Source organism: Streptomyces sp. bgisy027 (assembly GCF_057710365.1).
This window is the reverse complement of the sequence record NZ_JBYIVZ010000008.1, coordinates 113,027-169,601: the sequence shown is the minus strand read 5'-3', so window position 1 is coordinate 169,601 and position 56,575 is coordinate 113,027. Positions and strand designations below refer to the sequence as shown.

The following is a 56,575-nucleotide window of genomic DNA, read 5'->3' as shown; positions in this document are numbered from 1 at the left end:
CCTGCCCTACGGGCGGCCGTTCGTCCCCGGCACGGACTCGCTGCGCGCCGCACTGGACTGCGCCGTGCTCTCGCCCACCGGCTGGGCCGTCGCCGTGGACGCCGACGGCCGGGCCACCGGGGTCGTCTCCCAGCAGACCATCGCCGAGGCCATCCGGGGCGCCCATGCCGAGGGCGGGGCACGTGACGCCGCCGGCGGCGACTCCGACGGGCGGGGCGAAGGCCGTACGGACGTGAAGGTCGCCGGATGAACTGGGACCGCTTCTTCGACATCCCCAGCGACCTCCAGCACAGCTGGCTCGGACTGGTCGGACTCCATCTGCGCGAGGCCCTGCTGCCGGTGCTGGCCGGACTGCTGATCTCCCTGCCGCTGGCCCAGCTGTGCGTGCGGCTGCGCTGGCTGTACCCGCCGGTGCTGTGGGTGACGACCGTGCTGTACGCCATCCCCTCGCTGGCCTTCTTCGTCCTGCTCATCGACTACACCGGCCAGACCGAGCTGACGGTGATGATCCCGCTCACCGTCTACAGCCTCGTCGTCCTGGTCCCGGCGATCGTCGACGGCGTGCGCTCGGTGCCCCAGGAGACCCTCGCCGCCGCCACGGCCATGGGCTTCGGCCCCGTACGCCGGTATGTGCAGGTGCAGTTGCCGATCGCGGTGCCGGCGATCATCGCCGGGCTGCGCGTGGCGACCGTGTCCAGCATCAGCCTCGTCAGCGTCGGCGCCCTCATCGGCAACCAGGGCGCGCTCGGCAACATGATCAACGACGCGAACATCTACAACCGGCCCGAACTCGCGCTGAACGCCGTGCTCAGCATGGCCGTCCTGGCGATCCTCGCCGACGCCCTGCTGGTCGCCGTACGCGTACTGCTGACGCCGTGGATGCCGCGCCGCTCGCGCCCGACACCGAAGGCCGACCGGCCCGAACCGGCGGCCGAAGTCCTGGAGGACGCAGCCCGGTGAACCTCTTCCACTTCATCAGCGACTTCTTCAACGACAGCGCCCACTGGCAGGGCTACGACGGCATCCCCACCCGCGTGGCGGAGCACATCCAGTACACCCTCCAGGCGCTCGGCATCGCCGCCCTGATCGCGCTGCCGGTCGGCCTGGTCACCGGCCACTACGGACGCGGCGGCAACGCCCTCGCCTTCATCGCCGTCGCCGGGCGGGCCCTGCCCACCTTCGGCCTGCTGGTGCTGATGACGCTGCTGGTGGGCTTCGGCATGGTCAATGTGATGACCCCGCTGGTCATCCTCGCCGTCCCGCCGATCCTCGTCACCACCTACGAGGCGATGCGCTCCGTCGACCCGTCGCCGGTGGACGCCGCCCGGGGCATGGGCATGGGCGAGTGGGGGGTCCTCTTCCAGGTCGAGGTCCCGGCGGCGCTCCCCCTGATCCTCAGCGGCCTGCGCTCCGCGGCCATCCAGATCGTCTCGACGGCCACCATCGCCGCGTACGTCGCCCTGGGCGGCCTCGGCCGCTACATCGTCGACGGCCTCTACCAGCGCAACTACGAGAAGGTGGTGGGCGGGGCCACCCTGGTGGCAGGGCTGGCCCTGGTGACCCTGGCCGTCTTCTGGGCGGCGGGCCGCTTCGCGGTGTCACCGGGGGTGCGCAGGCGGGCGTGAGAGACCTTCGCGGAGCAGAGGGCGGTTCGACAACTTCCTGAGGGGCGCGGGCCGTATCGACGTGCGGCTCCGCCGCGTGGGCGCGACCGGCCACGACGGTGCCGCAGCCGGACTGCGGCTCGGCGGCGGCCCTGCCGTCAGGCCTCCGTGCGGGCCAGCGCCAACTCCAGTACGACCAGCAGGGCGTCCCGTACCGAGCCGCGCTCCCGGGCGTCGAAGACGACGACCGGGACGCCCTCGGTGACGTCGAGGGCCCAGCGGATCTCCTCCATGGTGTGCTCGACCTTGCCGTCGAAGGCGTTGGCGGCCACCGCGAAGGGGATGCCCCGGTGCTCGAAGTAGTCGACGGCGGCATAGCAGTCGTCCAGGCGCCGGGTGTCGACGATGACCAGCCCGCCGACCGCGCCCTCGACGATGTCGTCCCACATGAACCCGAACCGCTCCTGGCCGGGCGTGCCGAACAGATACAGCTTCAGCGTCGGGTCGATGGTGAGGCAGCCGAAGTCCATGGCCACGGTGGTCGTGGTCTTCAGCGGGGTGTGCGTGAGGTCGTCGACGCCCGCCGCGACCTCCGTGATGGCGGCCTCGGTGGTCAGCGGCTCGATCTCGGAGATCGCGCCCACGGCGGTGGTCTTGCCCACGCCGAAGCCGCCCGAGATCACCATCTTGACCGGCAACGGCGGTCGTACGGTCGCCGGTTCAGTCGCTGTCACTCAGAACCCCTCGTGCGTCGGGGATGGCGCGCAGGCCGTCGATGACCCTGCGCAGGACGGATGCGTCGTGGACGACGCCGGAGTCGGGCACGTGCACCGTCAGCTGCCCCGCCGCGCGCAGGTCCTCGGCGAGGACGCGCACCACGTTCAGGTGCAGCCGCAGCCGGGCCGCGATCTCCGCGAGGGACTGCGGCATCCGGCACACGGCGACGATGTCGTGCTGTTCGAAGGAGAGCCGGTCGAGCGCGTCGAGCCCCTCGGCGGTGGCCACCACCTGGGTCTCGACGGGCAGCGACGGGCCGTCGCCGCCGTCCGCCACCCGGCCGGCGGTGAGCAGGAACGGCCGCACGGCGGAGGCGAAGCCGGCCGGGTCCGGACCGCTGGGTCGCGGTGGTGGGGTGCCGTCCGCCATGGCTTGTCCGTTCCCGGGTCAGCGACCCGACGCGGCGCCGACGCTGTTCTTCAGCTCCAGCACGAGCTGCGGGCTGAGAGCGGCACCGGCGCGGTTGGCGAACACGGTCATCTCGTAGGCGATGTTGCCGAGCTTGGCCTCCTTGTCGGCGACCACGCCGAGCACGGCACCGCTGCCGATCGCGGAGACCAGGACGTGGCCGCCCTCCAGGTCGATGATGACCTTGTTCAGGCCGCCGAGACCGTAGTTGCCGGAGGCTCCGGCGGCCAGGCTCGTGATGCCCGAGACGATCGCGGCGAGCCGCTCGGAGTCGGCCTGCTCACGCAGCTCGGACACGGCGATGAGCAGCCCGTCGGACGAGACGGCGATGGCGTCCACGACGCCGGCCGTCTCCTTCGCGAAGCGGTTCAGCAGCCAGGTGAAGTCGGCTGCGGCGGCCTTCAGTTCGGCCGGCGTGGCGCCTTCCGCCGGGGTGCCACCTGTCGACGTGCTCACTGCTGCGCTCCTTCCGGGAGGTCGTTCTGTTCGTGCGTGCGGGGGGTTGTGTGTGGGGCGGTCTGATCCTCATGGCCGCCGTCGCCGGTGTCGTTGCTGTCGCGGTTCGCCCGTTCGACGGCCGCCTCGAACTCCTCCAGCGCGGCCCGCACCTCGTTGGCGTCCACGGCCGGCGCGGCCTGCCGCGGCACCGGGCGCCGCTCGGCGGTGTCGACGCCCGACGTGCGCAGGGTCGCACCGCGGACCCGCCGCCGCAGCGGCCGGGCCCCGGCGATCGCCGGCGCCCCGTTCGGAGCGGCCTCCGGCGCGGACTCGCGCGGGGCCACCCGGCGGGGGAGGGGCCGCGGACCGTCGGAGTCGCCGTCGTCGTCCTGTACGGCGTCCACCTCGGCGGCGGGCGAGGGCACCGGTCCGGTGGGCGTCAGGGCAGGAGCGGCAGGAGCGGCCGGAGGCACAGGAGCGGCAGAGCCGTCGTCCGCCGCCTCCGGGGCCTTCGCGGCCGCGGCGACCGCCGTCAGCGCCGCCGTGGCCGTCGCCCCCGTCGTGCTGCCCGTCACCAGCAGCGAGGACGGCACCGTCACCTCGGCCGTGACGCCGCCGCCCGGGGTGCGCGACAGGGCGACCGTGATCTCCCAGCGGCGGGCCAGCGTACCGACCACGAACAGACCTAGGACCTTCGTCGGTACGACGTCCAGCCGCTCGCGGCGGATCAGGCGCGCGTTCTCCTCGTCGAGCCGCTCGGGGCTCATGCCCAGGCCGTGGTCGGCGACCACGACGACCGCGTCGTCGCCGGAGACGGACACCGACACCTCGACCGGGCTGCCCTCCGGCGAGAACGACGCCGCGTTCTCCAGGAGTTCGGCCATCATCAGCGTCAGGTCGCCGATGACCTCCGGCTGAACCCTGACCTCGGTCCGCGCACGCATCTCCACGCGCCGGTAACCCTCGATCTGGCCGAGTGAGGCACGTACGACGTTGGTGAGCGAGGTGGGCCCGGCGTCCAGGACGGCCTCGTGGATGCCGGCGAGCAGCATCAGGCTGTCGGCGTTGCGGCGCAGCCGGACCGCGATGTGGTCGATGGAGTACAGCCGCTCCAGCAGCGCGGGGTCCGTCTCGCCCCGCTCCACCGCGTCGATCAGGGCGAGCTGCCGTGTCGTGAGGTTGCTGACCCGGCGGCCCACGTTGCCGAACATCTCGGCGACGTTGCGCCGGCTGAGCACCTGCCGCTCCAGCAGCGCGGCGGCGGTGGTCTGCACCTGGTTGAACGCCTCGGCGAGTTCGCCGATCTCGTCGCGGGCCGTCACCGGCATCTCGCGCAGCCGCGGCGGACCGTCGTCCTCGGCGTCGTCGTCGGCCACCCGGGCCAGCTCGCGCTCGGCGACGTCGGCGACCTGCCGCGCGGCGCCGGTGAGGGCCTGCACGGGGCGGACCACCGAGCGGCGCACCAGCATCGCGAGGACCAGCCAGACGGCGAAGCCGAGCAGGGCGGACCCGAGCAGCAGCACCGCGCGCCAGGCGGCCGAGTCGGAGGCCCTGTCCGCCTGGTCGGCGAGCTGGTGGATGAGCGAGGTGGTGATCGCCAGCCGGGTCTTCGCCTGGTCGCGGTAGGCGCCGTAGGAGTCCAGCGCGGTCGCGAGCGAGCTGCGGATCTCGGCCGGCGAATCGCCCTGCAAGGAGCCCGGGTCGATCTGGAGGTCGGTGTACTGGCGGCTGATGACGCTCTGTGCCGCGGTGTACTTGATGCCGTCTAGCTGCGCGGCCTGCGCCTCGGTCGCGAATCTGGCGAAACGTTCGGCCTGATGTGTGTACTCGTCGTAGGAGCCGATGGCGCCGATGAACTCGATGAGCGCGTTGGAGTCACCGGTCGACGCGGAGAAGACGCCGGTCTCGAAGGCGCTGTGGGCCGCGCCCGCGCGCAGCAGCGAGTCGAGGAGGTTGCCGGTGAACGTGGTGGCGAGGTCGGGATTGCGGTCCAGGGCCAGACCGTCGATGAGTCCCTTGGCGGCGTGCGTGTAGGCGGGGTCGATGTTGCTGGCGGGCAGATAGCTCTGCTCGACGGTGTCCCGCAGGCTGCTCAGGCCGGTGACGCTCTTGAGGGCCTGCGCCTCGGTGCCGGGCAGCCGGTCCCCGAAGGTGTCGCGCACCCGCTGGACCTGGGAGTCCACCATGGTCTGCGCGGTACGGTAGGCGGCGGACGAGGGCTCGTCGCCCTCGGAGGCCTCGTGCCGTACGGACAGCAGGATGGCCTGCTGGTGCTCGGCGGCCAGCCGGTCCACGAGCGTGGCGACCTCGGCGCTCTCCCGCACCAGCCGGGCGGCGTCCGACGCGTCGCGCGACTGCATGGTCTGCTCGGCGATGAGGTAGGCGAGCAGCACGGCGACCACGGCCAGCGGCACCCGGACGAGCAGATTCAGCTTGCGTCTGAAGGGCCAGCGGTCGGCGAAGTCGCGTATACGACGCGGGCGCAGTGCGCCCTCCTCGTTCGTGGACACCGAGTTGCCTCCTTCGTGGGCGTCGCACGGCGCGCGAGGTCTCACGTGACCGCTGTTGTTCGAAGTGAACCGGCTTTGTCCGGGGGACAGTACCGCCCTTTGAACGCCGTGACCGGAACTGTACGTCAAGAATCCGTTACAGCCCCCTGCACCCCAACCGTCCCGCCTTCACAGCACGGCACAACTGCCCGTTACCTTCCATTTTTTGAGGCCAATCGGTGACCTGACCGGTCTTGACTGACCGAGAAGCGGCTGGATTGGATCAGTGGAAGAGTTCTCCCAACCCCCTGAAACCGGAACGGGAACCGTGACTTTCACCGCTTCACGCAGCAGGTCCCTCAGGAACCATCCCGGCGCGGCCGCGGTCGCGCTCGCCGCGACGGCGGCGCTGCTGGCGGGATGTTCCTCCTCCGACGACAAGTCCGACCCTCTCGCCGGGGACGGGGCGAGCGGCGACACCGTCGTCGTCGGCTCCAACAACTTCGCCGAGTCCATCCTGCTCGCCGACATCTACGGCGAGGCCCTCAAGGCCAAGGGCATCAAGGTCACCTACAAGCCCAACATCGGCAGCCGCGAGACGACGTACGGCCTGCTCAAGAACGGTTCCATCACCGTTCTGCCCGAGTACAACGGCTCGTTGCTCGCCTACCTCGACCCGAAGGCCGAGCAGACCTCGGCCGACGCCGTGAACGAGGCGGTCAAGGGCAAGCTGGACGCCACCCTGACGCTGCTGGAGTCCTCGCCGGCCGAGGACAAGGACTCCGTCAGCATCAACGCGGAGACGGCGAAGAAGCACAAGCTCACCGCCGACTCCAGCCTCGAGGACCTCAAGGACATCGCCCCGGACCTGGTGATCGGCGGCTCGCCGGAGTTCCAGACCCGGCAGCAGGGCCTGAAGGGCCTGGAGTCCGAGTACGGGCTGAAGTTCAAGTCGTTCAAGGCGCTGGACGCGGGCGGCCCGCTGACCCAGGCGGCGCTGACGAAGAACACCGTGCAGGCCGCGGACATCTTCACGACCGACCCGACCATCACCAAGGAGGGCTTCGTCGTCCTGCAGGACCCGAAGAACCTCTTCGGCTACGCGAACGTGACCCCGCTCGTCTACAAGAGCGGACTGTCGAAGGAGGGCGTGGACGCCCTCAACGCGGTCTCGGCGAAGCTGGACACCAAGACCCTCCTGGACCTGGACTCCCAGGTCCAGCTGGAGAACAAGGACCCGCTGGACGTGGCCAAGGCCTGGCTGAAGACGGCCGGCCTCGGCTGACGTACGGCAGCTCTCGCGGGGTTGGGACGGGGCGTCCGTCACAACCCCGCCGTGCTGCTTCGGTGACCGGCCCGGAAGGTGGCGTCGCGGCGCTCGGAGGCCATGGGGACCGGCTCGGTACGCAGGGCTTGGCCGGCGTGCCTGACGCAGATCGAGGTCGCGTCAGTCGCACGGTCACGCTTGGCGGATTTCCGTAACCCGCTCCGTCACGGGCCCGAGTTCGGCACGCGCGCGTGCCGCCGCGCCGATCGCCACCGCATCGACGCCGAGCCCGGCCGGCCGCACGCCGATCGGATGGCCGCTGACGGGCGGCTCGGCGGTCAGCGCGGCGTGGATCGAGTGCTCCAGCAGCGCCCAGGAGCGGCTGACACCACCGCCGACGACCACCGTGGTGACGTCCAGCAGCCCGGCCGTGACGAGCAGCGCGCGGGCCACGGCGGCCCCCGCCTCCGCATACACGCCGACCGCGTGCACGTCGCCCGCGGCCGCCGCCTCGGCGACCTCCCTCGCGGTCAGCGGGACACCGGCGCGATCGGCGTACCGGGCGGCGATCGCCCGGCCGGAGGCCAGCGTCTCCAGGTGGCCGCGCCCGCCACACGTGCACGGCAGATCGCCGAAGCCGGGCACGTGCCCGATCTCGCCCGCCGCGCCGTGCGGGCCGCCGTACAGCCGCCCGTCGAGCCAGAGCGCCCCGCCGACGCCGGTGCCCAGGGTCAACCCGAGCACATGCGGCGCGCCCGCCACCGAACCGGCCGTCGCCTCGCCGCGCAGGAACGCGTTGACGTCGTTGTCCAGGAACGCCGGCACGCCCAGCGCCTCCTCGACCGCCGCCGTCACCGCGAACCCCGCCCAGCCCCGGAACGAGTCGCTCGCCACCAGCACCCGCCCCGCCCGCGCGTCCACCACGCCCGCCGCGCCCACCCCGACGCCGAGCAGCCGCGCGGGTGTACGGCCGAGCAGCAGCCGTACGGCGTCGAGCGCGGCGCCGACCATCGCCGCGCCGCCGTCCGCCGCCGGGGTGGGCACCCCGACGCGGTCCAGGACGCCCAGAGCCGGATCGCACAGCACCACCTGGGTCGTCGTACCGCCGATGTCGACGCCGGCCAGCACCGCACGCGTCACGCGCCGGCCCCCGTCCCGAGAGCCGCCCGGCTTTCCCGGCGCTGCCGTTGCAGCACCGGATCCGGCACGGGTACGGCCGCGATGAGCCGGCGCGTGTACTCCGTCTCCGGGTGCAGCAGGGTCGCCATGGTCGGCCCCTGTTCCTCGACCCGGCCGTTCCGCAGGACGACGACCCGTCGCGCGAACTCCTGGACGACGGCGAGGTCGTGGGAGACGAGCAGACAGGCGAACCCCAGCTCGCGCTGCAACTCGGCGATGGCCTCCAGCACGGTTCGCTGCACACTCACGTCCAGCGCGCTCGTCGGCTCGTCCGCGACCAGCAGCCGGGGCCGCAGCACCAGCGCCCGCGCGAGGCTCACCCGCTGACGCTGACCGCCGGACAGCTCTCGCGGCCCGCGGCCGGCCAACTCCGCCGGCAGCCGCACGAGTTCCAGCACCTCGGCGACCCTGGCCCGCCGCTCGGCGGACGTCATGCCCCGCCGGTGCACCCTGAGCGGCTCGGCGACGCACTGGGCCACGCTCATCCGCGCGTCCAGCGAGGCCACCGGATCCTGGAGCACCACACCGACGCCGGACAGCAGGGCACGGCGCCCCCGGCCCCGGGCACGCCCGAGGTCGGTCCCGAACAGCGACACCGAGCCGGAGGCGGGCGCGACGAGCCCGAGCGCGACCCTGGCCGCGGTCGACTTGCCCGACCCGGACTCGCCCACGAGCCCGACGGTGTCGCCGGGGCGCACGTCGAAGGAGACACCGTCGAGGGCCCGCACCCGCCCGAACCGCACGGACACGTCACGCAGCCGCACGACGGGCGGCTCCTGGGGCGCGGGGGCGTCCGTGCCGCTGAGCCGCAGCCGGGGCACCGCAGCCAACAGGCTCTGCGTGTACTCGTGCCGCGGCCGCAGCAGCACGTCCTCCACCGTCCCCGTCTCCACGATCCCACCGCGCAGCATCACGGCGACCCGGTCCGCGAAGTCGGCGACCACGCCCATGTTGTGCGTGACCAGCAGGACGCCCGTGCCCGAGTCGGCCGCCAGCCGGCGCAGCAGATCCAGGATCTCGGCCTGCACGGTCACGTCGAGCGCCGTGGTCGGTTCGTCGGCGACGAGCAGGGCCGGTGAGTTGGCGATCGCCATGGCGATGACGACCCGCTGCCGCTGCCCGCCCGACAACTGGAAGGGGAAGGCGGAAGCCCGCCTCTCGGGCTCGGGGATCCCGACGCGCCGCAGGAGCTCGACCGCCACGCGGGCGGCCTGCGACCGTGCGACCTTGCGGTGGTTGCGTACGACCTCCGCGATCTGGGCGCCGACCCGGGTCAGCGGATCGAGGGCGGTGGCCGGCTCCTGGAAGACCATGGAGGCGGTACGGCCCCGCAGCCGGGCCAGCGCGGCCTCCGGCGCGCCCACCACGTCGGTGCCGTCGACCGTCACCCGCCCCGAGGCCCGCGCGCTGCCCGGCAGCAGCCCCATCGTCGCCAGCGCCACCGTCGACTTGCCGGACCCCGACTCACCGACCAGGGCCAGCGTCTCGCCGGGCCGTACGTGCAGCGACACCTCACGCACGGCCGGCACGTCACCCGTGCCGGTGGAGAAGGTCACGCCCAGATCGGCGATCTCCAGGATGTTCATCCGCGTCCCTTCACGTCGAAGGCGTCGCGCAGCCCGTCGCCGATCGCGTTGAACGCGCACACGACGAGGATGATGGCGAGGCCCGGCGGAACGATGAGCCACCAGCGCCCGGAGTACGCCGCCGTGAGGCCGGCGGACAGCATGCCGCCCCAGTCGGTCTTCGGCGGCTGGACGCCCAGCCCGAGATACGAGACGTACGCGACCAGCAGGATCGCGTCGGCGATCTGGAAGGTGGCCGCCACGACGATCGTCGACACCGAGTTCGGCAGGATGTGCCGCCGGATCGCCCGCCCGTGGGTGCCGCCCGTCGCCCGCAGGGTCAGCACGTAGTCCCGGTTCTTGAGCGTGAGGGTCTCCGCCCGCACCAGCCGGGACGGCATCAGCCAGGACACCAGACCGAGGATCAGGATCAGCCCGGGCGTGCCCGGCGAGGTGATCGCGGAGACCACCAGCAGGATGAACAGGGCGGGGATCGCGATCCCGGCGTCCACGACCCGCATCATCACCGCGTCCACCCAGCCGCCCGCATACCCCGCCACCGCGCCCCACAGCGTCCCGATGACGGTCGCCAGCACCCCGGCCGTCAGCCCGACGAGCAGCGAGACCTGCCCGCCGTACATGAGCCGCCCGAGCTGGTCGTGCCCGACGGCGTCGGTGCCGAGCCAATGGGAGCCGCTGGGCGGGAGGTTGACCTGGGTGAGGTCGGTGTGGGTCTGGTCCGTCGAGTAGAGGAGCGGACCGAGGAAGCAGAAGAGCAGGAAGAGACCCACGACCGATACGCCGGCCACCGCAAGCTTGTTGCGCGCGAAGCGCGCTCCAAGGGGCGTGGGGAACTGCGCGACAAGCCCCCGCCGGCCCGCAGTCTCAACACGACCACTCACGCCGGCCCCTCCTTCACCCGAGGATCGACAACCCGCTGCACCACATCCGCGAGCAAGGTCCCCACCACCGTCGCCACGGAAATGACGAGCACGCACCCCAGCAGCACCGGATAGTCCGACGACTGGGCAGCGCTCCAGAACAGCAGCCCCATCCCCGGATAGTTGAAGAGCTGCTCGACCACCAACGCCCCGCCGAACAGCACCGGCACGTAGTACCCGAGCATCGCCACCACCGGCGTCAGGGAGTTCCGGAACACATGCCGGAACAGGACCGCGTACTGCCCGGCACCCCCGGCACGCGCCGTGCGCACATAGTCCTCGGACAGGTTCTCCAGCGTCGCCGCCCGCATGTACCGGCTGAACACGGCGACCATCGACGCGGCCCCCGTCACCACCGGCAGCACGAGCGCCGCCGGATCCGCCAACACCTGCGCCAGGGTGTCCCCTTGGGGCGCCTGGGAGGGGAACCAGCGCAGGGTCTGCGTGAACACCAGCACCAGGATCAGGCCGAGGAAGTACACCGGCGTCGCGTACGCCACGAAGCTCAGCGTGGTGATGACGTAGTCGGCCGGCCTGTTGCGCCGCACCGCCTGCCACATGCCGAGCGGAACGGCCAGCAGCAGCCCCACCAGCGCGGACAGCAGGGTCAGCACCAGTGTCTTCGGCAGCCGTTGCCCGATCAGCCGGGAGACCGCCTCGTTGAGCGTGTACGACGTCCCGAGGTCGCCCTGCGCCAACTCACGCAGGTAGAAGACGTACTGGACGGGCAGCGGCCGGTCGAGCCCCTGCTCGTGGTTGAACGCGGCGATCTGCTGGGCCGTGGCCTGCGGGCCGAGGATCCCGCGTGCGGGTCCTCCGGGCAGCGCGTGCAGCAGGCAGAAGACCACGATCGTGACGATCAGGATCACGGCGAGGGCCTGGAGCAGCCGGCGGCCGAGGTACAGGAGGGTGTCCATGCGTCAGCCGGTCCACTTCCACTGCGCCGGGTGGAAGTTGGCGAGCGAGTCCTGGGCGAAGCCGCCGAGGCCCTTGCGGACGACCGAGATCTGATAGACGGGCTCCGGCAGCCAGATCACCGGCAGGTCCTCGGCGAGGGCGGCGCTGTAGTCCTGTACGGCCTTGGTCGAACTCGACGTCGTGGAGGCGGAGATGAGCTTGTCGACAGCCGGGTTGGAATAGTTGCCGAAGTTCGAGCCGCCGCCGGACTGGAACAACGAGTCACCGGTCGGGAAGGCGGGGAAGTACCAGCTGCCCGCCGTGCCGAAGAACGACAGCTGCCACTTGCAGATCGGCCGGTCCGCCTCGCACTGCGGGGTCTGAGCCAGCACGGAGTTGACGGGCGCGGTCCTGATCGTGAACTTGATGCCGGTCTTCGCGAGCGAGGACTGGATCGCGCTCATCATGTTGTCCGTGACCGTGGACCCGGACTGTGACAGCACCTGCATCTCGAACTTCGTGCCCTCGGCGACTCCCGCACCGCACCGGTCGGCTCCGGTACCGGGGGCAGTACAGGTCATGACCCCGCCCCGCTCGGTCCAGCCGTGGCCGGTCAGCAGCTTCCGGGCGGCCGTCGTGGAGTACGGATACGGGTTGTCCTGCTGTGCCTGTGAGACGAAGTCGGACGCCTGCCCCTGCGGGACCGGACCGTAGCCGGCGACCGCCGTGCCGTTGAAGACGACCTCGGCGAGACTCTTCTGGTCGATGGAACGCTGCACGGCCTGGCGGGCGTACAGCTGCTTGAACACGGCGCCCATCGCCGGGTTGTTGAAGTTGTACGGCATGTAGGTGATCGCCCAGCCGGACCACGGCTTCACCTCGTACCCCTGCGCGGTGAAGCTGTCCTTCTGATCGAGGTCGGTCGCCTCGATGTAGCCGTAGTCGACCGTGCCGGAGCGCAGGGCGTTCTTCTCGGCCTCCGCCGTGGTGAAGGGGAGCAGGTTCACCGTCGGGACGGCCGGCTTCTCACCGCCGTCGTACTTCGTGTTCGCGGTGAGGACGACCTTGCCGGCCGTGGAGTACGACTTGACCGCGTACGGCCCGCTGATGGTCTTCCACAGCGCGTTCCTCTCGTAGCCGGCGATGTTCTTCGCGGCGTCGTTGAGGTCCTTCCACACCTGCTTCGCACCGCCGCCCTTGTCCCAGACGTGCTGCGGGAGCGGAGTGATGGAGCTCAGCTCGTTGGCCAGCATCCACTGCGGGTTGTAGGCCTTGTCGAAGGTGATCGTGAAATGGCGGTCGTCCTCGGCCTCGAAAGAGGTCCAGTTGTCCGGCGCCTGACCGGGGTTGTACCCCGCCCACTCCTTCTTGTTCGCCTTGATCAGGTCGAACCAGAACCGGACGTCTCGGGAGGTGATCGGCTTGCCGTCGCTCCAGTGCCGGTCGCCCAGGGTGATCCGCACGCTCTTGCCGCCGGACGCGAAGTCGGCGGCGGTGGCGACCGAACCGGCTTTGTTCCAACCGATCTCGCCGGTGGAGCCGTCGTAGGCGATGAGCGGCTCCCACAGCGTGTTCGCGATGGAGATGTTGTTGGTGTTCAGATGCGCCGCGGTACCGATCGGCAGGATCCAGTTCGGCGTGAAGTTCGCGGGCAGCGCGTAGTTGATGGAGTCGCGTGATCCGGACGACGCGCCGCTGCTCCCGGAGCAGCCCGCGAGCAGCAGTGTGCCGGCGGACAGGGCGGCGGCTCCGGCGAGTCTTGTGCGAGCAGGGGACATGGCTCTCCTCAGGGGACAGAAGCGAGGTGCAGTCAGTGAAAGCCCCGGCTGTTCGAAGAAACAGGAGTGCCGCTGTAAAAAGTATGTTTCTGCTGTTCTGGAAATAGCCGGAAGAGGTCTCCGCGGGCCTACTCTCGCTGTCCCGGCCGCAGAAGACGGAAGTAACTTCGTCCATGACTGAAAAAAGTGGGTCGTTGACCCGGCGTATCCTTGAACTCCTCGCCTCCGGGCAGGCGTCCACGCGCACGGAACTGTCCGGACTGCTCGGCGCCGCTCCGTCGACGGTCTCGTTCGCGGTGGGCAAGCTGCTGGACTACGGCCTGGTCACCGAGGAGGGCACCCTGTCGTCCAACGGCGGCCGGCCGCGCAAGGTCCTGCGGCTCGGCGGCGGCGAGGGATATGCCGTGGCGGCCGAACTCGGCGGCAGACACGCCCACGTCGGCATCGTGCACTCCGGTGGCGGTCTCGCCGACGTCTGCACGGTGCCGTTCGCTACGGCCGACGGCCCCGAGGCATCCCTGCCCGGCCTGGTCGAGACCCTCCAGGGCCTCGCCGACCGGCACGGGCGGGAACTCCTCAGAGGTGTCGGCCTGTGTCTGCCGGGACCGGTCGACGTCGAAGCGGGCCTCGTGACGCTGCCCGCCCGGATGCCCGGCTGGAACCGCTTCCCCGTACGGGACTGGCTCCAGGAGCGGTTCGGGGTCCCGGTGGCCATCGAGAACGACGCCAACTGCATGGCCGTCGGCGAGCACAGCGTCCGGCCCGCCCGGCAACGCCAGGCGATCATGGTCAAGGCGGGCACCGGCATCGGCGCCGGCGTCATCGCCGACGGCCGCCTCTACCGGGGCGGTTCGGGCGCGGCCGGAGAGATCACCCACGTCCGCGTCGAGGCCGCCCACGACATCCCCTGCTCCTGCGGCAACACCGGATGCCTGGAGACGGTCGCCTCGGGCGCGGCGCTGGTCCGCATCCTGCGCGAGCGCGGCCTGGAGGTGACGTCGACCGAGGACGTCGTGCGTCTCGCCGGTGACGCCGACCCCGAGGCCACGCGCGCGGTCCGGCAGGCCGGCCGCTACCTGGGTACGGTGCTCGCCCCCAACGTCAACTTCTTCAACCCCGACGCGGTGTACCTCGGCGGCATCCTCTCCACGCTGGAGCCCTTCGTCGCCGCCGTGCGCAGCCAGTTGTACGAGGGCTGCCATCCCCTGGTCACCGAGCACCTGGTCATCGAACGGGCCGGCCTCGGCGCCGACGCCGGCCTGGTCGGCGCGGGCCAGTTCGCGCTCCAGCGGGCCCTCGCCCACGCCCTGCACTCGGCCACCGGCACCCACCCCTGACCCACGCCCGACCCCGTCGGATCCCGGAGGAGCCATGCCCCAGCCCCGTCCCGTCCTCGCGATCGCCGGCCTCGGCATCGAGTCGTCGACCTTCTCCCCGGCCCGCACCGGGGCCCCGGCCTTCCACCCGCTGCGCGGACAGGACGTCCTCACCCGCTACCCGTTCCTGGCCCCGGGAGAGCCGCTGCGGGAAGCCGCCGACTGGCGCGGGGCACTGGTCGGCAAGGCGCTGCCCGGCGGCACCGTGACGGCCGCCGCGTACGCCGAGCTGTCCACGGAACTCATCGACCGGCTCCGGGACCTGGGGCCGCTCGACGGCCTCTGGTTCGACATCCACGGCGCGATGACCGTCGAGGGGCTCGACGACGCGGAGGCCGACCTGCTCATCCGCGTCCGCGAGGTGATCGGCCCCGACACCCTCGTGTCGACCTCCATGGACCTGCACGGCAACGTCTCCCGCCCGCTGGTCCACCACAGCGACCTGATCACCTGCTACCGCACGGCCCCGCACGAGGACGTCACGGAGACGAAGGAGCGGGCCGTCCGCAACCTCGTGGACCTCCTGGCCGGCGGCGCGCCCCGCCCGGTCAAGGCGTGGGTTCCGGTGCCGGTGCTGCTGGCCGGGGAGCAGACCTCCACCCGTATCGAACCGGCGAAGGGCGTGTACGCGGCCGTGGCCGAAGTGGCGGCGGCCGACGGCGTGACCGACGCCGCCGTCTGGGTCGGGTACGCCTGGGCCGACGAGCCGCGCAACCGTGCCGCGGTCGTGGTCACCGGACCCGACGGGGCCGCCGTCGCCGCGGGTGCCGAACGGCTCGCCCGCGGTTTCTGGAACGCCCGGCACGACTTCGCCTTCGTCGCCCCCACCGGCACCCTCGACGGCTGTCTCGACGAGGCCCTCGCCGCCGGCGCCCGGCGCCCGTACTTCATCAGCGACACCGGCGACAATCCGACGGCGGGCGGCGCGGGCGACGTCACCTGGGGACTCCAGCACGTCCTCGCCCGACCGGAGTTCAAGGACCCCGCCGGTCCGGTCGTCGTCTACGCCTCCGTGCCCGGGCCGTCCGCGGTCGACGCGGCAGTACGGGCCGGCGTCGGCGCGGAGGTCACGGTCACCGCCGGCGCCGAGGTGGACGACCGGCACGCCGGGCCGCTCACGATGACCGGCGTGGTGCACTCCCTGCGGCACGGCGACCGGGACGCGGAGACGGAGGCCGTGCTGCGGGTCGGGAGCGTGCACGTGATCCTGACCCGGCTGCGCAAGCCGTACCACCTCGAACGCGACTTCACCGGGCTGGAGTTGGACCCGCGCGCGGCCGACGTCGTGATCGTGAAGATCGGCTATCTGGAGCCCGAACTCTTCGCCATGGCCGCCGACTGGAAGATGGCCCTCACCCCGGGCGGTGTCGACCAGGACCTGGTGCGGCTCGGCCACCGGCGCATCCACCGGCCCATGTTCCCCTTCGACCCGGCGATGCCCGACCCGGACCTCACGGCCCGGATCGTCGCGCCCGCGAACCGGCCGCCGGCTCAGCTCGCCTGACGGGCCTGCGCGATCAGCTGGTCGATCAGGGCGATCAGCACGTCCCGGCAGGACTCCCGCTCCCGCGCGTCGCACAGCAGCACCCGTACGTGCTCCGGCAGCGCGAGGGACTCCCTGATCTCCTCGGCCGGGTAGGGGTGTTCGCCGTGGAAGCCGTTCACGCCGACGACGAAGGGGATCTCGCGGCGCTCGAAGAAGTCGATCGCGGCGAAGCTGGACTGCGGCCGGCGCACGTCGATCAGCACGACGGCGCCGAGCGCGCCGATCGCCAGGTCGTTCCACATGAACCAGAACCGCTGCTGCCCGGGCGTACCGAACAGATACAGCACCAGCTCTTGGCTGATGGTGATCCGGCCGAAGTCCAGGGCCACGGTCGTCGCGCGCTTCTGCTCGATGCCGTCGAGGTCGTCGACGCCCAGGCTCGCGATGGTCAGGGACTCCTCGGTGCGCAGCGGGGCGATCTCACTGACCGAGCCGACCATGGTCGTCTTCCCGACGCCGAAGCCGCCGGCTATGAGGATCTTGACCGTGTCCGGCGGTGCGACCGCCTCCACGGGGGTGTCAGAGCCGGCCAAGGCCCTCCCTCACTTTCTGCAGCAGGTCCAGGTCCGGGGTACGGGGGGTGACGGGATGCGGGGGGTGAACGGTGATCAGCCCCGCCTCCAGCAGATCGCAGAGCATGATGGCGACCACGCTCACCGGCAGGTCCAGATGGGCCGCGAGCTCCGCGACGGCGATCGGCCGGACGCAGCGCCGCAGGATCCGCACCTGCTCGGGCTGTGGACGAGGTGCCCGCTCCGGCGGCGGATCCACCGCCGTCACGGTCGTGATCAGGGTGAAGTCGCTGCGGCTGGGCCTGGTCCGCCCCCCGGTCAGCGTGAAGGGACGGACCAGCCGGCCCGCCGGATCGTCTCCGCCCACCTCACGCGCCAGGGCCGACATGGGCCCGCGGTGCCGCCGAGAGGTGCTCGCCGATCTTCTTCACCAGCATGTTCATCTGATACGCCACCACACCGACGTCGGCGCCCTGGTTGGTCAGGACGACCAGGTGGGCGCCGGGGCCGGCGGAGGTGAGGATCAGATAGCTGTTGGTCATCTCGATCAGCGCCTGGCGCACCGGCCCGCCCCGGAAGTCCATGCTGACGCCCTTGCTGAGGCTCATCAGGCCGGACGCGGTCGCCGCCAGCCGCTCGGCGTCGTCGCGCAGGAACCCGATCGACTTGCTCACCACCAGGCCGTCCTCGGAGAGCACCACGGCGTGGTTGACGTCGGCGACCCGCTCCACGAGTCCGGTGAGCAACTGGTCGAGCTGGGTGTCCGTGGCTGGGGTGGGGCGTGTCATGGCGGTGTCCTTCATGAGCGGTCGGCGGGCGAGGTGGAGGACGTGGGAGCGGTGGCCGGGGAGGAGGCGGCGGACTCGGCCGCGGACGGCTCGTCGGGGGCGATGTCGTCACGCGCCTGCCGCGCGGCGGGGACCGGTCGGTCCACGGCCCCGGGCCCGTCCGGCGCCCCCTCGCCGTCGTCGTCGCGGGCCCGGAGCGTGCCGCGCTGGAAGCCGGCCAGGGAGGAGGCGGCCTGCTCGGCGGTGAAGTCCTCGTCGTGGCCGTTCTGTTCGGCCGGCGCCACCTCCTCGCGCAGCTCGGCCGCAAGGCTGGTCTGCGGCACCCGGCGCGGCAGCGGCGAGAGACCGTCCCCGCGCGGGCCGGCCTCGGGGGCCGGGGCGGTCTCGGGGGCCGGGGCGGTCTCGGTACGGGCCTGCGCGACGGGACGCGCCTCCCGTACGGGCTCCTCCGGCTCGGCGGCCCCGGCGTGCTCGACCTCTTCCCGGTCCGGCGCCGGCAGGTCCCGCACCACGACGTCGTGCGGGACCAGCATGATCGCCGTCGTGCCGCCGTACGGCGAGGAGCGCAGCGTGACCGTGATGCCGTGCCGCCGGGAGAGCCGGCCGATCACGAACATGCCCAGCCGGAGGTCGTCGGCGAGCGCCACCACGTCGAACTGCGGCGGCTCGGCCAACTGGGCGTTGAACGCCGCGTACTCCTCCTCGGACATGCCGAGGCCGCGGTCCTCGACCTCCACGGCCAGACCCTTGGCCACCATCGCGGCCCGCACGCCGACCGGCGCCGGGGCGGGGGAGTACAGCGTGGCGTTCTCGATGAGCTCGGCCAGCAGATGGATGACGTCGGCCACCGCGGGCGGCGCGAGATGCACCTCCTCGTCGGTCTGCACCTCCACCCGCCGGTACTCGGCGACCTCGCCGACCGCGCTGCGCAGGATGTCGATCAGCGCGACCGGCTCGCTCCAGGCGCGGCCCGGCCGCTCACCGCTGATGATGACGAGGTTCTCCTCGTAGCGGCGCAGCTGGCTGGCGGTGGAGTCGAGTTCGTACAGGCCCTTGAGGACGTCGGGGTCCTGGTGCGTGCGCTCCAGCGCGTCCAGCTTGGTGAGCTGGAGGTTGACCAGGTTCTGGCTCTGCCGGGCGATGCCGAGGATGATCTTCTGGAAGCCGCGCCGGGTGTCGGCGAGTTCGACGGCGGTGTGCACGGCGGTGCGCTGCGCGGTGTTGAACGCCGCGGCCACCTGCCCGAGTTCGTCACGGCCGTAGTCCAGCGGGGGTGTCGCCAGCTCCACGTCGACCTTCTCGCCCCGCTCCAGCCGGGCCACCACGTCGGGCAGCCGCTCCTGGGCGAGCCCCAGGGTGGCCTCCCTGAGGCCCCGCAGCCGCCGGGACAGCGAGCGGGTGATCCGCCACGACATCCCCACGCACAGCAGCAGCGCGATCAGGCCGCCCGCGCTCAGCGACGCGGCCTTGATCAGCAGGCCGCGCGCCTCGTCGCCACTGCGCTGCAGCAGTCCGGTCGTCTGCTGCTGGATCAGTACCGAGTACTCCTCGGTGACCCCGGTCAGTGCGGCCCGCCACTCCTTCTGGGCGTCCGGAACGGCGATGGTCCCGTCCTTGCCCGCCGTCGCGCGCGCCGCGAGCACCCGGTCCTCGACCTGCTCCAGGGTCCGCCACTGCGCACCGGCCAGGATCCGCTCCGTCTCCGCCTTCGCGGGCCCGGTGAGCGAGGGCAGGATCTGGTCCTCGACGAGCCAGCGCCGGGTGTTCACCAGCTCCGCGAACTCGGTCCACTCCGTCTCGTCCATCCGCCGCGTCGGCGAGGCCAGCGTCAGCAGCGCGTCCTCCCGGGACATCAGTTCCGCCGCGTGCTCCAGCGAGACGAGCGGACCGGCCTGCGAGGTGAGGTCGCCGTCGTCGACCTGGGAGAGCTCCTGGAAGGCGTGGATCTGGTCGTCGATGATCGACGTGTACTGGCCGAGCGCCTGCACGGCGGAGATGTCGGAGGGGTTGTCCACCTGGCCCCGGTAGTACTCCAGGCTGCTCACGGACGCGACGACCGAGTACAGCCGGTCCTTCACACGGGCGGGCGCCCGCTGGATCTCGTCCGACTGCGCGAGGAGCTTGGCGACCGCCTTGTCGGTCCTGCCGCGCTGCTCGTCCAGCCCCGTGCGGGCCGAGTCCTGCCGCGTGGCGAGCCATACGGCGGAGTAGCTGCGCTCCTGCTGGAGTGCGAGCGTGGCCTCGGTGCCCATGGCCCCCGTCGACTTGCTCAGCCCGGTCTGGGACCGCAGCCCCAGGCCCTCCGAGAACATCTGGATCGTGGTCACGCTCCAGATGGCGGCGAGCGTGACGCCGGGCACCAGCGCCAGCAGGATCAGGGAGAGACGGATGGAGCCGAGGCGGCGCCGGGGACCTGTCCGTGGAGACATTGTCGTCCTAGGGCGATCAGCGGAGGGCGGGCGGGGTCAGCGCGAAGGAACGGGGGGACGGGAGGACGGACGTCAGGGGTGACTGCGTGTCCGGCGCGTCACAAGGGGTGCGCAGGATGCTATCCGTACAAGTGAGCGTACGCGTCATGCGGGACCCAATCTCTGGCGGCACCGTCGGGGGAACTGTCCGCTCAGCGGGTTCCGTTCTCGGCGAATTTCGCGACCGAGGCGACGTTCGCCTTCGTGACGAAGGCGGGTCCGGTGAGCACCGGCGCCTCGCCGCCGCCGAGGGTGTTGCCGTTGGTGCGGTAGAGCCAGAGCGAGTCCACCGCGAGATAGCCCTGGAGATAGGGCTGTTGATCCACCGCGAACTGCACGTCCCCGTCCTGGACCGCTTTGACCAGGTCCTTGTTGAGGTCGAAGGTGGCGACGCGGGCCTTGGAGCGGGACTGGTCGACCGACTTCACCGCGGCCAACGCGAACTGGGCGCCGTTCGTGACCACCTCGTCGATGTCCGGGTTCTGCGTCAGCCGGGCCCCGACGGTCGCCGTCACCGCGTCCATGTCGGTGCCGTCCACGTAGAGGTTCTCGGTCTCGCCGCCGAACGCCTTCTTCACGCCCGCGCAGCGCGCCTCCAGGGCGACGTTGCCGCGCTCGTGGATCACGCACAGCGCGTGCTTGGCCTTGAGGTCGTCCAGCTTGTCGCCGACGGCGCGGCCGGCGACGCTCTCGTCCTGGCCGAAGTACTCCAGGAGTCCGGCGGACTTCCACTCGTCTATACCTGAGTTGAGGCCGATCACGGGTATGCCGGCCGCCCGGGCCTCGGCGACCGGCCCCGCCATCGCCGTCGGCTTGGCGAGGGTCACCGCGATGCCGTCGACCTTCTGCCGGATCGCGTCCCGCACCAGTTCGGCCTGGCTCGCCGGATCGGCGTCGCCCGCGTAGGTCAGCTCGACGTTGTCCTGGGCGGCCGCCACCTGCGCACCCTTCTGCACCAGCTCCCAGAAGGCGTCGCCCTCGCCGCCGTGCGTGATCAGGGTGATCTTCAGCCGTGCGCCGCCCGCGGTCTCCGCGCCGGACGCGTCGTCGGACCCGCCGACGGCGGAGCAGCCCGCCAGCAGCAGACAGGCGGCGGCCGGGAGGACGGCGACGCGAACGCGGGCGGGGGAGAGGGGTGGAGTCTTCATGAGGGTGCGGCACCTCGCTGTGCGGCCGAGCCGGAGGAACGAACGGGAGAACGGCCGGCTCCGAACGGGAGGTGCGCCGACCGGGTGAACTCTCGCTGGGGCGGAGCCAATCGCGTGTGACCATCGGCAGTCAAGTGTGCAACCACACCGTGTTATTCGTTGCTGCCACATCGTGATGAACGCTGGCGGGAGGCCGAAGCGGAACCTGGGCCGCCCGAGTCGCTTGCGCCCGCAAAGCCGTCAACCCGGCTTGCGCGCCACCGCTCCGTACATCGCGATGTCCGCGTCCCGGATCACCTCGGTGCCCGTGCCGTCCGGGCGCCACTTGTGCACCTGGACGATGCCCGGCTCGACGAGGTCCAGACCGGTGAAGAACTCCGCCGCCTCAGCGCGGGTGCGCAGCCGCATCGGCATGCCCCGCGCCGCGTACTCCCGGGCCACCCGGCCGACCTCGTCCGGCGCGAACTCGGCGGTGCCGACGGACATCGCGAGGTAGCTGCCGGCCGGCAGCGGTTCGAGAAGCCGGCGCACGACGCCGGCCGCGTCGTGCTCGTCCAGCATGAAGTGCACGATCGCGATCACGGCGAGCGCTACGGGCCGGTCGAGGTCGAGGGTCTCGCGGAACGCCGGGGCCTCGAGAATGCTCGCCGGGTCGCGCATGTCGGCCTCGATGTACGCCGTCGCTCCCTCGGCCGTCCCGGACAACAGGCCCTTGGACAGGGTCAGTACGAGCGGATCGTTGTCGACGTACACGACCCGTGCCCCGGGTGCGGCCGACTGTGCGATCTCATGGATGTTGGGCGAGGTGGGTATCCCGGTGCCGACGTCCAGGAACTGCCGTATCCCCGCCTCCTCGGCGAGATGGCGCACGGCCCGGTTCATGAAGTCACGGTTGGCCCGCATGTGGACGGGCAACGCGGGCCACTCACGGACCATCGCGTCGCCGGCCTCACGATCGGCCGGGTAGTGGTCCTTGCCGCCGATGATGTAGTCGTAGATCCGGGCGGAATGGGGACGTCCGGTGTCGATGGCGTCGGCGGGCATGAGTGCCTCCTGGGGGCTTCGGCATCATCAATTACGCGTGCGTGCCTGGAAGTTGCCGTACACCCAGCCAACCTAGTGGGGGCGCGGGGCCGCATCAATCTGCGGCTCCGCCGCGCGGGCGCGACCAGTCCTCACGCACCCGCACCCGCCCGACGCGGATCATCCCTACGGCGCCGTCGCGGCTTCCTTCCCGCGCTGTCGCCGACGCCTGCGCCGCGGCTCCTGATCCGGCAGCCACCCGAACGCGAGACAACTGCCGACCGCGCCCAGCAGCAGACCCACGAAGAAGCCGCCCAGGTTCGACGTGACCCAGGTGCCCAGGGTGACCAGGACCCCGGTGATCGAGTAGAAGAGCCGCTGCGCCGGGTTGAACAATGTCAGCAGCCCCAGCAGCACCATCAGCGCCGGCAGCAGGTACCCCGCCAGGCCCTGCATGCCGACGTGCAGAACGACCTTCAGTGACGCCTTCATCGTGAGCAGGATCCACGCCCCGCCCAGGGCGAGCAGCAGCCCGCCCCAGAACGGCCGGTCGGCCCGCCAGCGACGGAAGGCCGACCGGAAGCCGCTTGCCCCGTTCATCAGCAACCCGAGCTGCTGAAACGGAGCTTCAGACCGGGCAGCTTGAACACCCCGGCCGTGGTGGCGTAGTTGGTCTGGCGCAGGTTGGCGATGCGCACGGTGTCGGCCTGCTGGCTGAAGACACCGATCGGTCCCTTCACCCCGGCCTTGGTCAGAGTGCTCGCGTCGTTGCCGATCTCGATGTTGTCGAACGCCGCGTCGCCCGACAGCTCGGTCGAGTCGGTGGTCAGATCGGTCGCGCTCACCTTCTGCGCGCCGCCACCCGCGGTGATGAGCAGATTCGTGCCGCCGAGGTCGACGCTCTGGCACAGCTTCGTGAGCGTCGCGTTCTTGATGGCGGACGTGACGACGAGGACCTGACCGCCGGTGTCCCCCTCGTTGGGGCTGCCCGGCGCCATGTTGTCGAGGCCGCCGAACTGCTCGAAGCCGGTGCCGTTGAGCTCGGTCGCGGTGACCGTGAAGGGCATGCCCGAGATCGCGAACTGCACGCCCAGCGCGCCCTCGGCGGTGAGGACCGCGAGCGCGCCGGCGACCAGGGTGGCCGGCACGGCCATCACGGCGGCACGGCGCGCCCGGACCCGCCCGCGTCTCGCGGTGCCGACGGAGGTTTCGGACACTTCGGGCACGGAACCGCTTTCCGGGTTCTCGGGGGTGTTTCCGGCGGACGAGGTGACGTCCGGGGACGAGGCCATAACTGCTCCCAGGTGCAGAAAAATGCGGGTAGGGCATCAACGGCACGTTGTCCTGGCGCGGACAGCGCCCGCGGCGCACGTCTCCTCGCAACTCCCGGCGGGTGCAAGGGCTTTCTCGTACTCCGCAGTAGCCAAGCCCGGAAGTTACCGGTGGTTACACCTGAGGGTCAAGGCGGTTGTGCAAAAACGGTGTCGGTTGTGTGTCATCTGTGGGTCATGCGCTCCCGGGCGCCTCGAAAAGTTGCCTCGACAACAGCAACTCCCCTGCAATGCCTTGACGTTGACTGACCCTCAGGTCTACAACTCTCCCTGGCTCCCCCATGGATCCGTGGCGCCGGATCCGCCGCCGCGTGGCCTCTGCCCGCGTTCCCGGACCTGATGTCCTGCACGTTTCCTTTTCGCGAGATCACTCCACGGCGCCGTCACGGTCGCTTCCCCCCTCGGTCCGTGCCGGCCGCACCCCCCCGCCCGGTTCCGGCCGGAGCCCTTCCCACGGTCTCCGGCCGGCCACCGGCGGGCGGCCGTTGCCGGTCCGTGTCGTACGGAGAAGGCGTCACGGACCGGCAACGGCGCACACGCACCCCGCGCCCCATCGACCGCCCTCGTGCCACCCCCCCCGAACCCCCTGGGTCCTCAGGTCCTCAGGGCACACCCCCGCAACGAAAGACGAGGTACACCCGCATGCGTACGCGCACTCTCCTCACCCTCGCCGGCGCCGTCGCCGCGCTCACCCTCCCCCTCGCCGGCCCCGCGTCCGCGGCCGACGGCGCCGTCCTGACCACCGGCTCCGTCGGCGGTACGGCTGTCGCGGCCGGCGAGGTCCTCACCGCGCCGCTGGCGAGCGGCACCGCCGCCACGTTCTACTCCAGCGCCACCGGCACGAGCGGCATCTCCTGCACGTCGTCGCAGTTCACGGCCACCGTGACGGACAACCCGAGCGCACCCGGCACCGCGACGGAGTCGGTCTCCGCGCACACCTTCAACGCCGCCAGCTGCACCACCAACGTGGTCGGCGTACTCGGCGTCACCAGTATCACGGTCAACAACCTGCCCTACAGCTCCGCCGTGGGCTCCGACGGCAGCGTCACCGTCACGCCCGCCGCGGGCTCCGCCATCCAGACCACGGTCGTCCTGCGCACCCTGCTGGGCAGCATCAACTGCGTCTACCAGACGCCCAGCCTGACCGGCACGGCGAGCAACGCCGACAACACCATCAACTTCGCCGCGGCCCAGTTCACCAAGGTCTCCGGCTCGTCCCTCTGCTTCGCCAACGGCTACTTCACCGCCAAGTACGCCCCGGTGACCAGCAGCGGCGAGGCGGTCTACGTCAACTGACTCGACCCTCAACGGGCCCTGACCGCGACGGAGTTCACCTCCGCCGCAACCGCAGCGCCAGGGCGGCGCCCCCGGTGAGCACCAGCACCGCGGCGGCGCCGCCCGCCAGCAGCGGCGTCGACGGCCCCGTGCCGGCGGCACCGGTGGACGCCACCGGGGTGCTGTCGCCCTGCGTGCGCGGAGCCTCGGACCCGGTGGCCGCCGCGGCCGTGGGGGAGGGGGCGTTCGTGGAGCGCTCGCTCGCTCGCGGCTTCGCGGTCGGCGAAGGAGCGGCAGCGCCGCGGCCGTTGTCGCCGCCCGCGCTCGCCGTGGCCGAAGCCTTCCCCGTACCGCCTCCGGCGCCGTCGCCCGCCGGGAACACGACGTCCGAGCACGAGTAGTACGTGTCCGGCGTGCTGCTGTTCTGCCAGATCGTGAACAGCACATGCCGCCCGGAGCGGTCGGACGGCAGCTTCGCCGTGAGCCGGTACGCGCCGTTGGTCAGCGCCGGGTCCCGCACCTGCGCGAACGGCCTGTCCGGCAGGTCGGACCAGGCCAGCGGCTTCGTCGGGTCGTAGCCCGGCTCGGTGAGGTAGAGCTTGAAGGTGCCCGTGTGCGGGATCGTGGAGACGTACCGCACGGTCAGCGTGGAACCCGGCCTCAGCCGGGTCGACGGCCAGTCCCCGCGGGCCAGATCGAGACCCCGGTAGGCGGGCAGCCCGCCGCTGCACAGCTTCCCGTCGGGGACGACCTGACGGTCACGGCCGTTCACGCCGGCGATCCGCAGGTTGTCCCACGCCGTGAAGGGCCCGCCGTTCGAGGCGACCGCGGCCCGGCACGCCGCCGACCGGGACGGACTGCCACCGTCCGGCGAGCAGGCGTACACCCGGCTGACCGGATCCGTCGGGGCGCCGTGCGCACGGGCCGGGCCCGCGGCCCACACCGTGAGCAGCAACGGCGTGACGGCGGCGGCCGCCAGGGCGGAGCGGTGCGATCTCATCCAGGGCATCCGGGGCATCCGGAACGTCTCCTCGGCCGGCATGGGCAGGGTCCTCTGGAGTACGGGAGGCCGGCCCGGCGCGTTCAGTGCGCGATAAACCGGACGGAGTCCGTCGATACCGGTCAACCGGCAGAGGCAGAGGGTGGGTTTCCAGCCGGATCGAGGGTTTCCCCTGTATCCCGGTGACCTTCTCTTTGCCTATCGTTCGACCACAGCCGACCCACAGGTAACCCCGAACGGGTCGCAGCTCGCGCCAGGCCGGCCGCCACACCCCCGCACTTTCGCACTTTCGAAACGCCCCCCGCCGCTTCGAGGACGAAGCGAAACAGTCCGCCGCTCCGCGCTGCCCGGAGTACGGCCGGCCACGAAAGGCACTCCCCTTGCGTACCTCCACCTCCCTCAGACGGAAGCTGATATCCGTCGCCGCGGTCTCCGCCACGCTTCTCACGGCCGCCACCACCTCGGTCGCCGTGGCCCAGGATTCCCCCACCCAGGAGGCCGCCGTCCCCGCGGCCCAGACCGAGGCCGCTCCCGGCACTCCGGCCGAGCGTCTGATCGTCGGCTACAAGTCCGGCGCCGCCGAGGCCAGGTCGAACAAGGCCGCCGAGGCCGACGCCGCCGCCAAGGGCGCCGAAGCCGGCGAGGACCTGGACTTCAAGCGCCGCCTCGGCTCCGGCGCCGCCCTCGTCGACCTGGGCGAGAACCTCACCGAGTCGGACGTCGCCGACGTCGTCTCCGAGTACCGGGCCGACCCGCAGGTCGCCTATGTCGTGCCGGACCGGCTGAACAAGCCGCTGGCCACCCCCAACGACACCGAGTACTCCAAGCAGTGGGACCTGTTCGAGACCACCGCGGGCATGAACGTCCCGGGCGCCTGGGACGTCGCCACCGGCAGCGGGGTCACCGTCGCCGTGATCGACACCGGCTACGTCACCCACTCCGACCTCGGCGCCAACATCGTCGCGGGCTACGACTTCATCTCCGACGCCACGGTCGCGAACGACGGCAACGGCCGCGACAGCAACCCGGCCGACCCGGGCGACTGGACCGCCGCGAACGAGTGCGCCTCCGGCGACCCGGCCTACGGCTCCTCCTGGCACGGCACCCACGTCGCCGGCACGATCGCCGCCGTCACCGGCAACGGCAAGGGTGTCGCCGGTGTCGCGTACGGCGCGAAGGTCTCCCCGCTGCGTGTGCTCGGCAAGTGCGGCGGCTACGACTCCGACATCATCGACGCCATCACCTGGGCGTCCGGCGGTACGGTCTCCGGTGTCCCGGCGAACACCAACGTCGCCAAGGTCATCAACATGAGCCTGGGCGGTGGCGGCGCCTGCTCCACCGCGACCCAGAGCGCCATCAACGCCGCCGTGAACCGCGGCACCACGGTCGTCGTCGCGGCGGGCAACAGCAACGCCAACGCCTCCGGCTACTCGCCGGCCAGCTGCGCCAACGTCATCAGCGTGGCGGCCGCCGACCGCCAGGGGAACCGCTCCTACTACTCCAACTACGGCTCGGTCGTCGACATCGCCGCGCCCGGCGGCGAGACCAACTCCGTCGCGGCCAACGGCATCCTGTCCACGCTGAACTCCGGCGCGCAGAGCCCGTCCGCCGAGAACTACGACTACTACCAGGGCACCAGCATGGCCGCCCCGCACATCGCGGGCCTGGCCGCGCTGATGAAGTCGGCCGACGCGTCGCTGACGCCGGCCCAGATCGAGTCCGCGATCAAGACCAACTCGCGTGCTCTTCCCGGTACTTGCTCGGGCGGCTGCGGGGCGGGCCTCGCGGACGCGGCGAAGACGGTGCAGGCGGTGAGCGGGTCCGGCGGCTCCACGGGGGGCACCACCTTCACCAGCACCTCCGCGGTCTCCATCCCGGACAACGGCTCCGCGATCGAGTCCCCGATCACCGTCAGCGGCCGCAGCGGCAACGCCCCCTCGGCCCTCCAGGTCGGCGTGGACATCACCCACACCTACCGCGGTGACCTGGTCGTCGACCTGGTGGCCCCGGACGGTTCGACGTACCGCCTGAAGTCCGCCAGCTCCTCGGACTCCGCGGACAACGTCATCGCCACCTACACGGTCAACGCCTCCAGCGAGACCGCCAACGGCACCTGGAAGCTGCGCGTCCAGGACACCGCGGCCCTGGACACCGGCCGGGTCAACAGCTGGAAGCTGACCTTCTGAGCCGGAGCTGAACGCGGGCCCGGTGCGGGCCGCGCACCACGAACGGGCGGGCCGGCCGATGCGGATGGGGCATCGGCCGGCCCGCCACATGTCATGAGGGGCCGACCGGCACGGCGGAAACCGTCACTCCGGTCGGTCCCGTGCACGCTCAGCGACGGGACAGGTCCAGCTCCGCCTCGTCGGCGTCGGTCTCCTCGATGCCGGCCAGCACCCGCACCCCGCGGTCGGGGCTCCGGTCGATGGCGGTGAGCAGACCCGGCACCGCGATGCTCGGCAGGATGTGACCCCACAGCACCGAGATCCGCTCCGCCAGATCCGCCCGGTCGGTCAGTGCCCGGGACATCAACTGGATGCCCGCGAAGGCCCCGACCAGCAGTTCCACCGTCTGCCTCGGTTCCACGGTGGGCAGCAGCTCACCCTGCGCGGCGGCCTGTTCCAGTACCACGACGAGATGGTCCGCCCACTGCCGGAACGGGCCCGAGTGGTCCGCGCCGGGCGGCGCGCACTGGTCCACGGCGAGCCGCACACTGCCCTTGAGCAGGGAGTTGTTGAGCAGGCGCTGCCCGAACACGAAGGTGATGTCGACCAGTTCCTGCAGCTTGCACGGCTGCGGCGGCACCGCGCCGCGCGGGATCTGCTCGTCCAGCACGGCCTGGGCGAGGGATTCCTTCGAGGAGAAGTGGAAATAGAGGGCGCCCTTGGTCACTTCGGCCCGCTCCAGGACCATCGCGATGGTCGTCGCGGTGTAACCGTGCTCGTCGAAGACCGCCCCGGCGGCCTCCAGGATCACCTTCCGCGTCTTGACGGCGCGCTCCTGCCTCGCCATATCAGCCCCTCCGTATGTCCGGCAGCGCCCGATTCGTTCGGTGCGCCCGGCGTACGCCGGAGCGGTTCGGGCAGGGCCGGGCGACCCCAGGCCGCATTGAAAACAAACCGGTCGGCTCGTACTCTAACGCTCGCGGCACGGGCACCTCGCCGTCTGCCGTGGCACGCACGGGGGGACCCAAGGAGGGCACATGTCTGATCAGCGCCGGTTCGCCGCGACCCCGCTCGCCGCACCCCCTGAGGCGCCGGAAGGCCTGACCGCCACCGTACCCCGCCAGTTGGTGCACCGCGCCTCGCTCGCGGAAACGTTTCTCACCGGTATGGCCAGCGGGGAACCCGGCCATTTCACGGTCTTCGCCGAGTGGCCCCGAGCCCATCAGTTACACGTGTCGCCGGACCGCTCGGCCTACGAACCCCTCCTCGTCGCCGAAACCGCCCGCCAGGCCGGCACCCTCATCGCACACATCGCCTACGGCGTGCCGCTGGGCCATCAGTTCGTGCTGAAGGAGGTACGGATCAACGCGCTCGCCGAGCGGTTGGCCCTCGGCAGAACACCCGCCGAACCGGTCCTGCACCTCACCGTCACCGACGTCGACCACCGCGGCGCCCGCCCGGCCGGATTCCGCTACGAGGCCGAGATACGTCTCGGCGGCGAACCCGTCGCGACCGCCGAGATGGCCGCGAACTGGACCAGCGAGGCCGCCTACCGCCGGCTGCGCGGCGGCCGTACCGCCGCCGACGTGTCCCCGCTGCCGACGCCGCCCGGTCTGACGCCTGCCGCCGTGGACCGTGCCCTGCCCGCGGACGTCGTCCTCGCGCCTTCCGGCCACCCCGACCGCTGGCGGCTGCGAGTCGATACCGCGCATGCTGTTTTCTTCGATCACCCGCTCGACCATGTCCCCGGCATGCTGCTGCTGGAGGCCACTCGCCAGGCGGTACGGGCCCGGACGGCGGGCGATCGCCGCACACCGGTCTCCTTCCGGGCCCTCTTCCACCGTTACACCGAACTCGACCTGCCCGCATGGATAGAGGCATTCGACAAGTCGGGGGCGCACGGCGGCGATATGCAAGTAGTGGGCCGGCAGGGGGAGACGACAGTCTTCGAGTGCGAGGTGGGCACCGTGGGCGGGTGAGTTATCTTGTACAGGGAGTAAGAAACAAACGGCATGACCCGTTCTTTTCCCGTCCCAGGAGAGCCAGCCGATGGCGAGGCAGTTACGCGCCGAACAGACCCGCACCACGATCCTCACGGCCGCCGCCGAGCTGTTCGACCGCAATGGCTATGAGTCGACCAGCCTGAGCGACATCGTCGAGCACGCCCAAGTCACCAAGGGGGCGCTGTACTTCCACTTCGCGGCCAAGGAGGATCTGGCCCAGGCGATCATGGAACTCCAGTCCAGGGCCTCCAGACAGGTGGCGAGCGAGATGGACGCCCGGGGCCACACGTCGCTGGAGGCACTGATGCGCACGACGTTCGGCATCACCCGCCTCGCCGTCGAGGGACCGATCACCCGCGCCGGCCTGCGCCTGGCCACCGGGGGAGTGGTGATACGGCCGCCCCTGCGGCACCCGTTCGCCGAGCTGCTGGACATCACGACCCGCAGACTGGTCGGCGCGGCGAAGGAGTCCGACGTCCACCCGGATGTCGACGCGGAGGCCGCGGCGCACGCCCTGGTCTGCTTCTTCGTCGGCACCCGGGTCGTCGGCCGCTCCCTCGAACCGGTCGCACGCCAGCCCCGCAGGGTGGCCGAGATGTGGCACATCATGATCCGCGGCCTGGTCCCGGTGCCCCGCAGGGCCCGCTATCTCGCCCTCGCGACACAGCTGGAGCGGGAGATCAAGGCCGTATGAGACGGGCGATACGGTGAGCGCATGCCCGAGAGGTCCGACACCCCGCCCGTGCTCCTCGGGAACGAACCCGGCTCGTTCCCGCACAGCGTGCTCGCCGAACGGCACCCGGCGATCATCCGACAGGTACGGGAGTCCTTCCCGTACGGCCCCGAGCGGCACCGCGCCCTGGACGCGCTCCTCGCCGGCTGCGCCGAGGGCGTGATCGAGCCGCTCCCCGCCGACGCGCACGACCGGGACCGCTGGACGGCCTGGGGCGCGGACACGTACACGGGCCGGTCCTGGTTCGAGGTGCCGTGGCTGTGGTCCGAGAGCTACTTCTACCGCCAACTGCTCGAAGCGGTCGGCTACTTCGCACCCGGACCCTGGCAGGGCATCGACCCTTTCCGGCCCTCCAAGCTGGCCGAACTCGACGCCCCGGAGACCGACGAGGAACTGTCCGCGCTCGACGCCCTCGCCGCCCGGCCCGCCGACGAACAGGACCGGGCGCTGCTGCACGGCTCGCTGTGGGGCAACCGCGCCGACCTCGGCTTCCGGCTGTCGGCCGCGCACGGCGAGACCTCCGCGGACACCCCGCCGCTGGTGGCCGACGACAGCGACACCCTCTGGTCCCTGCTCCCGCCCTCCGGCGCCGCCACCCTGGCCCTGATCGCCGACAACGCCGGCCGCGAACTCGTCCCCGACCTGCTCCTCATCGCCCACCTCCTCGACCAGGGCCGCACCGCCCGCGCCGTCCTGCACGTCAAGCCGTACCCCTACTACGTCTCCGACGCCACGCACGCCGATGTGCTCGACGCCCTGCGCCGGCTGACATCGGCGCCGGGGGCGGCGGCCGCGTACGGCCGTACGCTCTGGTCGGCGCTGACGGAAGGCCGCCTCACCGTGCGCGCCCACGCCTTCTCCGGCGGCCCGCTGCCGTACGCGGAGATGCCGGGCGACCTGCACGAGGAGCTGGGTGCCGCCACCCTCACCGTCCTCAAGGGCGACCTCAACTACCGCCGTCTCGTCGGCGACCGGCTCTGGCCGCCGACCACACCGTTCGCCGACGTCACCGCGTACTTCCCCGGGCCGGTCGCGGCCCTGCGCACCCTGAAGTCCGACGTGATCACCGGTCTGTCCGCCCGCACGGAGGCGGCGCTGGTGGCGCAGGAGGGCCAGAAGTGGCGGACCGGCGGCACGCATGCGCTGATCCAGGTGCGGACGTGACGACTGCCCGCCTCAGGTGATCAGCATCGGCAGCGACTTGATGCCGTTGATGAAGTTCGACACCAGCCGCTCGGGAGGTCCCGCCGACCGCAGCACGGGCAGGGCCCGCAGGACCTCACGGTAGAGCACGCGCAGCTGGAGCCGGGCGAAGTGCGCGCCCAGGCAGACGTGCGGGCCGTCGCCGAAGGACACATGAGGGTTGGGCGCGCGGGACAGGTCCAGCCGGTCCGGATCGGTGAAGACCCGTTCGTCACGGTTGGCGGACGCGTGGAAGACGACCACCTTGTCGCCCGCGCGGATGCGCCGGCCGGCGAGTTCGGTGTCCTGGGCCGCGGTACGGCGGAAGGTGAGCACCGGAGGGTGCCAGCGCAGCAACTCCTCGACGGCGGAGGGGAGTGCGACGTCACCGGTTCTCAGCCGTTCGTACGACTCCTGGTGCGCGGCCAGAGCCAGCAGCCCGCCCGGAGCCGCGCTGCGGACGGTGTCGTTGCCGGCGACGGTGAGCAGGAAGAAGAACATCTCCAGCTCGGACTCGGCGAGTTCGTTGTCGAGCGCGAGGGTGGTCATCACGTCGTCGTCGGGGTACCGGCGCTTGTCCGCGGCCAGTCGGCGGGCGTAGGCGAACATGTCGCGCAGCATCGCGGGCGACCGCGGATTGACCGGCCTGCCCCGCCCGTCCAGCACCTGAGGGCCCGCCTCGTCGGGGTCCTGGTAGCCGATGACACGCTGCGTCCAGTGCAGCAGCAGCTTGCGGTCGGCCTCCGGGACGCCGAGCAGGTCGGCGAGGTTGAGCAGGGCGTAGTCGTCGGTCACGGCGCCCACCAGGTCCACGGTGCCGTCCGCCGCACGGGCTGCTTCCAGGGCGTGCGCCAGGAGCGTGCGGGCCCGCTCCTGCGCGACCCGCTCGAAACGGTCGACGCGGCGCGGGGTGAACGCCCGGCTCACGAGCCGTCTCAACCGGGCGTGCCCCGGCGGGTCCTGATTGAGCATCATGCGCCGGATGAACGGCAGATCGTCCGGGTCGGGATCACGGATCTGGGTCGCACCGATGTACGAGGAGTACGTCGCCGAGTCCTTGAGCACCCGTACGACGTCCGCGTGCCGGGTCACCGCCCAGAACCCGGGCCCGGCCGGCCAGCCCAGCACCTCGTGCTCGTCCTGCCGGGCCACGGGGTGGTGGTCGCGCAGGACGCGGTAGGCGTCGTAGGGGACGCCGGCGGCGTACTGCCGGGGGTCGAAGACGTCGGGGACGGAGGTCATGCGACCAAGGTGACGCATACCGGTGAAGACCGACAGACGGAGTCGTCCGCGTCGGTGTGCCGAATGAGTACGGCACCGTGCCGCATGCGGTGGCCATGGCAAATTCGTCCGGGACGGGTGGGCGGGAGACCGTCACAGTGACGGCCCTGGCCCTGGTCGACTGTGCCGCCCTCCACGTCGCCCGGGATCGCGGCCTGTTCGAGAAGAAGGGCAAAGTGCACGACATCTCCCTCACCGTGCCGGACGGCCGACTCCTCTGTGTCGAGAACTCCCGGACCCACCCCTCATTCACGCGATGGTGTGATCATGTCCCGCGTCGCGGATGGCCGCAGAAGGCCAGGGGTAGGGCCCCGCCCATGACGCAGCAGCCCTTCGAACTCCCGCACTTCTACATGCCGTATCCCGCGCGGCTGAACCCACATGTCGAGGAGGCGCGCGCCCACTCGACCGAATGGGCGCGCGAGATGGGCATGCTGGAGGGGTCCGGGGTCTGGGAGCAGGCCGACCTGGACGCGCACGACTACGGTCTGCTCTGCGCCTACACCCACCCGGAGTGCGACGGGCCCGCGCTCTCCCTCATCACCGACTGGTACGTGTGGGTCTTCTTCTTCGACGACCACTTCCTGGAGATCTTCAAGCGCACCCAGGACCGCGCCGGCGGCAAGGCCCATCTCGACCGGCTGCCCTTGTTCATGCCGATGGACCTCTCGACCCCGATGCCGGAGCCGCAGAACCCCGTCGAAGCCGGGCTCGCGGACCTGTGGACCCGCACGGTGCCCAGGATGTCCGCCGACTGGCGCCGCCGCTTCTCCGTCGCGACCGAGCACCTGCTCAACGAGTCCCTCTGGGAGCTGTCCAACATCAACGAGGGGCGGGTCGCCAACCCCGTCGAATACATCGAGATGCGCCGCAAGGTGGGCGGCGCCCCGTGGTCCTCGGGCCTCGTGGAGTACGCGACGGCCGAGGTCCCCGCGTCCGTCGCCGGGTCCCGGCCGCTGAGAGTGCTGATGGAGACGTTCTCCGACGCGGTCCACCTGCGCAACGACCTGTTCTCCTACCAGCGCGAGGTCGAGGACGAGGGCGAGCTCAGCAACGGCGTGCTGGTGCTGGAGACCTTCTTCGGCTGCACCACCCAGCAGGCCGCCGACATCGTCAACGACGTCCTCACCTCCCGGCTGCACCAGTTCGAGCACACCGCCCTCACCGAGGTCCCCGCCGTCGCGCTGGAGAACGGGCTCACGCCGGTGGAGGTCGCCGCCGTGGCCGCGTACACCCAGGGGCTCCAGGACTGGCAGTCCGGCGGCCACGAGTGGCACATGCGCTCCAGCAGGTACATGAACGCGCGCGCCCGCCCGACCGCGTCCTGGCACGGCCCGACCGGGCCCGGCACCTCCGCCGCCGACATCGGCGCACTGCTCGCCTCGGCCGGCGCCGAACGCCTGCGCGCCTACACGCACGTGCCGTTCCAGAAGGTCGGCCCGTCCCGGCTCCCCGACTTCCACATGCCCTTCGCGGTCGAGGTCAGCCCGCACCTCGCCGCGACGCGCGGCCGGCTGATCGAGTGGATGCACCGCATGGGCATGCTCCAGGAAGGCGTCTGGGACGAGGACAAGCTCGCCGCCTACGACCTCGCGCTGTGCTCGGCGGGTCTCGACCCCGACGGCACCCCCGCGGCCCTCGACCTCAGCGCCCAGTGGCTCGCCTGGGGCACCTACGGCGACGACTACTACCCCCTCGTCTTCGGCCACCGCCGCGATCTCGCCGCCGCCCGGCTCACCACCCGGCGCCTGTCCGACTGCATGCCGCTCGACGGCGAGCCGGCGCTCGTCCCCGGCAACGGCATGGAGCGCGGCCTGATCGACCTGTGGGCGCGCACGACCGCGGAGATGACACCCGACGAGCGGCGCACCATGAAGGACTCGGTGGACGTCATGACCGAGAGCTGGGTGTGGGAGCTGTCCAACCAGCTCCAGAACCGCATCCCCGACCCGGTCGACTACCTGGAGATGCGCCGCGCCACCTTCGGCTCCGACCTCACCCTCAGCCTGTGCCGGGCGGGCCACGGCCCCGCCGTACCGCCGGAGGTGTACCGCAGCGGCCCCGTCCGCTCACTGGAGAACGCGGCCGTCGACTACGCGTGCCTCCTCAACGACGTCTTCTCGTACCAGAAGGAGATCGAGTACGAGGGCGAGATCCACAACGCGATCCTCGTCGTCCAGAACTTCTTCGGCATCGACTACCCGACCGCGCTCGACGTCGTCCACGACCTGATGACCCAGCGCATGCAGCAGTTCGAGCACGTGGCCGCGCACGAACTGCCCATCGTCTACGAGGACTTCGGGCTCACGGAAGAGGGCAGGGAAGTCATGCGGAACTATGTGACCGACCTCCAGAACTGGCTCGCGGGCATCCTGAACTGGCACCGGAAGGTCGACCGGTACAAGGCCGGGTACCTGGCCCGCCGCACCCATGGCTTCGTGCCGGACCGCGGACCCGCCCTGCCCGTCCTCAGCTGACCTCCCGCACCCTCGTCGCGGTCTCCTCGGCGAGCTCCCGGACGCCGTTCGCGGCGTTCTCCCGGAGCTCGCCGAGTATCGCGTCGGCCGCGGCGAGCAGCGCGCGGGCCTCCTCCGGCAGGCCGGCGTCGGCCAGGGCACGGGTGAGCCGGTAGTGCTCCTCCGCGACGAATCGGCCGAGGTTCACGCCCTGCCACTGCCGCAGGGAATCGTCCCCGGGCGTCGCCAGGGTGTCCTGCAGGGTCGCCGACGTGCGCACGGCCTGCGGCAGTTGACCGGCGACACGCTCCGGACGGGTCAGCTCCAGGCGGGCCGACACCCGGTCCCAGGCCGTCTCCTGCAACGCGGCGTGCAGCCGCTGGGCGCGCAACGCCTGGGCGTGATCGCCGAGTTCGTCGAAGTCCCGGGCCAGCGCACGCAGCGGGGCCGTGGTCAGGTGTCGAGGGGCCGTGAGGGGCCGTAGGCGCAGAAGTACCGTTCGACGGTCCGTTCCGAGCCGATCGCGGCCTGGCCAGTGAACCGGGCTCGATCCGTACGACCGCCTCGTGGCCCACCAGCGAGCAGGCGAGAGGCTCGATGAGGAAGTCGTCGGCGTCGGGGTCGTGCTCGGCGTGGGCGCCCTGCGTCAGCCCGCATCCATGACGGGCGTATTCGAGGAGCGTGTGCTGGAAGCCGCCGCACGTGCCGAGGAACGGGATGCCCTCCTCGCGCGCGGTGCGGACGGCGGCCAGGACCGCGAACGGCGGTCACGGCTTTTGCCCCGCCCTGCGCTGCGACGGCACCGACGTCCGCACCCTCACCGCCCTCGCGGCGGCCGGCCACGGCCTGACCCTGCTGCCGCGCTCGGCAGCCGCGGGTGTGCCGGGCACGGTGGCCGTACCGGTCACCGAGCCGCGGGTGGTGCACCGCACGGAACTCGTGCACACGGGAGCGGCGAGGGAGCGGCGGCGATGGTGACGGACGTACTCCTACCGCCTCCGCCCGCCCCGCCCCCGCCGCACCGGCCCTCGCGAGCCTCACGCCGACCCGAGGCGACAGCCGGCCCGAACCCCTGACGTCTCTGAGTAAAGGGACTTCCCGTTCCTGACCACTGGTCAGTCTCACTCGATCGTGGCTCGTTGTGCGCCGGGGCGAAGGGTAGTCACCAGCCGGAGGCGATCCGATGGAACAGACTGCGTTGCGACCCAAGCCCATGCCTGGTCAGGGGCCCGCCGAGAGCGAGACGACCGAACCCGGAGTGCGGCGTCCGCATGCCGCGCCCCGGCGCCGGGGCCGTCGGCTCACGACCCTGTTGTGCGCCCTGCTGGCCGGGGCCGTCCTGGTCCTGAGCGGGGTCGGACTGGGCACGCTCGGCGCCACGGTGATCGGCATGAGCCGACTCGCCGAACTCCAGAAGCAGGCCCGGCCGGGCGCGCCCCCAGGCCCGGCCGCCTCGGCGCACCCCGGTTCCCCGACCGCACCGTCCGCCTCGCCGCCCCCGGCCGTCGTCGCGACCCTGGGCGTGGAAGCCGTGGACGACGAGCGGGGCGCCCAGGTCGTCGGCGTGCACGTGCCCGGGCCCGGGTACTCGGCCGGCCTGGTCAGGGGCGATGTGCTCCTCGCGTTCGGGAAGACCCGTGTCGACTCCGCCGCCGACCTCGCGCGAGCCGTCGCCCGCTCCCGTCCGGGGGACCGGGTCACCCTGACGGTGCGCCATCGCGGGGGCGGCCGGCAGCAGCTGACAGTGGTCCCCGGCGTCGTCACCTGAGCGCCCCCGAGTGCGTCCGGGAGTCCGTGAAAACCACTGGTCCCGTTCCGCCGGCAGGGCCACGATGACCCCATGCCGACCACTCTCCTCGCCTTCCTGGGGGCCTGCACCCTCATCGCCGCCTCGCCCGGCCCGAGCACGGTGCTGATCATCAAGCAGTCGCTGCACAGCAGGCGCTCCGGCTTCCTGACCGTGCTGGGCAACGAGACCGGCGTCTTCATCTGGGGCGTGGTCGCCGCGTTCGGCCTGACCGCGCTGCTGACCGCGTCCGAGATGGCGTACGACGTGATGCGGGTCGTCGGCGCGGTCGTCCTCGTCGGCTTCGGCATCCAGGCGCTGCGGCAGGCCCGCCGCGCCAAGGGTGCCGACGACGGCGCCTGGGAGGGTGCACCGAAGAGCGGCCGGCACTCCTACCGCGGCGGTCTGCTGCTCAACCTCGCCAACCCCAAGGCGGCCGTCTTCGCGATGTCCTTCCTGCCGCAGTTCGTGCCGGAGGGCGCCCCGCACCTGCCGGCCATGGTCGGCCTCGCCGCGCTCTGGGCGGTCTACGAGGTCGGCTACTACGGCCTGTACGTGTGGTTCGTGGGCAGGCTGAAGTCCGTGCTGTCCCGGGCGGGCGTGCGCCGGCGCCTGGAGCAGGTCTCCGGCGGCGTGCTGCTCCTCCTCGGCGTCCGTATGGCGCTGGAGGGCTGAGCCGTGCCGGAGCAGCCGTCCACGAGTCCCGCCGACCGGCTCGCGCCGCCCCTCGGGTGCGGGCAGGATGCTGCCCGTAGTCCCTATCAGCGCCCAGGGAGGCCCGGATGACCGGCACCGCACCCGCGCCCTTCACCGCGGACGACTACCGGGCCCGTATGGAGCGCGCTGCGCGGGCGGCCGCCGACGCGGGCCTTTCCGGGCTCCTGGTGGCACCCGGCCCGGACCTGGTGTGGCTCACCGGCTACGCGCCCACCGCCGAGACCGAGCGGCTCACTCTGCTGGTCCTCGTCCCCGGCCGGGACCCCGTGCTCGTCGTCCCCGCCCTGGAGGCCCCCGACGCCGCGAAGGCGTCCGGCGCGCCCGGCCTGACCCTGCGCGACTGGACCGACGGCAAGGACCCCTACGCCGCCACCGCCGCCCTCCTCGACGCGAGCGGCCGGTTCGGCATCAGCGACAACGCCTGGTCGATGCACCTGCTGGCACTCCAGCGGGCGCTGCCGGGCACCTCCTACGCCTCCCTCACCGACGCCCTGCCGATGCTGCGAGCGGTCAAGGACGCCGCCGAGCTCCAGCTGCTGGCCGCGGCGGGGGCCGCCGCCGACGCCGCGTTCGAGGAGATCCGCAAGGTGCGCTTCCGCGGTCGCCGCGAGTCCGAGGTGGGCGCCGACCTCGCCGGACTGCTGCGCCGCTTCGGCCACTCCCAGGTCGACTTCACGATCGTCGCGTCCGGGCCGAACGGCGCCGACCCGCACCACGAGGCCGGCGACCGGCTGATCGAGGCCGGCGACATGGTCGTCCTCGACTTCGGCGGTCTGAAGGACGGCTACGGCTCCGACACCTCCCGCACGGTCCACGTCGGTGAACCCACCGAGGAGGAGCGCCGGGTCCACGACCTGGTCCGCGAGGCCCAGGAGGCCGGCTTCCGGGCGGTGCGGCCCGGCGTGGCCTGCCAGGAGGTCGACCGGGCCGCCCGCGCCGTCATCGCGGACGCCGGGTACGGCGAGTACTTCATCCACCGCACCGGGCACGGCATCGGCGTCACCACGCACGAGCCGCCGTACATGATCGAGGGCGAGGAGCAGCCGCTCGTGCCCGGCATGTGCTTCTCCGTGGAGCCGGGCGTCTATCTGCCCGGCCGCTTCGGAGTACGGATCGAGGACATCGTGACGGTCACCGAGGACGGCGGCCGGCGCCTCAACGACACGACCCGCGAGCTGGTCATGGTCGACTGACCCGCCGGCCCGTCCCGGCGCAAGGAGCCCCCGTAGACCCCCGAGCGACAACGGCGCGACCATGACCCAGGCACCGACACCCACCGCGGACACCGTCCGCCGACTGGTCCGTTCCCTGCTCAAGGACGGCGTGGACGACTCGGCGGGACCCGAGGTCCGGCCCGCCTCCCCGGGCGCCGAACCCGCCACCTGGTGGGTCGGCACCCGCCATGTGCTGCGCCTCGCCCCCGACCGCGAGGTCGCCGTCCGCCAGCGCCGCGAACTGCGCCTGCGCGACCTCGTCCGGTCGCACGTCCCCGTCGCCCTACCGACCGGCGTCGCGCACGGCGAGTGGGCGCCCGGACTGACCTACACCCTGGACACCAAGGTCCCCGGCGGATCGGGCGCGGAGCACGACGTCTCCGCGGTCGGGGAGGCGGACCTGGCCGGGCTGCTGACGGGGCTGCGGGAGGTCCCGGTACGGCAGGCCGAGACGCTCGGCGTGCCACGGGCCGCGCCCCGCTCGCTGGACGCCCTGCGCCGGGGCGCCGAGAGCGCCGCCGCGCGCCTGGCCGACGCCGACGAGTTCGACGCGGCCCGGCTGCGCCAGCTCGGCCAGCCGGCCGCCGTCCAGCTCGCCGCCCAGCCCGGCACCGCCGTACTCGTCCACCACGCCCTCACCGGCGACCACCTTGTCGTCAGCGCCGACGGCCGGGTGCGCGGCGTCCTCGGCTGGGCCGACACCGTCCTCGGCGACCCCGCCGAGGACATCGCGGGCCTCGCGCGCGCCATCGGCTCCCCGGCCGCCGTGCGCGCCGCCACCCTCGCCGGCTACGGCGCCCGCCCCTGCCTGCGCGGCCTGTGGCTGGCCCGCTGCGACACCGTGCTCCACCTCGCGGCCCGCCTCGCCGGCGAGCGCGAGGAACCCCTCACCCAGCTGCGGGCCGAGCTGAACCACGCCTGGGAGACGATCCTGCTGGAGCGCGTGACGGAGTTCCGGGAGGACGAGGACACAGACGGCGACGACGAGCTCTAGACGAGGACGCGCCGCTCTGCTGCTTCCCCTCGGGCCGGTCAGCGCTGCAACAACACCACACCCGACTCCGCGGGCACGTGCAGCACCCCGTCCGCGCCCGGCGCCTGCACCGGCTCCCACGCCGCCAGTACGTCGGCCTTCCGCGGCCCCAGCGGGATCGCCGCCGGCTCCTTGGCGAGGTTGACCGCCACGCGCACGTCACCGCGGCGGAACGCGAGCCACCGCTCCCGCTCGTCGTAGGCCACCTTGGTGTCGGCGAGGTCGGGATCGGTGAGGTCGGGCTGCTCGCGGCGCAGGGCGATGAGGCGGCGGTACCAGGCGAGCACGCGCGCGTGGGGCTCACGGTCGAGCTCGGACCAGTCCAGACAGGAGCGCTCCCGGGTCGCCGGGTCCTGCGGGTCGGGCACGTCCTCCTCGGCCCAGCCGTGTGCCGCGAACTCCCGCCGTCTGCCGCGCCGTACCGCCTCGGCGAGCTCCGGATCGGTGTGGTCGGTGAAGAACTGCCAGGGCGTCCCCGCGGCCCACTCCTCACCCATGAAGAGCATCGGCGTGAACGGCGCGGTCAGCGTGAGCGTGGCCGCGCAGGCCAGCAGGCCGGGGGAGACCGTCGCCGCGAGCCGGTCGCCCTGGGCCCGGTTGCCGACCTGGTCGTGGGTCTGGCCGTAACCGAGGAGCCGGTGCGCTGCCGTGCGCGTACGGTCCAGGGGGCGGCCGTGGCGGCGGCCCCGGAAGCTGGAGTACGTGCCGTCGTGGAACCAGCCGCCGGTGAGGGTCTTGGCGAGGCCCGCCATGGGGGCACGCGCGAAGTCGGCGTAGTAGCCCTGGGACTCGCCGGTCAGGGCCACGTGCAGGGTGTGGTGGAAGTCGTCGTTCCACTGCGCGTGCAGCCCGAGGCCGCCCGCCTCGCGCGCGGTGATGAGCCGGGGGTCGTTCAGATCCGACTCCGCGATCAGCGACAGCGGCCGGCCCAGGTCGGCGGCGAGCGCGTCGACGGCCGTCGACAGCTCCTCCAGGAAGTGGCACGCGCGTGTGTCCTTCAGCGCGTGCACCGCGTCAAGGCGCAGCCCGTCGATCCGGTAGTCCCGCAGCCAGGCCAGCGCGCTCTGGACGAGATACGCGCGCACCTCGTCCGAGCCGGGCGCGTCCAGGTTGACGGCGGCGCCCCAGGGCGTCTGATGGGTGTCCGTGAGGTAGGGGCCGAAGACGGGCAGATAGTTGCCGGACGGGCCGAAGTGGTTGTGGACCACATCGAGGACCACGCCCAGGCCCAGCTCGTGGGCCCGGTCGACGAAGCGTTTCAGCGCCTCGGGGCCGCCGTACGGCTCGTGCACGGCCCACAGCGAGACACCCTCGTACCCCCAGCCGTGCCGCCCCGGGAACGGGCTCAGGGGCATCAACTCGACGTGGGTGATGCCCAGTTCGGCCAGATGCCCCAGGCGCTCGGCGGCCGCGTCGAGCGTGCCCTCGCGCGTGTACGTGCCCACGTGCAGCTCGTAGAGCACCGCGCCGGGCAGCGGTCTGCCCGCCCACTCCGTACGCCAGGCGTAGGTGCCCTGGTCGACGACCGCGCTCAGCCCGTCCGGGCCGTCCGGCTGCCGGCGCGAGCGCGGATCCGGCAGCACGGGGCCGTCGTCGAGCGCGAAGCCGTACCGTGTCCCGTCCCGCGCCTCCGCCTCCCCCCACCACCATCCCGCGCGATCGGGATCGCGCTCCAACGCGCGCATGGCGCCCTCGCAATGGAGCGTCACACGGTCGGCCTGCGGTGCCCACACCTCGAACTGCACGGACGGTTCCCCTTCGTCTGCTCACCGTGATGTAGCCCGTCCATGGTGCTTCAAACGAGATCAATCCGCTTTTGAATCTTCCCTTTTGCACCGGGTGTCGCGACGGCCGGGCCGGGCACGCGCGCGTGGCGGTCGTTTCCCGTTTTCTGGACACCCGGGGTTCACTGACCGACAATCAGCACCGTGACGTCGTCATTCGAGTTCAACACGTACCCCGCGCGGCTCTCCGACGCGGAGCGCGACAAGGCGCTGAAGGTGCTGCGTGACGGCGTCGCCATGGGCCGGCTGTCGCACGACACGTTCGTACGGCGCATGGAGCTGGCCCTCGCCGCCCGCCGCGCGGACGAGCTCGCCGTGCTCACCGCCGACCTGCCCTCCGAGAGCCGGCTCTCGCGTGTCGTGTTCGGCACCGTCGAGGCGCTCTCCGGCTTCACGGTACGGCTGCGCCGGGCCTGGCAGGCCGAGCGGCTGCCGAAGCTGCTGCTGCCGCACCCCACGAGCGGCCATCCGCTCCGGATAGGCCGTGACCCCGCCAACGGACTGCGGCTGACCCACGAGACGGTGTCCCGGGTGCACGCCGAGCTCAGTCACCAGGGCGGCTTCTGGGTCCTGCGGGACCTCGGCTCCACCAACGGCACCACGGTCAACGGCCGGCGAGTGATCGGCGCCGTCATGGTCCGCGAGGGCGACCAGGTCGGCTTCGGCCGGATGTCGTTCCGCCTGGCCCTGCAGTGAGCAGCGGGGCGGCCCGCGCCGCCGCCCGACCGGATCCGTCGAGGTAAGTCCCTTTGCCTTTCGCGGTGTTGACGTGGTCGACAAGTCGTGACTGACTGTGCGTACACCATGCACATCAGGTGAATCGACGGCACCACATTTGTGGAGGTGTGCCCTGCCGCCACTCCTCCGCTACCCGACCGTCGACGAGCTCGGCGCCCGGGCGGCCGCACTCGTCGCCCGCCGCCCCCGCGACACCCGGTTGCGCCGTGTGGGCACCTCCCGCGCCGGCACCCCCCTGTGGCTGCTGTCCATCGGCCACGGCAGTCGCCAGGCCCTGGTCGTGGCCGGCCCGCACGCCAATGAGCCGGTCGGCGGCGGCACCGTGCTCCGGCTGGCCGAACGGGTCCTCGCCGACCCCCGGCTGCACGAGGGCGCCGACGCCACCTGGAACCTGCTGCTGTGCCTCGACCCCGACGGCCTGCGCCGCAACGAGGGCTGGCTGCGCGGCCCGTACGCGCTCGGCGGCTACTTCCGGCACTTCTTCCGGCCGGGCTTCCTGGAACAGCCCGAATGGCTGCCGGACGGCGCGGCCGCAGTCACGCTGCCCGAGACCCGTGCCCTGCTCGACCTCCAGGACGAGCTGCGGCCCTTCCTGCAGTGCTCCCTGCACGGCGTCGACGTCGGCGGCGGCTTCGTCGAGCTCACCCACGACCTGCCGGGCCTCGCCCAGCGCGTCGCGCACTCCGCGGCCCGCCTCGGCATCCCGCGCGAGCTCGGTCCCTACGACACCCTGTACTGGCCGGAGCTCGGCCCCGCCGTCTACCGGATCCCGAGGCCCCGCCGGGGCGATCTTGCCGCCGCGATCACCGAGGCGGCCGTGGAGTCGACCTGGTTCCATCCGCACCGGCACGGCACGGTCACGGCGGTCGTCGAAGCGCCGATGTGGGGTGTCGCCGCGGTGGAGGACGGTGCGCGGCCCGTAGATGAGGAAACGGTCCTGCGCATGGTGAGCCACACCCTCCGCCATGACACCGGCGTCCTGCAACGGCTGCTCGAACGCATCCGGCCGCACCTTCCGACCGGCCCGGAGACGGCCCGGCTGCTCGCACCGGTGGACGACTATTTACTGGTCTGTCCAGGGCTGGCCGACACCTGGGACCCCGACCGCGAGGACCCCGTCGGCGCGCACGCCCTCCCTTCGCTCAGCACCGCCCACCTGGCTGCCCTGCGCATCGCCGGGCGGCGGCTCGCCCTGCGCACCGCAGGCCTGCTGCACCAGCTCGTGACGGTCACCGGGCGCGATCCGGCCGGGGCGCTGCCCGAGCTGGACCGGCTCATCGACGAGTGGTGCGACGACTACCGGGACGGCTGCGGGGCGCGCTGGATACCGGTCGCCCGCCAGGTGGAGTACCAGGCGCGGGTGGTGCTCGCCGCGTTCGAACTCGCCGGGCGCCACGCGCCCGCGTGCTCCCGTTCGGGTGAGGCGGGGTGGAATGCCGGGGCCGCCGTGCCGATACACCGGGAATGACGCGAAGCATCTCAGCGGTACGAGGCGGCCTGCTCGCGGCAGCCGCCGCCCTCGCCCTCGGCGTGACCACGCCGCCGGCGACGGCACAGGACTCCGACTCCGGCAACTGGCTCTTCGTCACGGTCACCCGCGGCGACGGCCGCCACGGCGGGACGACACCCGGCAACCTGCTGCTGTGCGACCCGCCGCAGGGCCACGCACACGCGGCCGAGGCATGCGCGGATCTCGACCGGGTGGGCGGCGACATCAGCCGGCTCCGGCAGCAGGACGCCTTCTGCCCCATGATCTACGCGCCGGTGACCGCCCACGCGCGCGGGGAGTGGAACGGTCACCCGGTCGACTACCGGGAGACGTTCTCCAACGGCTGCGGTCTCGCGGCGCAGACGGGGGCGGTGTTCGCGGTGGACGGCTGACGCCGCTCGGCTGCACGCGCGTGTGCGGCGACGCGGTTCAGGCCGCCCGCCCGCGCGCGTGCAGCGCCGCCGCGACGACCGTGCGGGACTGGTGCTCGATCTGGTTCTCCAGCGGCACCCAGCGGGCGCGGAACCGCTCGGCGAAAGCGTCGCTCCAGGACGCCACGAGGTGCTCCAGACGCGGTGCCCCGCGGTCGTCGGTCTCCTGCAGGACCCGCAGCAGCATGGCGGCCGCCCGCAGCGGCAGCCGGCGCCCGAAGGCGTCCACGCTCCCGACGTACGCCATGGTGTCGTCGGCGGGTGGCGTGTGCGTCCAGTCCGCGGCCAGCCCGGGCACCAGGTCCAGCGCCCACTTCGCGGCCCGGAACAGGGGCCCGTCGACGCCGTCCAGCCGGGGGAGTGCCTCGGCCAGTACCCGCTCCACCTCCAGCGCGTCCCGTCGCAGCCGGGCCGCGAGCCGGCGCAGCGCCCCGGCCGGGTCCGGATGCGGAGTCGGATCGTCCACCAGGTCGCTCGCCCACATCGGCACCTCGACGACCGCGGTGAGCCCGCCGTAGCGGTGCACGTGGTACCAGGTGCTGCTGCGCGCGTCGTCCGGCATGCTCGGGTACGCCGCGCCCGCGCCCGGCGCCGGCATCACATGCACCCCGGGCCCGGAAGCGGGCCAGCCCGCCGCGTCCGAGGCGCCGGTCTCCACGGGGATGTGCAGCTCGGCGGCCGACTTCGCGAACGGCTCCGCGAGCCCGGGGACGTCCTTGGTCAGCTGCACCCAGCTGCCGCCCAGATCGGTGCCGTGCAGGGTCACCTGGAGGTACGGCCGCAGCTCGTCGATGACCCGGGTCAGGGCCCGTGTCTCGGGCGGCAGCCGGTCCGGCGGCAGTGCGGCCGGAGCCCACTCCGGCTGCTCCGGCGCGGCCGGCCGGAAGAAGCCGCGGTGGTAGTCGAAGAGGGTGCGGGGCGCCGGGGTGACGTGCAGGCTCGCCCCGTCGGGGTCCGCGCACAGCAGGAAGTGCCAGGAGATGTCTCCCCGTAACTCCCGCTCGCACAGCACCCGTTCGGCGACGGCGAGCAGGGTCGGGCCGCCCATCGGTTCGTTGGAGTGCGCACCGGCGACCACCAGGACGGCACGCCGGGCATGGCCGATGGACAGCAGATGCAGGGCTCTGCCGGCCCGCGAGACTCCCACCTGTCTCAGCGTGCACAGGGCGGGTCGGTGGGCGGCCAGTGCACGGGCGGACAGCACCAGTTCGGCAAGGGAGGGGTAGCGCAGCTCCGGCAGGAGACTCACCCCCGTCATGTCCGCCCGGCCTTCGCAATCCGCAGTACCCCATGGTCTGGTTTACGTGTCAAGGAGTCGACGGGGGAGCCTCCCGGGGGCGCCCAGTTGCATTCGATGCCGCCAGGGCCGGGACGGCCGGCTTCGGCGAGGGCGACGGGTCCGGGCGGCCGGAGTACCGCACCGCGCCCGCCTGCACCGATGGGCGCCGGGCGCACAGGCGTGCGAGGCGTCCGGCCGCTCGCCACCATGTGCCGGTCGTCGTATACGGGCCTCCGGTGTGTGCGCGGGTCCGAGCCGGTCGCGAGGCGGTACCCGAGGCGCCCGGCAGAGCCGCACACGCCCGGAGCGCGCGCCCGGCCGGCCCCGCCCTCCTCATTCCGCCGACGCGTCCCCCACCCGCTCCAGCAACGCCACCGGAAGCCGCCCGAAGAGCTCCTCCACGCGTGCGTGCCCGGTGAACTGCCGCTCCGGGGCCAGCGCATCGGCCCACCGCCCCGGCGGCAGCGGCAGCAGCGTCCCGCGCCAGCCACCCGATCGCGTCAGTCCCAGCGACAGCCGCGTCACGGCGGTGAGGACCTGTCCGGACCGTACGAAGGCCACGCAGTGGCCGGCGGCCGGTCCCTCGGCGGTGAGCGGTGCGTACGACGCCGAGTCGCCGAACACCTCGGGGCGCCGCGAGCGCAGCCGCAGTGCCGCCGCCGTCACCGCACCCTTGTCGCCGGGGTCCTGGTGCGGGAAGTGCACGGCCCGGCGGTTGTCCGGGTCGACCAGCGCCCGGTACTCGTCCTCGGTGCCCTGGTAGACGTCCGGGACGCCCGGCATCGTGAGCTGGGTCAGGGCCGTGCCGAGCACGTTCGCCCGGACGTGCGGCTCCAGAGCGCTCCGGAAGGCCGCCACACGCTCTCCCGGCGCCCCGCACGGGCCCGCCGCGACGAACGCCGCCACCGCCTCCTCGTACGGTGGCTCCTGCTCCGTCCAGCTGGTGTACAGCCCGGCCTCGCGCACGTGCTTCAGCAGCGCCTCGCGCACCCGCCCGACGTCCGCCTCGCCCAGCCCGAACACCGTCTGCCAGGCGGCCCACGCCAGTTGTGCGTCCGGCACCCCCTCGCCGTCGCGGGTCACCTCGGCCAGGACGTCCGCCCAGCGCTGCGGGCACTCGGTCAGCACGGCCAGCGCGGCCCGTACGTCGGCGCTGCGCTTGGTGTCGTGCGTCGAGACGACCGTGCCGGTCGCGGGCCAGTCGCGCTGCACGCGCGCGCAGTACGCGTGGAACTCCTCCGGCGCGACGGCGGGGCTTCCCGGGTTCCCGCCCACCTCGGTCGCCGACAGCAGCGGCACATAGCGGTAGAACGCCGTGTCCTCCACGGACTTGGCCCGCAGCGCCGAAGCCGTCTGCGCGAACCGCGTCCTGAACTCCGGCTGCTCCGGCCCGTCCCCGGCCCGCCCGAGCACCAGATCGCGCACCACGTCGACCGCGGCGGCCTCCTCGGGCACGACGAACGCGAGCCGGGCCTCGGCGGCGGCCGCCTCGGTGACCACACGGGCCGCGTCACCGGAGGCGTAGGGCCGGTACACCTCCAGCCGGACCAGGAGTTCCTGGAGCGCGGTCCGCAGCGCCCAGGGCGCCCGGTCGCGCAGCGCGGGCTCCGGGGAGGTCGCGCACACCCGGCTCGCGACCCGCGTCAGCCGGTCGACCTCCGCGGCCAGCTCGTGCGTGAGCACCTTGTACGCCGCCCGCCGCACCGTCGCCTCCCAGTCGCCGCCCCGGTCCGTCTGCGGAGCCGCGAACCGGCGGTACAGGCCGAGGAGTTCCCCGAACCCGGCCGGGTCGGTGAAGAGGCCGTCGACGTGCCGCAGGGCGTCGTAGCCGGTGGTGCCGGCGACCGGCCAGGAGGCGGGCAGGTGCTCACCGTCCGACAGGATCTTCTCCACCACCGTCCAGCGCCCGCCGGTCGCCTCGTGCAGCCGCCGGAGGTAGCCGTCGGGGTCGGCCAGACCGTCGGGGTGGTCGATGCGCAGCCCGTCGATCACGCCCTCGTGCAGCAGCTGGAGGATCTTCGCGTGCGTGGCGTCGAACACCTCCGGCTCCTCGACCCGCACCCCGATCAGCTCCGAGATGCTGAAGAACCGCCGGTAGTTCAGCTCCGTGCGGGCCAGCCGCCACCACGCCGGGCGGTAGAACTGCGCGTCCAGGAGCTCGGGCAGCGGCCGTCCCGCGGTGCCCTCGCGCAGCGGGAACACATGGTCGTAGTAGCGCAGGACCTCGCCGTCGACCTCCAGCCGGTCCAGTTCCTCACCGAGCGGATGCCCCAGCACCGGCAGCAGCACCTTGCCGCCCTGAGCCTCCCAGTCGATGTCGAACCAGCGCGCGTACGGCGACTTGGGCCCCTCGCGCAGCACCTCCCACAGGGCGCGGTTGTGACGCGGGGACATGGCCATGTGGTTCGGCACGATGTCCACCACCAGGCCGAGCCCGTGCTCCCGCGCGGTGCGGGCCAGTGCGCGCAGTCCCTCCTCGCCGCCCAGTTCCTCACGCACGCGCGCGTGGTCCACGACGTCGTAGCCGTGCCCCGAACCCGGGACCGCCTCCAGGACGGGGGACAGATGCAGATGCGAGACGCCGAGCGAGGCCAGGTACGGCACGGCCGCCGCGGCGGCCCCGAAGGGGAACGCGGGCTGCAGCTGCAACCGGTAGGTGGCGGTCGGCACCGTCGGGTCAGGTCGCTCAGGTGTCATGGAAACGTACGTACCCGCCCTGCCGCCCTTCGTGTCATCGTCCCCTCCACTGGCGCTGCTCGGGGCCCGCACCGGGGCGACGGTGCCGCAGACCGGACCGATGGCCCGCGCCCGCCCGGTCGCGCTCGCCCGCCGGGCCGGGGCCCGCGACGCCTTTGCTGTGGACTGAGGCTCTGCCCGCCCTCTACGGCTGCCCGCCGGGCCGGGGCCCGCGACGCCTTTGGTGTGGACCGAGGCTCTGCCCGCCCTCTACGGCTGCCCGCCGGGCCGGGGCCCGCGACGCCTTTGCTGTGGACCGAGGCCCTGCTCGCCCTCTACGGCACCGTCACCGTCACCGTCCTCGGCGTCGCCTACGCCCCGCACCTCGTCACGGTCTTCGCGCTCACCGAGCGCGTGGTGCCGCCCGCGCGGCTCGTACGGCCCCTCGGCGGCCTTCGGGGCGGCGCGCCTCGCCGCGGCGCTCGCCTGCCCGATCGGGCTGACGGCACGCCCGGAGTCGTACGCCGGACGCACCGTCGAGGACCACCTGCACGCGCGCGTGCCCGACGGGCCGCGCACCGGCACCGCACCCTAGGCCGGCCGCTGCAACACCGTCATGCTGCGGTCCACCAGCGTCAGCCGGTCCCCGCCCTCCACCTTCGCTCCCGTCCCCGGCGGCACCCCGTCCGCGCGGCCGGTGTCGACGACCACCTGCCACTGGCGGCCGTGATTGACCGGCACGACGAAGTCGAAGGTCTTCGGGGAGGCGTTGAACATCAGCAGGAACGAGTCGTCCGCGATGCGCTCGCCGCGCGAGCCCGGCTCCGAGATCGCGTTGCCGTTCAGGAACACCGTCAGCGCGGACGCCTGCGCCCGGTCCCAGTCCCGCTGGGTCATCTCGTTGCCCTGCGGAGTGAACCAGGCGATGTCCGAGAGGTCGTCGTGCGTCCCCTCGACCGGCCGGCCGTGGAAGAAGCGCCGCCTGCGGAAGACCGGATGGTCCCGCCTGAGCCACACCATCGCGCGCGTGAAGTCGAGCAGCTCGCGGGACAGCCCCTCCGCTGCCCCGTCGCCACCCGCCGGGTCGCCGTCCTGCGGCCACCGCACCCACGCCAGTTCGCTGTCCTGGCAGTACGCGTTGTTGTTGCCGCGCTGCGTGCGCGCGAACTCGTCGCCGTGACTGATCATCGGCACGCCCTGGGACAGCATCAGCGTCGCGACGAAGTTACGCATCTGGCGGGCGCGCAGTGCCAGGACCGCACAGTCCTCGGTCTCGCCCTCGGCGCCGCAGTTCCAGGAGCGGTTGTGGCTCTCGCCGTCGCGGTTGTCCTCGCCGTTGGCGTGGTTGTGCTTGTCGTCGTACGAGACGAGGTCGTGCAGTGTGAACCCGTCGTGGCAGGTCACGAAATTGATGGAGGCCAGCGGGCGCCGCCCGTCGTCCTGGTACAGGTCGGAGGAGCCGGTCAGCCGGGACGCGAACTCCGCGAGGGCGCGCGGCTCGCCGCGCCACAGGTCCCGCACGGTGTCGCGGTACTTGCCGTTCCACTCGGTCCACAGCGGCGGGAAGTTGCCCACCTGGTAGCCGCCCTCGCCCACGTCCCACGGCTCGGCGATCAGCTTCACCTGGGAGACGACCGGGTCCTGCTGCACCAGGTCGAAGAACGACGACAGCCGGTCCACCTCGTGGAACTGCCGGGCCAGTGTCGCCGCGAGGTCGAAGCGGAAGCCGTCGACGTGCATCTCGGTGACCCAGTAGCGCAGCGAGTCCATGATCAGCTGGAGGACGTGCGGGGACCGCATGAGCAGCGAGTTCCCGGTCCCGGTGGTGTCCATGTAGTAGCGCGGGTCGTCGGTGAGCCGGTAGTACTGCGGGTTGTCCAGGCCCCGGAAGGACAGCGTGGGGCCCAGGTGGTTGCCCTCGGCCGTGTGGTTGTAGACCACGTCGAGGATCACCTCGATGCCGGCCTCGTGCAGCGCCCGCACCGCCGACTTGAACTCCAGGACCTGCTGGCCGCGGTCGCCCCAGGAGGCGTACGCGTTGTGCGGGGCGAAGAAGCCGAGGGTGTTGTAGCCCCAGTAGTTGTTCAGGCCCATGTCGACCAGGCGGTGGTCGTTCACGAACTGGTGGACCGGCATCAGCTCCAGCGCCGTGACGCCCAGCTCGGTGAGGTGCTCGATGACCGCCGGGTGCGCGAGGGCGGCGTAGGTGCCGCGCAGCTCCTCGGGCAGCCCCGGGTGACGCATCGTCAGGCCCTTGACATGGGCCTCGTAGATCACCGTGTGGTGGTACTCGGTGCGCGGGCGGCGGTCGTCGCCCCAGTCGAAGTACGGGTTGACCACGACCGACGACATCGTGTGCGGCGCCGAGTCCAGGTCGTTGCGCCGGTCGGGTTCGTCGAAGTGGTAGCCGTACACCTCCTCGCCCCAGCGGATCGAGCCGCTGATCGCCTTCGCGTACGGGTCCAGCAGCAGCTTCGCGGAGTTGCAGCGCAGTCCCCGCTCCGGGGCGTACGGGCCGTGCACCCGGAAGCCGTACCGCTGCCCGGGCATGACGCCCGGCAGGTACGCGTGCCGTACGAACGCGTCGCTCTCCCGCAGTTCCACCGCCGTCTCCGAGCCGTCGTCGTGCAGCAGACACAGCTCTACTCGGTCCGCGGCCTCCGTGAAGACCGCGAAATTCGTGCCGGCGCCGTCGTACGTGGCACCGAGTGGATATGCCTCTCCAGGCCAGACCTGCATGGACACGACTCTTTCAGCCGGAGCGCGCCACCGGGGGCGCCTTGACATCGAGTCTCCCCGAAAGTGATGGAACCACCCCTGACTTACGTCCCTCTTACCCGGCGACCAGTGCATACGCGGTATGCCAAACCAGTGGGGCCGACACGTACTCCCGGGGATGCAGGGGGAGTAGGGGGAAGATGTGCGCAAGATAGTGCACCGCCATCTGGGCAAGGTGGTGGCGGGTGCGGCCATCGCGGTGGCCGGGACGGCCGTGATGGTCGGGATCACCCTGCCGGGGACGGCGGGGGCCGACGAAACGGGAGGGAACAACGGCGGTCAGGCAGCCCAGCAGGCCGCACAGGGGCAGGGGGCCGGCGCGGTGCCGCCGGGCGTCGTCGAGCAGGCCCCGAACGAGGGTGAGAAGGGCACGGGCAACGACCCGCTGACCGACGACGAGATGGACCGGGCCGCACAGCTCGCGGCGAGCCCGCAGCTGCGCAGCGCCGGCGAGGACGTCGAGGGCGACCGCGGCCCGCAGCGCCTCGGCGTCGACATCGCCGAGCCCGACGCCGACGAACTGGGCGACGCGAACGCGCCGCGCCGGGCCGAGGTGTCGTTCTACGACTACAAGGCCGACGCGCTCGTCACCCGGATCGTCAACCTCGACACCGGGAAGGTCGAGCAGACCGCCACCGAGCACGGCGTCCAGCCGCCGCTGAGCCGTGACGAGTACGCCGAGGCGGCGAAGATCCTGATCGCCGACCCGCTGGGCGCGGACATGAAGGCGGACTTCAAGGACGCCACCGACAAGGAGCTCACCTCCCCGGAGCAGCTGCTGCTCAACGGCGCCGTGTACCGGGCCAGTCCCGGTGCCCAGCCCGCCGCGCTCGACAAGTGCGGCGAACACCGCTGCGTGCGGCTGTTCCCGAAGGTCAAGAACGGGCCCTGGATCGACGCCCGCTCCTTCGTGATCGACCTGAGCGCCCGCAAGGTCGCGAAGCTCGACATGCGCTGACCCGCACTCGGTTCGCTTTTCCAACTCGCACGCCGGTACCGACCTCTCGCGTACCGGCACCTCACGTACTTGCACCTCCTGTAAGGGAGTCATTTCTTCATGCGCGTGAACAGAATGAGCCGCGCCCGCAAGGGTGCCGCCGTGGGCCTGTCCATGGCCGCGCTGGCCGCCGGCGCGACCACCGGCGCCGGGTCCGCCTCCGCCCAGCCGAAGGCCGCCCCGGCCCCGGCCGCCGAGTGTGCCGCCGCCTACCGCATCGAGCAGAAGCTCACCGGCGGCACCACCTGGCGGATGTGCTGGCGCTACGACGGCAAGGCCGGACTCGTCCTGGAGAAGATCTCCTACCAGCCCAAGGGCGAGACCAAGCCGATCAAGGTCCTCAACAGCGCCCGGCTCGGCCAGATCCACGTCCCCTACGACGACGGAAGCGTCGAGTACGACGACCTCACGGGCTTCGGCTTCGCCCAGGGCCTGATGAACCTCAACCCCGCGGAGTGCCCCGGGGGCACCATCAAGACCGTCAAGGTCCCCGAGGCCTGGCAGGACCCGAACGTCAAGGGCCTGTGCACCACGACCCGCGCGCGGGGGCACGCCTACCGCATGCAGGGCGACACCGCCAACAAGGTCTACCAGGCCCAGAGCAAGGACCTGCTCGTCTACACGGTCAACCAGGTCGGCTGGTACGAGTACATGACCGAGTGGCGCTTCCAGGACGACGGCACGGTCACCATGAACGTCGGGGCCACCGGCAGCCTGTCGTACGACGACTACGACGCAGGCGACGGCCGCGGCTGGCCCATCGGCAAGGGCGACCGGGCCAAGGCCACCAGCCACAGCCACAACGTCTTCTGGCGCCTCGACTTCGGCCTGGACGGCTCCACCAAGAACCGCGTCGAACAGTACGACTCGACCGTGTCCGCGACCGCCGCCGGTGACCGCGCCCCGAAGATCAGGACCACCGTCACCAAGGTCGGCAAGGAACGCGCGGGCGACGCCAAGGCCTACCGCTGGTGGCGCGTGGTCAGCGCGACGGGCAAGAACAAGGACGGCCACGCGCGCTCGTACGAGATCGTCCCCGGCGCCACCACCAAGTACGCGGGCCGCGGCTTCACCAAGCACGACCTGTACTTCACCGAGTACAACAAGTGCGAGAAGTTCGCCACCAACAACCCCGGTTGCGGCAACGGCCACCCCAAGTCCGTGGACAAGTGGGTCGGCGGCCAGGCCCTCAAGCACCCGATCACCTGGATGAACGTGGGCTTCCACCACATCGCCCGGGACGAGGACCAGCAGCCCATGCCCGTCCACTGGCAGGGATTCTCCATCGTCCCGCGTGACGTCACGGCTATGAATCCGCTCACTCCGAGCGAGCTCGCGTGGCAGAACGGGCACTGGCGGCCTCGTAGTTGAGAAACGACCCTGTCCATCCGGCTGCACCGCCCACCGCTCGCGGAGTACCCTTCCTTGATCGTTGAGACGGGGAGTGCTCGGGGGAGCGGAAGGCGGTGCGCGGGTGGGCTCGGGAGGGCTGGAGTTGCCCCCTGGTGACGAGGGTCACGAGGGGAACTCCACAGAGGTCCCACCCGGCACGGTGTCCCTGGCCCGGCCGATGGAGACGAGTTCCATCGGCCCGGAGCTGGACTGGGACCCCGACGCCTGGCGCGAGGTGCGTACGCGCGCCCGACGAGCGGGCCGGGCCTACATCTGGCTGAACCTCGTCGAGCAGCGGCTGCGCGCGGTCGTGGCCGCCGTACTGCGCCCCATCTACGAACCCGTCCACGGCGACGAGTGGGTCGTCGCGGCCGCCGGCCCGGCCGGCCAGGAGTGGGTGCAGCGCGCGGTCGCCGTACGTGAGGTCAGCCGCCGCAAGGGGTATCTGCTGGACCCCGCCGACGACAACGTCCTCAGCTTCCTGACGCTGCCGCAGCTGCGCGAGCTGATGGTGCAGCACTGGCCCTGCTTCGAGCCGTACGTCGACGACCGCCGGGACGTCGAACTCGCCCTGGACGAGCTCGAGGTGACCCGCAACGTCGTCTCCCGCAACCGGGCCCTGTCCGAGGCGGTCCTCAACCAGGCCGAGCGCGCCTCCGCGCGGCTGCTGGAGGTCCTCGGCGGCAGCGGCGACGTGCCCTCGGCCCGCCGGCTGCCCATCGACGCGGTCGAGGACCTGGTCGGCGACCGCTACGCCGACGTCGTCGCCGTGCACCCCGACCGGGTACGGCTGCTGCGCCAGTTCCCGGCCGAGGACATCTTCGGCGGCGCCCGCCGGCTCGACGCCATCGGCATCGGCCTCAACCTGCTCGTGCAGAACTTCTCCGGACGGCGCCTGGTGCGCCTGGCCGAATCCGGCTGCCGGGTGCGGTTGCTGTTCCTGAACCCGGCCTCCAGCGCGGTCAAGCGGCGCGAGCGCGAACTCGGCATCAGACGCGGCGAGCTGAGTCGCGCGGTCGAGATGAACATCCTGCACATGCGCCGGGTGCGGTCCCGGCTGCGGGACCCCGGAGCCTTCGAGATCCAGGTCTTCGACGAGACGCCCCGCTTCACGGCGTACCTCGTGGACGGCGACGGCGCCGACGGAGTGGCGGTCGTGCAGACGTATCTGAGGCGGACACGGGGCCTGGAGGCGCCGGTCCTGGTACTGCGCAACGGCACCCGGGTGGTCAAGTCGGACGAGATCGACGAAGGCGGGCTCTTCCCGACGTACCGCGAGGAGTTCGAACTCATGTGGGCGGATTCACGGCCGGTGTCCTGAACTGTCCCGAGGTGGCCGACGGCCACCCACGACCGGCCCCGGCCTCGGGGGCGCACAAGCGGAATGCGGTCCTCTGATTGTCAGTGGCACATGGGAAGGTGGAGACCACTGGGGGAACGCACCACCAAGAAGGGGGACCGCCCATGGGCTGGCACCGTGAGCTGCTGATCGGTTTCGACCTGGAGACGACCGGTACGGATCCGCGCGAGGCGCGCATCGTCACCGGCGCCGTGATCGAGGTCAGGGACGGGCGGCCCATCGGGCACAAGGAGTGGCTGGCGGATCCGGGCGTGGAGATCCCGGCGGATGCCGTCGCGGTCCACGGCATCAGCAACGAACGCGCGGCCGCCGAGGGCCGCCCCGCCGACCAGGTGGCGGACGCCATCGCGGACGTCCTGGTCACCTACTGGAACACGGGCGTACCGGTCGTCGCGTACAACGCCGCCTTCGACCTGAGCCTGCTCTCCGCCGAACTGCGGCGGTACGGACTGCCGTCCCTGCGCGACCGTCTGGGCGGCCGGGAACCCGCCCCGGTCATCGACCCGTACACCATCGACCGCTGGGCCGACCGCTACCGCAGGGGCAAGCGCAACCTCGAAGCGGTCTGCCGGGAGTACGGCATCGTCCTCGACTCCGCGCACGACGCCTCCGCCGACGCGCTCGCCGCGGCCCGGCTCGCCTGCGCGATAGCCGCCCGCCACCCCAAGATCGCGGGCCTCGGCCCGGCGGAGCTGCACCGCCGCCAGATCGAGTGGTACGCGAAGTGGGCGGCGGACTTCCAGAACTTCCTGCGCCGCAAGGGCGACGCGAGCGCGGTGGTCGACGGGACGTGGCCGCTGCGCGAGCCGGCGGACGAGACGGTCTGAGAAGGGTGTCCCTTCGCGCGCCTACGCGGCCGCGGCGATGCGTTCGACACGGGGCTCGGCCAGCCGTTCGTAGTCGGCGCCGGAGATGAGCAGCGACCGGTCGAGGCGGGCCGCGTTGAAGTACAGCTTCGCCCGGCCGACGACGTCCGGATCCGCGACGACCTCGAGGTCGGGATCGAAGCTGAACGGCAGGACCGTGCCGGGGACGGCGTGGGCCAGCCGCTCGGCGGTCTCCGCGTCGCTGAAGCCGACGTAGCGGGCGCCGAACAGCGCCCGGACGGCGTCCAGGTCCACGCGCCGGTCTCCCGGCACGACCGCGAGGACATGACGTGTCGTGCGCCGGTCCACCTTGACCCGCAGCACGATGCACTTCGCGGCCTCCGAGGCCGGGTGCCCGCGCAGCGCGCAGACGGCCTCGGTGCCGCCCTCGGGCTCGTGGTCGAT

Annotated in this window: 52 protein-coding genes and 1 pseudogene (2 of these 53 cut by a window edge); 25 read left to right on the top strand and 28 right to left on the bottom strand. The window is 72.0% G+C overall.

From position 1 onward, the window contains the following. The 3 genes in view from AC3ETA_RS11125 to AC3ETA_RS11115 are tightly spaced (each overlapping or abutting the next) and all read left to right on the top strand, a layout consistent with a single transcriptional unit that may run on beyond the window. Positions 1–250: the 3' end of an ABC transporter ATP-binding protein gene (locus AC3ETA_RS11125; RefSeq protein ID WP_432192668.1), read on the top strand. It extends 929 nt beyond the left edge of the window; 250 of the gene's 1,179 nt are visible here — the last part of the coding sequence; the start codon falls outside the window, past its left edge; it ends in the stop codon at positions 248–250. Next, positions 247–960: an ABC transporter permease gene (locus AC3ETA_RS11120; RefSeq protein ID WP_432192667.1), complete on the top strand. Its 714-nt coding sequence runs from the start codon at positions 247–249 to the stop codon at positions 958–960. The genes AC3ETA_RS11125 and AC3ETA_RS11120 overlap by 4 nt, the downstream gene beginning before the upstream one ends. Beyond that, entirely contained in the window at positions 957–1,625 is a 669-nt protein-coding gene (locus AC3ETA_RS11115; protein WP_432192666.1) for an ABC transporter permease, read from the top strand. Before AC3ETA_RS11120 ends, AC3ETA_RS11115 begins: the two co-directional genes overlap by 4 nt. Before the next feature lie 137 nt (positions 1,626–1,762). Here the strand turns inward: AC3ETA_RS11115 and AC3ETA_RS11110 are convergent, their stop codons facing one another. From AC3ETA_RS11110 to AC3ETA_RS11095, 4 genes are read right to left on the bottom strand one after another with little or no spacing between them, the layout of a single operon-like run. Beyond that, positions 1,763–2,338, bottom strand: a complete 576-nt coding sequence (locus tag AC3ETA_RS11110; RefSeq protein ID WP_381516555.1) for a GTP-binding protein — start codon at positions 2,336–2,338, stop codon at positions 1,763–1,765. After that, complete coding sequence (locus tag AC3ETA_RS11105; protein ID WP_126901561.1) at positions 2,325–2,750, bottom strand: DUF742 domain-containing protein; 426 nt, start codon at positions 2,748–2,750, stop codon at positions 2,325–2,327. The genes AC3ETA_RS11110 and AC3ETA_RS11105 overlap by 14 nt, the downstream gene beginning before the upstream one ends. A gap of 18 nt (positions 2,751–2,768) precedes the next feature. Continuing rightward, positions 2,769–3,245, bottom strand: coding sequence for a roadblock/LC7 domain-containing protein (locus tag AC3ETA_RS11100; RefSeq protein ID WP_030961655.1), 477 nt, complete (start codon positions 3,243–3,245; stop codon positions 2,769–2,771). Beyond that, the gene (locus AC3ETA_RS11095) at positions 3,242–5,737 is read right to left on the bottom strand and encodes a sensor histidine kinase (RefSeq protein ID WP_432192665.1); all 2,496 of its coding nucleotides are present in this window, start codon (positions 5,735–5,737) and stop codon (positions 3,242–3,244) included. Before AC3ETA_RS11095 ends, AC3ETA_RS11100 begins: the two co-directional genes overlap by 4 nt. Before the next feature lie 307 nt (positions 5,738–6,044). Here AC3ETA_RS11095 and AC3ETA_RS11090 point away from each other — a divergent pair, with 307 nt between their 5' ends. After that, entirely contained in the window at positions 6,045–7,001 is a 957-nt protein-coding gene (locus AC3ETA_RS11090; RefSeq protein ID WP_432192664.1) for an ABC transporter substrate-binding protein, read from the top strand. A 174-nt stretch (positions 7,002–7,175) separates the two neighbouring features. Here the strand turns inward: AC3ETA_RS11090 and AC3ETA_RS11085 are convergent, their stop codons facing one another. Genes AC3ETA_RS11085 through AC3ETA_RS11065 form a run of 5 tightly spaced genes read right to left on the bottom strand, consistent with a single transcriptional unit; the run spans position 7,176 to position 13,343 of the window. Further along, positions 7,176–8,123, bottom strand: a complete 948-nt coding sequence (locus AC3ETA_RS11085; protein ID WP_432192663.1) for an ROK family protein — start codon at positions 8,121–8,123, stop codon at positions 7,176–7,178. Then, positions 8,120–9,748 (bottom strand): dipeptide ABC transporter ATP-binding protein, encoded by a 1,629-nt coding sequence (locus AC3ETA_RS11080; protein WP_432192662.1) that lies wholly within the window; start codon positions 9,746–9,748, stop codon positions 8,120–8,122. The genes AC3ETA_RS11085 and AC3ETA_RS11080 overlap by 4 nt, the downstream gene beginning before the upstream one ends. Next, a complete protein-coding gene (locus AC3ETA_RS11075; protein ID WP_432192661.1) occupies positions 9,745–10,629 on the bottom strand; it encodes an ABC transporter permease in 885 nt (294 codons plus the stop codon). The genes AC3ETA_RS11080 and AC3ETA_RS11075 overlap by 4 nt, the downstream gene beginning before the upstream one ends. After that, on the bottom strand, positions 10,626–11,585 hold the full coding sequence (locus AC3ETA_RS11070) for an ABC transporter permease (RefSeq protein WP_432192660.1): 960 nt from the start codon (positions 11,583–11,585) through the stop codon (positions 10,626–10,628). The genes AC3ETA_RS11075 and AC3ETA_RS11070 overlap by 4 nt, the downstream gene beginning before the upstream one ends. Before the next feature lie 3 nt (positions 11,586–11,588). Next, entirely contained in the window at positions 11,589–13,343 is a 1,755-nt protein-coding gene (locus tag AC3ETA_RS11065) for a peptide ABC transporter substrate-binding protein (protein ID WP_432192659.1), read from the bottom strand. 173 nt (positions 13,344–13,516) lie between these two features. Between AC3ETA_RS11065 and AC3ETA_RS11060 the strand changes: the two genes are divergently transcribed. Together AC3ETA_RS11060 and AC3ETA_RS11055 are read left to right on the top strand one after the other, a co-directional pair. Next, on the top strand, positions 13,517–14,680 hold the full coding sequence (locus tag AC3ETA_RS11060) for an ROK family protein (RefSeq protein ID WP_432192658.1): 1,164 nt from the start codon (positions 13,517–13,519) through the stop codon (positions 14,678–14,680). A 34-nt stretch (positions 14,681–14,714) separates the two neighbouring features. Further along, positions 14,715–16,223: a M81 family metallopeptidase gene (locus tag AC3ETA_RS11055; protein WP_432192657.1), complete on the top strand. Its 1,509-nt coding sequence runs from the start codon at positions 14,715–14,717 to the stop codon at positions 16,221–16,223. Here AC3ETA_RS11055 and AC3ETA_RS11050 read toward each other — a convergent pair. The 8 genes from AC3ETA_RS11050 to AC3ETA_RS11015 form a co-directional block, all read right to left on the bottom strand. Next, positions 16,211–16,798 (bottom strand): GTP-binding protein, encoded by a 588-nt coding sequence (locus AC3ETA_RS11050; RefSeq protein WP_432192656.1) that lies wholly within the window; start codon positions 16,796–16,798, stop codon positions 16,211–16,213. The two genes, AC3ETA_RS11055 and AC3ETA_RS11050, sit on opposite strands and share 13 nt — an antisense overlap. Beyond that, on the bottom strand, positions 16,785–17,165 hold the full coding sequence (locus tag AC3ETA_RS11045; protein WP_359045121.1) for a DUF742 domain-containing protein: 381 nt from the start codon (positions 17,163–17,165) through the stop codon (positions 16,785–16,787). Before AC3ETA_RS11045 ends, AC3ETA_RS11050 begins: the two co-directional genes overlap by 14 nt. Further along, positions 17,146–17,565, bottom strand: a complete 420-nt coding sequence (locus AC3ETA_RS11040) for a roadblock/LC7 domain-containing protein (RefSeq protein ID WP_432192655.1) — start codon at positions 17,563–17,565, stop codon at positions 17,146–17,148. Before AC3ETA_RS11040 ends, AC3ETA_RS11045 begins: the two co-directional genes overlap by 20 nt. Before the next feature lie 11 nt (positions 17,566–17,576). Next, positions 17,577–19,994: a sensor histidine kinase gene (locus AC3ETA_RS11035; protein ID WP_432192654.1), complete on the bottom strand. Its 2,418-nt coding sequence runs from the start codon at positions 19,992–19,994 to the stop codon at positions 17,577–17,579. 191 nt (positions 19,995–20,185) lie between these two features. Beyond that, positions 20,186–21,181 (bottom strand): substrate-binding domain-containing protein, encoded by a 996-nt coding sequence (locus AC3ETA_RS11030; protein WP_432192653.1) that lies wholly within the window; start codon positions 21,179–21,181, stop codon positions 20,186–20,188. A 240-nt stretch (positions 21,182–21,421) separates the two neighbouring features. Next, the gene (locus AC3ETA_RS11025; protein ID WP_432192652.1) at positions 21,422–22,225 is read right to left on the bottom strand and encodes an SAM-dependent methyltransferase; all 804 of its coding nucleotides are present in this window, start codon (positions 22,223–22,225) and stop codon (positions 21,422–21,424) included. A 165-nt stretch (positions 22,226–22,390) separates the two neighbouring features. Continuing rightward, positions 22,391–22,804 (bottom strand): DUF6114 domain-containing protein, encoded by a 414-nt coding sequence (locus AC3ETA_RS11020; RefSeq protein ID WP_432192651.1) that lies wholly within the window; start codon positions 22,802–22,804, stop codon positions 22,391–22,393. Further along, positions 22,804–23,496, bottom strand: coding sequence for a DUF6230 family protein (locus AC3ETA_RS11015; protein WP_432192650.1), 693 nt, complete (start codon positions 23,494–23,496; stop codon positions 22,804–22,806). The genes AC3ETA_RS11020 and AC3ETA_RS11015 overlap by 1 nt, the downstream gene beginning before the upstream one ends. A 681-nt stretch (positions 23,497–24,177) precedes the next feature. Between AC3ETA_RS11015 and AC3ETA_RS11010 the strand changes: the two genes are divergently transcribed. Continuing rightward, positions 24,178–24,831 carry a Tat pathway signal sequence domain protein gene (locus AC3ETA_RS11010; protein ID WP_432192649.1) on the top strand — a complete coding sequence of 218 codons (654 nt, stop codon included), beginning with the start codon at positions 24,178–24,180 and terminating at the stop codon, positions 24,829–24,831. Between the two features lie 34 nt (positions 24,832–24,865). On the opposite strand, the gene AC3ETA_RS11005 is transcribed toward AC3ETA_RS11010, so the two are convergent. Next, positions 24,866–25,819: a lytic polysaccharide monooxygenase auxiliary activity family 9 protein gene (locus AC3ETA_RS11005; protein WP_432192744.1), complete on the bottom strand. Its 954-nt coding sequence runs from the start codon at positions 25,817–25,819 to the stop codon at positions 24,866–24,868. Positions 25,820–26,190: 371 nt separating this feature from the next. Here AC3ETA_RS11005 and AC3ETA_RS11000 point away from each other — a divergent pair, with 371 nt between their 5' ends. Beyond that, on the top strand, positions 26,191–27,996 hold the full coding sequence (locus tag AC3ETA_RS11000; protein ID WP_432192648.1) for a S8 family peptidase: 1,806 nt from the start codon (positions 26,191–26,193) through the stop codon (positions 27,994–27,996). A gap of 148 nt (positions 27,997–28,144) precedes the next feature. On the opposite strand, the gene AC3ETA_RS10995 is transcribed toward AC3ETA_RS11000, so the two are convergent. Further along, positions 28,145–28,822: a ScbR family autoregulator-binding transcription factor gene (locus tag AC3ETA_RS10995; protein WP_432192647.1), complete on the bottom strand. Its 678-nt coding sequence runs from the start codon at positions 28,820–28,822 to the stop codon at positions 28,145–28,147. Between the two features lie 190 nt (positions 28,823–29,012). On the opposite strand from AC3ETA_RS10995, the gene AC3ETA_RS10990 reads away from it, so the two are divergent. From AC3ETA_RS10990 to AC3ETA_RS10980, 3 genes are all read left to right on the top strand, one after another. Then, on the top strand, positions 29,013–29,954 hold the full coding sequence (locus tag AC3ETA_RS10990; protein ID WP_432192646.1) for a ScbA/BarX family gamma-butyrolactone biosynthesis protein: 942 nt from the start codon (positions 29,013–29,015) through the stop codon (positions 29,952–29,954). A 70-nt stretch (positions 29,955–30,024) separates the two neighbouring features. Next, positions 30,025–30,672, top strand: coding sequence for a ScbR family autoregulator-binding transcription factor (locus AC3ETA_RS10985; RefSeq protein WP_030949148.1), 648 nt, complete (start codon positions 30,025–30,027; stop codon positions 30,670–30,672). Between the two features lie 21 nt (positions 30,673–30,693). Next, positions 30,694–31,875: a damage-control phosphatase ARMT1 family protein gene (locus AC3ETA_RS10980; RefSeq protein WP_432192645.1), complete on the top strand. Its 1,182-nt coding sequence runs from the start codon at positions 30,694–30,696 to the stop codon at positions 31,873–31,875. 12 nt (positions 31,876–31,887) lie between these two features. Here the strand turns inward: AC3ETA_RS10980 and AC3ETA_RS10975 are convergent, their stop codons facing one another. Then, positions 31,888–33,135, bottom strand: a complete 1,248-nt coding sequence (locus AC3ETA_RS10975) for a cytochrome P450 (protein WP_432192644.1) — start codon at positions 33,133–33,135, stop codon at positions 31,888–31,890. A gap of 356 nt (positions 33,136–33,491) precedes the next feature. On the opposite strand from AC3ETA_RS10975, the gene cyc2 reads away from it, so the two are divergent. Then, on the top strand, positions 33,492–35,651 hold the full coding sequence (gene cyc2 / locus AC3ETA_RS10970) for a germacradienol/geosmin synthase Cyc2 (protein ID WP_432192643.1): 2,160 nt from the start codon (positions 33,492–33,494) through the stop codon (positions 35,649–35,651). Here cyc2 and AC3ETA_RS10965 read toward each other — a convergent pair. Both AC3ETA_RS10965 and AC3ETA_RS10960 read right to left on the bottom strand, forming a co-directional pair. After that, positions 35,644–36,021 carry a hypothetical protein gene (locus AC3ETA_RS10965; RefSeq protein ID WP_432192642.1) on the bottom strand — a complete coding sequence of 126 codons (378 nt, stop codon included), beginning with the start codon at positions 36,019–36,021 and terminating at the stop codon, positions 35,644–35,646. The genes cyc2 and AC3ETA_RS10965 overlap by 8 nt on opposite strands. Positions 36,022–36,086: 65 nt before the next feature. Further along, positions 36,087–36,385: pseudogene (locus AC3ETA_RS10960) on the bottom strand (CTP synthase); the annotation flags it as partial. Between AC3ETA_RS10960 and AC3ETA_RS10955 the strand changes: the two are divergent. From AC3ETA_RS10955 to AC3ETA_RS10935, 5 genes are all read left to right on the top strand, one after another. After that, positions 36,348–36,608, top strand: a complete 261-nt coding sequence (locus AC3ETA_RS10955; RefSeq protein WP_432192641.1) for a LysR substrate-binding domain-containing protein — start codon at positions 36,348–36,350, stop codon at positions 36,606–36,608. The pseudogene AC3ETA_RS10960 and the gene AC3ETA_RS10955 overlap by 38 nt on opposite strands. Before the next feature lie 205 nt (positions 36,609–36,813). Beyond that, a complete protein-coding gene (locus AC3ETA_RS10950) occupies positions 36,814–37,398 on the top strand; it encodes a PDZ domain-containing protein (RefSeq protein WP_432192640.1) in 585 nt (194 codons plus the stop codon). A gap of 72 nt (positions 37,399–37,470) precedes the next feature. Next, complete coding sequence (locus AC3ETA_RS10945; protein ID WP_432192639.1) at positions 37,471–38,091, top strand: LysE family translocator; 621 nt, start codon at positions 37,471–37,473, stop codon at positions 38,089–38,091. 107 nt (positions 38,092–38,198) lie between these two features. Then, positions 38,199–39,326, top strand: coding sequence for an aminopeptidase P family protein (locus tag AC3ETA_RS10940; protein WP_432192638.1), 1,128 nt, complete (start codon positions 38,199–38,201; stop codon positions 39,324–39,326). 61 nt (positions 39,327–39,387) lie between these two features. Beyond that, complete coding sequence (locus AC3ETA_RS10935; RefSeq protein WP_432192637.1) at positions 39,388–40,341, top strand: aminoglycoside phosphotransferase family protein; 954 nt, start codon at positions 39,388–39,390, stop codon at positions 40,339–40,341. 38 nt (positions 40,342–40,379) lie between these two features. On the opposite strand, the gene treZ is transcribed toward AC3ETA_RS10935, so the two are convergent. Next, entirely contained in the window at positions 40,380–42,125 is a 1,746-nt protein-coding gene (gene treZ, locus AC3ETA_RS10930; RefSeq protein WP_432192636.1) for a malto-oligosyltrehalose trehalohydrolase, read from the bottom strand. 183 nt (positions 42,126–42,308) lie between these two features. On the opposite strand from treZ, the gene AC3ETA_RS10925 reads away from it, so the two are divergent. From AC3ETA_RS10925 to AC3ETA_RS10915, 3 genes are all read left to right on the top strand, one after another. Next, complete coding sequence (locus AC3ETA_RS10925; protein ID WP_432192635.1) at positions 42,309–42,860, top strand: FHA domain-containing protein; 552 nt, start codon at positions 42,309–42,311, stop codon at positions 42,858–42,860. Between the two features lie 139 nt (positions 42,861–42,999). Then, positions 43,000–44,370 (top strand): M14 family zinc carboxypeptidase, encoded by a 1,371-nt coding sequence (locus AC3ETA_RS10920; protein WP_432192634.1) that lies wholly within the window; start codon positions 43,000–43,002, stop codon positions 44,368–44,370. Beyond that, a complete protein-coding gene (locus tag AC3ETA_RS10915; protein WP_432192633.1) occupies positions 44,367–44,783 on the top strand; it encodes an SSI family serine proteinase inhibitor in 417 nt (138 codons plus the stop codon). Before AC3ETA_RS10920 ends, AC3ETA_RS10915 begins: the two co-directional genes overlap by 4 nt. A 37-nt stretch (positions 44,784–44,820) precedes the next feature. Here AC3ETA_RS10915 and AC3ETA_RS10910 read toward each other — a convergent pair whose 3' ends face one another. After that, entirely contained in the window at positions 44,821–46,071 is a 1,251-nt protein-coding gene (locus AC3ETA_RS10910; RefSeq protein WP_432192743.1) for a M14 family zinc carboxypeptidase, read from the bottom strand. A gap of 363 nt (positions 46,072–46,434) precedes the next feature. After that, positions 46,435–48,798 carry a malto-oligosyltrehalose synthase gene (gene treY / locus AC3ETA_RS10905; RefSeq protein WP_432192632.1) on the bottom strand — a complete coding sequence of 788 codons (2,364 nt, stop codon included), beginning with the start codon at positions 48,796–48,798 and terminating at the stop codon, positions 46,435–46,437. Here treY and AC3ETA_RS10900 point away from each other — a divergent pair. After that, positions 48,797–48,967 (top strand): hypothetical protein, encoded by a 171-nt coding sequence (locus tag AC3ETA_RS10900; RefSeq protein WP_432192631.1) that lies wholly within the window; start codon positions 48,797–48,799, stop codon positions 48,965–48,967. The genes treY and AC3ETA_RS10900 overlap by 2 nt on opposite strands. An 80-nt stretch (positions 48,968–49,047) precedes the next feature. Here the strand turns inward: AC3ETA_RS10900 and AC3ETA_RS10895 are convergent, their stop codons facing one another. Together AC3ETA_RS10895 and glgX are read right to left on the bottom strand one after the other, a co-directional pair. Further along, positions 49,048–49,311 carry a hypothetical protein gene (locus AC3ETA_RS10895; RefSeq protein ID WP_432192630.1) on the bottom strand — a complete coding sequence of 88 codons (264 nt, stop codon included), beginning with the start codon at positions 49,309–49,311 and terminating at the stop codon, positions 49,048–49,050. 57 nt (positions 49,312–49,368) lie between these two features. Further along, complete coding sequence (gene glgX / locus AC3ETA_RS10890; RefSeq protein ID WP_432192629.1) at positions 49,369–51,516, bottom strand: glycogen debranching protein GlgX; 2,148 nt, start codon at positions 51,514–51,516, stop codon at positions 49,369–49,371. Between the two features lie 181 nt (positions 51,517–51,697). Between glgX and AC3ETA_RS10885 the strand changes: the two genes are divergently transcribed. The 4 genes from AC3ETA_RS10885 (at position 51,698) to AC3ETA_RS10870 (ending at position 56,131) form a co-directional block, all read left to right on the top strand. After that, positions 51,698–52,513, top strand: a complete 816-nt coding sequence (locus AC3ETA_RS10885) for a Tat pathway signal sequence domain protein (RefSeq protein WP_432192628.1) — start codon at positions 51,698–51,700, stop codon at positions 52,511–52,513. A gap of 99 nt (positions 52,514–52,612) precedes the next feature. Next, on the top strand, positions 52,613–53,923 hold the full coding sequence (locus tag AC3ETA_RS10880) for a copper amine oxidase (RefSeq protein ID WP_432192627.1): 1,311 nt from the start codon (positions 52,613–52,615) through the stop codon (positions 53,921–53,923). 103 nt (positions 53,924–54,026) lie between these two features. Beyond that, on the top strand, positions 54,027–55,265 hold the full coding sequence (locus AC3ETA_RS10875; protein WP_432192742.1) for a DUF5919 domain-containing protein: 1,239 nt from the start codon (positions 54,027–54,029) through the stop codon (positions 55,263–55,265). Between the two features lie 143 nt (positions 55,266–55,408). Beyond that, complete coding sequence (locus AC3ETA_RS10870; RefSeq protein ID WP_432192626.1) at positions 55,409–56,131, top strand: 3'-5' exonuclease; 723 nt, start codon at positions 55,409–55,411, stop codon at positions 56,129–56,131. Between the two features lie 21 nt (positions 56,132–56,152). Here AC3ETA_RS10870 and AC3ETA_RS10865 read toward each other — a convergent pair whose 3' ends face one another. Then, positions 56,153–56,575 carry the 3' portion of a YbaK/EbsC family protein gene (locus AC3ETA_RS10865; protein ID WP_432192625.1) on the bottom strand. 78 nt of this gene lie beyond the right edge of the window, so only the last 423 of its 501 coding nucleotides appear in the window; its start codon lies off the right edge, out of view; its stop codon occupies positions 56,153–56,155.

Coding starts and splice junctions, on each gene's coding strand:
- AC3ETA_RS11120 (WP_432192667.1), top strand. CDS start 247: ATGAACTGGGACCGCTTCTTCGACATCCCCAGCGACCTCCAGCACAGC.
- AC3ETA_RS11105 (WP_126901561.1), bottom strand. CDS start 2,750: ATGGCGGACGGCACCCCACCACCGCGACCCAGCGGTCCGGACCCGGCC.
- AC3ETA_RS11080 (WP_432192662.1), bottom strand. CDS start 9,748: ATGAACATCCTGGAGATCGCCGATCTGGGCGTGACCTTCTCCACCGGC.
- AC3ETA_RS11070 (WP_432192660.1), bottom strand. CDS start 11,585: ATGGACACCCTCCTGTACCTCGGCCGCCGGCTGCTCCAGGCCCTCGCC.
- AC3ETA_RS11065 (WP_432192659.1), bottom strand. CDS start 13,343: ATGTCCCCTGCTCGCACAAGACTCGCCGGAGCCGCCGCCCTGTCCGCC.
- AC3ETA_RS11060 (WP_432192658.1), top strand. CDS start 13,517: ATGACTGAAAAAAGTGGGTCGTTGACCCGGCGTATCCTTGAACTCCTC.
- AC3ETA_RS11055 (WP_432192657.1), top strand. CDS start 14,715: ATGCCCCAGCCCCGTCCCGTCCTCGCGATCGCCGGCCTCGGCATCGAG.
- AC3ETA_RS11045 (WP_359045121.1), bottom strand. CDS start 17,165: ATGTCGGCCCTGGCGCGTGAGGTGGGCGGAGACGATCCGGCGGGCCGG.
- AC3ETA_RS11040 (WP_432192655.1), bottom strand. CDS start 17,565: ATGACACGCCCCACCCCAGCCACGGACACCCAGCTCGACCAGTTGCTC.
- AC3ETA_RS11035 (WP_432192654.1), bottom strand. CDS start 19,994: ATGTCTCCACGGACAGGTCCCCGGCGCCGCCTCGGCTCCATCCGTCTC.
- AC3ETA_RS11030 (WP_432192653.1), bottom strand. CDS start 21,181: ATGAAGACTCCACCCCTCTCCCCCGCCCGCGTTCGCGTCGCCGTCCTC.
- AC3ETA_RS11025 (WP_432192652.1), bottom strand. CDS start 22,225: ATGCCCGCCGACGCCATCGACACCGGACGTCCCCATTCCGCCCGGATC.
- AC3ETA_RS11020 (WP_432192651.1), bottom strand. CDS start 22,804: ATGAACGGGGCAAGCGGCTTCCGGTCGGCCTTCCGTCGCTGGCGGGCC.
- AC3ETA_RS11015 (WP_432192650.1), bottom strand. CDS start 23,496: ATGGCCTCGTCCCCGGACGTCACCTCGTCCGCCGGAAACACCCCCGAG.
- AC3ETA_RS11010 (WP_432192649.1), top strand. CDS start 24,178: ATGCGTACGCGCACTCTCCTCACCCTCGCCGGCGCCGTCGCCGCGCTC.
- AC3ETA_RS11005 (WP_432192744.1), bottom strand. CDS start 25,819: ATGCCCTGGATGAGATCGCACCGCTCCGCCCTGGCGGCCGCCGCCGTC.
- AC3ETA_RS10995 (WP_432192647.1), bottom strand. CDS start 28,822: ATGGCGAGGCAGGAGCGCGCCGTCAAGACGCGGAAGGTGATCCTGGAG.
- AC3ETA_RS10990 (WP_432192646.1), top strand. CDS start 29,013: ATGTCTGATCAGCGCCGGTTCGCCGCGACCCCGCTCGCCGCACCCCCT.
- AC3ETA_RS10985 (WP_030949148.1), top strand. CDS start 30,025: ATGGCGAGGCAGTTACGCGCCGAACAGACCCGCACCACGATCCTCACG.
- AC3ETA_RS10980 (WP_432192645.1), top strand. CDS start 30,694: ATGCCCGAGAGGTCCGACACCCCGCCCGTGCTCCTCGGGAACGAACCC.
- AC3ETA_RS10975 (WP_432192644.1), bottom strand. CDS start 33,135: ATGACCTCCGTCCCCGACGTCTTCGACCCCCGGCAGTACGCCGCCGGC.
- cyc2 (WP_432192643.1), top strand. CDS start 33,492: ATGACGCAGCAGCCCTTCGAACTCCCGCACTTCTACATGCCGTATCCC.
- AC3ETA_RS10955 (WP_432192641.1), top strand. CDS start 36,348: ATGCCCTCCTCGCGCGCGGTGCGGACGGCGGCCAGGACCGCGAACGGC.
- AC3ETA_RS10950 (WP_432192640.1), top strand. CDS start 36,814: ATGGAACAGACTGCGTTGCGACCCAAGCCCATGCCTGGTCAGGGGCCC.
- AC3ETA_RS10945 (WP_432192639.1), top strand. CDS start 37,471: ATGCCGACCACTCTCCTCGCCTTCCTGGGGGCCTGCACCCTCATCGCC.
- AC3ETA_RS10940 (WP_432192638.1), top strand. CDS start 38,199: ATGACCGGCACCGCACCCGCGCCCTTCACCGCGGACGACTACCGGGCC.
- AC3ETA_RS10935 (WP_432192637.1), top strand. CDS start 39,388: ATGACCCAGGCACCGACACCCACCGCGGACACCGTCCGCCGACTGGTC.
- AC3ETA_RS10915 (WP_432192633.1), top strand. CDS start 44,367: ATGACGCGAAGCATCTCAGCGGTACGAGGCGGCCTGCTCGCGGCAGCC.
- AC3ETA_RS10900 (WP_432192631.1), top strand. CDS start 48,797: ATGGAAACGTACGTACCCGCCCTGCCGCCCTTCGTGTCATCGTCCCCT.
- treY (WP_432192632.1), bottom strand. CDS start 48,798: ATGACACCTGAGCGACCTGACCCGACGGTGCCGACCGCCACCTACCGG.
- glgX (WP_432192629.1), bottom strand. CDS start 51,516: ATGCAGGTCTGGCCTGGAGAGGCATATCCACTCGGTGCCACGTACGAC.
- AC3ETA_RS10880 (WP_432192627.1), top strand. CDS start 52,613: ATGCGCGTGAACAGAATGAGCCGCGCCCGCAAGGGTGCCGCCGTGGGC.
- AC3ETA_RS10870 (WP_432192626.1), top strand. CDS start 55,409: ATGGGCTGGCACCGTGAGCTGCTGATCGGTTTCGACCTGGAGACGACC.